63 protein-coding genes and 1 pseudogene (2 of these 64 running past the window's edge) are annotated in these 53890 nt (G+C 63.3%); 35 read left to right on the top strand and 29 right to left on the bottom strand.

Annotated elements, in window-relative coordinates; all coding sequences use genetic code 11:
• The 4 genes in view from NKL06_RS17645 to mdh are tightly spaced (at most 19 nt apart) and all read right to left on the bottom strand, a layout consistent with a single transcriptional unit that may run on beyond the window.
• A protein-coding gene (locus NKL06_RS17645) for a DUF1579 family protein (RefSeq protein ID WP_023694515.1) crosses the window boundary here: on the bottom strand, positions 1–213 show its beginning. It extends 279 nt beyond the left edge of the window; the window shows 213 of its 492 coding nt (coding positions 1–213); the start codon lies at positions 211–213; the stop codon falls past the left edge of the window.
• 3 nt (positions 214–216) lie between these two features.
• Positions 217–588, bottom strand: a complete 372-nt coding sequence (locus NKL06_RS17640; protein WP_023694516.1) for a cupin domain-containing protein — start codon at positions 586–588, stop codon at positions 217–219.
• A gap of 6 nt (positions 589–594) precedes the next feature.
• The gene (gene sucC / locus NKL06_RS17635; RefSeq protein WP_023694517.1) at positions 595–1788 is read right to left on the bottom strand and encodes an ADP-forming succinate--CoA ligase subunit beta; all 1194 of its coding nucleotides are present in this window, start codon (positions 1786–1788) and stop codon (positions 595–597) included.
• A gap of 19 nt (positions 1789–1807) precedes the next feature.
• Entirely contained in the window at positions 1808–2776 is a 969-nt protein-coding gene (gene mdh, locus NKL06_RS17630; protein WP_023694518.1) for a malate dehydrogenase, read from the bottom strand.
• 361 nt (positions 2777–3137) lie between these two features.
• Here mdh and NKL06_RS17625 point away from each other — a divergent pair, with 361 nt between their 5' ends.
• On the top strand, positions 3138–3377 hold the full coding sequence (locus NKL06_RS17625; protein WP_023694519.1) for a GNAT family N-acetyltransferase: 240 nt from the start codon (positions 3138–3140) through the stop codon (positions 3375–3377).
• A 271-nt stretch (positions 3378–3648) separates the two neighbouring features.
• Here NKL06_RS17625 and zapE read toward each other — a convergent pair whose 3' ends face one another.
• Positions 3649–4833, bottom strand: coding sequence for a cell division protein ZapE (zapE, locus tag NKL06_RS17620; RefSeq protein ID WP_023694520.1), 1185 nt, complete (start codon positions 4831–4833; stop codon positions 3649–3651).
• A 30-nt stretch (positions 4834–4863) separates the two neighbouring features.
• Positions 4864–5403: a protease inhibitor Inh/omp19 family protein gene (locus tag NKL06_RS17615; protein ID WP_023687689.1), complete on the bottom strand. Its 540-nt coding sequence runs from the start codon at positions 5401–5403 to the stop codon at positions 4864–4866.
• A gap of 376 nt (positions 5404–5779) precedes the next feature.
• On the opposite strand from NKL06_RS17615, the gene NKL06_RS17610 reads away from it, so the two are divergent.
• From NKL06_RS17610 to NKL06_RS17575, 8 genes and pseudogenes are all read left to right on the top strand, one after another.
• Positions 5780–6403: a hypothetical protein gene (locus NKL06_RS17610; protein ID WP_245261720.1), complete on the top strand. Its 624-nt coding sequence runs from the start codon at positions 5780–5782 to the stop codon at positions 6401–6403.
• A gap of 94 nt (positions 6404–6497) precedes the next feature.
• Positions 6498–6659, top strand: a complete 162-nt coding sequence (locus tag NKL06_RS17605) for a DUF1328 family protein (protein ID WP_023683859.1) — start codon at positions 6498–6500, stop codon at positions 6657–6659.
• Between the two features lie 73 nt (positions 6660–6732).
• Positions 6733–7617 carry a diaminopimelate epimerase gene (dapF, locus tag NKL06_RS17600; RefSeq protein ID WP_023694521.1) on the top strand — a complete coding sequence of 295 codons (885 nt, stop codon included), beginning with the start codon at positions 6733–6735 and terminating at the stop codon, positions 7615–7617.
• Entirely contained in the window at positions 7617–8936 is a 1320-nt protein-coding gene (gene mtaB / locus NKL06_RS17595) for a tRNA (N(6)-L-threonylcarbamoyladenosine(37)-C(2))-methylthiotransferase MtaB (protein ID WP_023694522.1), read from the top strand. Before dapF ends, mtaB begins: the two co-directional genes overlap by 1 nt.
• A gap of 12 nt (positions 8937–8948) precedes the next feature.
• On the top strand, positions 8949–10937 hold the full coding sequence (gene ftsY / locus NKL06_RS17590) for a signal recognition particle-docking protein FtsY (protein ID WP_031208491.1): 1989 nt from the start codon (positions 8949–8951) through the stop codon (positions 10935–10937).
• Positions 10938–10998: 61 nt separating this feature from the next.
• Positions 10999–11669: pseudogene (locus NKL06_RS17585) on the top strand (septation protein A).
• A 60-nt stretch (positions 11670–11729) separates the two neighbouring features.
• On the top strand, positions 11730–12350 hold the full coding sequence (locus tag NKL06_RS17580; RefSeq protein WP_023683854.1) for a pyridoxamine 5'-phosphate oxidase family protein: 621 nt from the start codon (positions 11730–11732) through the stop codon (positions 12348–12350).
• A gap of 59 nt (positions 12351–12409) precedes the next feature.
• Complete coding sequence (locus NKL06_RS17575) at positions 12410–12958, top strand: NADPH-dependent FMN reductase (RefSeq protein ID WP_023683853.1); 549 nt, start codon at positions 12410–12412, stop codon at positions 12956–12958.
• 83 nt (positions 12959–13041) lie between these two features.
• On the opposite strand, the gene NKL06_RS17570 is transcribed toward NKL06_RS17575, so the two are convergent.
• Positions 13042–13248: a tautomerase family protein gene (locus NKL06_RS17570; RefSeq protein ID WP_023683852.1), complete on the bottom strand. Its 207-nt coding sequence runs from the start codon at positions 13246–13248 to the stop codon at positions 13042–13044.
• Between the two features lie 164 nt (positions 13249–13412).
• Positions 13413–14333, bottom strand: coding sequence for an SMP-30/gluconolactonase/LRE family protein (locus NKL06_RS17565; RefSeq protein ID WP_023694526.1), 921 nt, complete (start codon positions 14331–14333; stop codon positions 13413–13415).
• 287 nt (positions 14334–14620) lie between these two features.
• Here NKL06_RS17565 and NKL06_RS17560 point away from each other — a divergent pair, with 287 nt between their 5' ends.
• Positions 14621–14788 carry a hypothetical protein gene (locus tag NKL06_RS17560; RefSeq protein ID WP_023671737.1) on the top strand — a complete coding sequence of 56 codons (168 nt, stop codon included), beginning with the start codon at positions 14621–14623 and terminating at the stop codon, positions 14786–14788.
• 184 nt (positions 14789–14972) lie between these two features.
• On the opposite strand, the gene NKL06_RS17555 is transcribed toward NKL06_RS17560, so the two are convergent.
• From NKL06_RS17555 to ccmA, 4 genes are all read right to left on the bottom strand, one after another.
• Positions 14973–15554 (bottom strand): DsbE family thiol:disulfide interchange protein, encoded by a 582-nt coding sequence (locus NKL06_RS17555; protein ID WP_023687679.1) that lies wholly within the window; start codon positions 15552–15554, stop codon positions 14973–14975.
• A complete protein-coding gene (ccmD, locus tag NKL06_RS17550) occupies positions 15551–15742 on the bottom strand; it encodes a heme exporter protein CcmD (RefSeq protein ID WP_023694527.1) in 192 nt (63 codons plus the stop codon). The genes NKL06_RS17555 and ccmD overlap by 4 nt, the downstream gene beginning before the upstream one ends.
• Before the next feature lie 122 nt (positions 15743–15864).
• On the bottom strand, positions 15865–16530 hold the full coding sequence (ccmB, locus tag NKL06_RS17545) for a heme exporter protein CcmB (protein WP_023807683.1): 666 nt from the start codon (positions 16528–16530) through the stop codon (positions 15865–15867).
• Between the two features lie 229 nt (positions 16531–16759).
• On the bottom strand, positions 16760–17368 hold the full coding sequence (gene ccmA / locus NKL06_RS17540) for a heme ABC exporter ATP-binding protein CcmA (RefSeq protein WP_023694529.1): 609 nt from the start codon (positions 17366–17368) through the stop codon (positions 16760–16762).
• A gap of 285 nt (positions 17369–17653) precedes the next feature.
• Between ccmA and acnA the strand changes: the two genes are divergently transcribed.
• The 3 genes from acnA (at position 17654) to NKL06_RS17525 (ending at position 22443) form a co-directional block, all read left to right on the top strand.
• Positions 17654–20344 carry an aconitate hydratase AcnA gene (gene acnA / locus NKL06_RS17535; RefSeq protein ID WP_023687676.1) on the top strand — a complete coding sequence of 897 codons (2691 nt, stop codon included), beginning with the start codon at positions 17654–17656 and terminating at the stop codon, positions 20342–20344.
• 350 nt (positions 20345–20694) lie between these two features.
• Positions 20695–21474: a DUF1223 domain-containing protein gene (locus NKL06_RS17530; protein WP_023683845.1), complete on the top strand. Its 780-nt coding sequence runs from the start codon at positions 20695–20697 to the stop codon at positions 21472–21474.
• Positions 21475–22056: 582 nt separating this feature from the next.
• The gene (locus NKL06_RS17525; RefSeq protein ID WP_023683844.1) at positions 22057–22443 is read left to right on the top strand and encodes a DUF2794 domain-containing protein; all 387 of its coding nucleotides are present in this window, start codon (positions 22057–22059) and stop codon (positions 22441–22443) included.
• 116 nt (positions 22444–22559) lie between these two features.
• Here NKL06_RS17525 and NKL06_RS17520 read toward each other — a convergent pair whose 3' ends face one another.
• From NKL06_RS17520 to NKL06_RS17505, 4 genes are all read right to left on the bottom strand, one after another.
• Positions 22560–23141 (bottom strand): GNAT family N-acetyltransferase, encoded by a 582-nt coding sequence (locus tag NKL06_RS17520; protein WP_023807682.1) that lies wholly within the window; start codon positions 23139–23141, stop codon positions 22560–22562.
• Between the two features lie 103 nt (positions 23142–23244).
• Positions 23245–23985 carry a Bax inhibitor-1/YccA family protein gene (locus NKL06_RS17515; RefSeq protein ID WP_023671726.1) on the bottom strand — a complete coding sequence of 247 codons (741 nt, stop codon included), beginning with the start codon at positions 23983–23985 and terminating at the stop codon, positions 23245–23247.
• A 240-nt stretch (positions 23986–24225) separates the two neighbouring features.
• Positions 24226–26775, bottom strand: a complete 2550-nt coding sequence (locus NKL06_RS17510) for an ABC transporter permease (protein WP_023807681.1) — start codon at positions 26773–26775, stop codon at positions 24226–24228.
• On the bottom strand, positions 26775–27476 hold the full coding sequence (locus NKL06_RS17505) for an ABC transporter ATP-binding protein (protein WP_023694532.1): 702 nt from the start codon (positions 27474–27476) through the stop codon (positions 26775–26777). The genes NKL06_RS17510 and NKL06_RS17505 overlap by 1 nt, the downstream gene beginning before the upstream one ends.
• Positions 27477–27562: 86 nt before the next feature.
• Between NKL06_RS17505 and NKL06_RS17500 the strand changes: the two genes are divergently transcribed.
• Positions 27563–28225, top strand: coding sequence for an arylesterase (locus NKL06_RS17500; protein ID WP_023694533.1), 663 nt, complete (start codon positions 27563–27565; stop codon positions 28223–28225).
• Positions 28226–28496: 271 nt separating this feature from the next.
• Positions 28497–29093 (top strand): RNA 2',3'-cyclic phosphodiesterase, encoded by a 597-nt coding sequence (gene thpR / locus NKL06_RS17495; protein WP_023671722.1) that lies wholly within the window; start codon positions 28497–28499, stop codon positions 29091–29093.
• Here thpR and NKL06_RS17490 read toward each other — a convergent pair.
• A complete protein-coding gene (locus NKL06_RS17490; RefSeq protein WP_023807680.1) occupies positions 28997–29515 on the bottom strand; it encodes a low molecular weight protein-tyrosine-phosphatase in 519 nt (172 codons plus the stop codon). The genes thpR and NKL06_RS17490 overlap by 97 nt on opposite strands.
• Positions 29516–29619: 104 nt before the next feature.
• Between NKL06_RS17490 and NKL06_RS17485 the strand changes: the two genes are divergently transcribed.
• Entirely contained in the window at positions 29620–29916 is a 297-nt protein-coding gene (locus tag NKL06_RS17485; protein ID WP_023694536.1) for a 4a-hydroxytetrahydrobiopterin dehydratase, read from the top strand.
• A gap of 119 nt (positions 29917–30035) precedes the next feature.
• Positions 30036–30398 carry a YkvA family protein gene (locus tag NKL06_RS17480; protein WP_023694537.1) on the top strand — a complete coding sequence of 121 codons (363 nt, stop codon included), beginning with the start codon at positions 30036–30038 and terminating at the stop codon, positions 30396–30398.
• A gap of 44 nt (positions 30399–30442) precedes the next feature.
• Here the strand turns inward: NKL06_RS17480 and NKL06_RS17475 are convergent, their stop codons facing one another.
• The gene (locus NKL06_RS17475; RefSeq protein ID WP_023807679.1) at positions 30443–30592 is read right to left on the bottom strand and encodes a hypothetical protein; all 150 of its coding nucleotides are present in this window, start codon (positions 30590–30592) and stop codon (positions 30443–30445) included.
• A 120-nt stretch (positions 30593–30712) separates the two neighbouring features.
• Here NKL06_RS17475 and NKL06_RS17470 point away from each other — a divergent pair, with 120 nt between their 5' ends.
• The 3 genes from NKL06_RS17470 (at position 30713) to NKL06_RS17460 (ending at position 33023) form a co-directional block, all read left to right on the top strand.
• The gene (locus NKL06_RS17470) at positions 30713–31216 is read left to right on the top strand and encodes an invasion associated locus B family protein (RefSeq protein WP_023671718.1); all 504 of its coding nucleotides are present in this window, start codon (positions 30713–30715) and stop codon (positions 31214–31216) included.
• 110 nt (positions 31217–31326) lie between these two features.
• Positions 31327–32559: a dual-specificity RNA methyltransferase RlmN gene (gene rlmN, locus NKL06_RS17465; protein ID WP_023694538.1), complete on the top strand. Its 1233-nt coding sequence runs from the start codon at positions 31327–31329 to the stop codon at positions 32557–32559.
• Positions 32556–33023: a hypothetical protein gene (locus tag NKL06_RS17460; RefSeq protein WP_023694539.1), complete on the top strand. Its 468-nt coding sequence runs from the start codon at positions 32556–32558 to the stop codon at positions 33021–33023. The genes rlmN and NKL06_RS17460 overlap by 4 nt, the downstream gene beginning before the upstream one ends.
• Here the strand turns inward: NKL06_RS17460 and NKL06_RS17455 are convergent.
• Positions 32995–33636, bottom strand: coding sequence for a LysE family translocator (locus NKL06_RS17455; protein WP_023694540.1), 642 nt, complete (start codon positions 33634–33636; stop codon positions 32995–32997). The genes NKL06_RS17460 and NKL06_RS17455 overlap by 29 nt on opposite strands.
• A gap of 187 nt (positions 33637–33823) precedes the next feature.
• On the opposite strand from NKL06_RS17455, the gene NKL06_RS17450 reads away from it, so the two are divergent.
• The 3 genes from NKL06_RS17450 (at position 33824) to NKL06_RS17440 (ending at position 36110) form a co-directional block, all read left to right on the top strand.
• A complete protein-coding gene (locus NKL06_RS17450) occupies positions 33824–35056 on the top strand; it encodes an argininosuccinate synthase (protein ID WP_023694541.1) in 1233 nt (410 codons plus the stop codon).
• A gap of 137 nt (positions 35057–35193) precedes the next feature.
• Positions 35194–35616, top strand: coding sequence for a hypothetical protein (locus NKL06_RS17445; RefSeq protein ID WP_023834707.1), 423 nt, complete (start codon positions 35194–35196; stop codon positions 35614–35616).
• Between the two features lie 215 nt (positions 35617–35831).
• Positions 35832–36110, top strand: coding sequence for a hypothetical protein (locus NKL06_RS17440; protein ID WP_023671712.1), 279 nt, complete (start codon positions 35832–35834; stop codon positions 36108–36110).
• 100 nt (positions 36111–36210) lie between these two features.
• Here the strand turns inward: NKL06_RS17440 and NKL06_RS17435 are convergent, their stop codons facing one another.
• Positions 36211–37008: a lytic murein transglycosylase gene (locus tag NKL06_RS17435; RefSeq protein ID WP_023694544.1), complete on the bottom strand. Its 798-nt coding sequence runs from the start codon at positions 37006–37008 to the stop codon at positions 36211–36213.
• 293 nt (positions 37009–37301) lie between these two features.
• Here NKL06_RS17435 and NKL06_RS17430 point away from each other — a divergent pair, with 293 nt between their 5' ends.
• The 7 genes from NKL06_RS17430 (at position 37302) to NKL06_RS17400 (ending at position 43904) form a co-directional block, all read left to right on the top strand.
• Positions 37302–38399, top strand: coding sequence for a zinc-binding metallopeptidase family protein (locus NKL06_RS17430; RefSeq protein ID WP_023694545.1), 1098 nt, complete (start codon positions 37302–37304; stop codon positions 38397–38399).
• 62 nt (positions 38400–38461) lie between these two features.
• A complete protein-coding gene (locus NKL06_RS17425; RefSeq protein WP_023694546.1) occupies positions 38462–39061 on the top strand; it encodes a DUF1236 domain-containing protein in 600 nt (199 codons plus the stop codon).
• Between the two features lie 149 nt (positions 39062–39210).
• Entirely contained in the window at positions 39211–40161 is a 951-nt protein-coding gene (locus NKL06_RS17420) for a CPBP family intramembrane glutamic endopeptidase (protein WP_023807678.1), read from the top strand.
• A gap of 383 nt (positions 40162–40544) precedes the next feature.
• A complete protein-coding gene (gene ffh, locus NKL06_RS17415; protein WP_023694548.1) occupies positions 40545–42131 on the top strand; it encodes a signal recognition particle protein in 1587 nt (528 codons plus the stop codon).
• A gap of 7 nt (positions 42132–42138) precedes the next feature.
• Positions 42139–42465, top strand: coding sequence for a chorismate mutase (locus NKL06_RS17410; protein ID WP_023671706.1), 327 nt, complete (start codon positions 42139–42141; stop codon positions 42463–42465).
• Positions 42466–42569: 104 nt separating this feature from the next.
• Positions 42570–42971: a 30S ribosomal protein S16 gene (rpsP, locus tag NKL06_RS17405; protein WP_023671705.1), complete on the top strand. Its 402-nt coding sequence runs from the start codon at positions 42570–42572 to the stop codon at positions 42969–42971.
• Positions 42972–43058: 87 nt separating this feature from the next.
• Complete coding sequence (locus NKL06_RS17400) at positions 43059–43904, top strand: acyl-CoA thioester hydrolase/BAAT C-terminal domain-containing protein (protein WP_023756501.1); 846 nt, start codon at positions 43059–43061, stop codon at positions 43902–43904.
• A gap of 88 nt (positions 43905–43992) precedes the next feature.
• On the opposite strand, the gene NKL06_RS17395 is transcribed toward NKL06_RS17400, so the two are convergent.
• The 3 genes from NKL06_RS17395 to NKL06_RS17385 form a co-directional block, all read right to left on the bottom strand.
• A complete protein-coding gene (locus tag NKL06_RS17395; protein WP_023756500.1) occupies positions 43993–44256 on the bottom strand; it encodes a YMGG-like glycine zipper-containing protein in 264 nt (87 codons plus the stop codon).
• Positions 44257–44409: 153 nt separating this feature from the next.
• Positions 44410–44937, bottom strand: coding sequence for an SRPBCC family protein (locus NKL06_RS17390; RefSeq protein WP_023694550.1), 528 nt, complete (start codon positions 44935–44937; stop codon positions 44410–44412).
• 14 nt (positions 44938–44951) lie between these two features.
• On the bottom strand, positions 44952–45362 hold the full coding sequence (locus NKL06_RS17385; protein ID WP_023687655.1) for a DoxX family protein: 411 nt from the start codon (positions 45360–45362) through the stop codon (positions 44952–44954).
• Between the two features lie 356 nt (positions 45363–45718).
• Between NKL06_RS17385 and NKL06_RS17380 the strand changes: the two genes are divergently transcribed.
• Positions 45719–46120, top strand: coding sequence for an ACT domain-containing protein (locus NKL06_RS17380; protein ID WP_023694551.1), 402 nt, complete (start codon positions 45719–45721; stop codon positions 46118–46120).
• 3 nt (positions 46121–46123) lie between these two features.
• On the opposite strand, the gene NKL06_RS17375 is transcribed toward NKL06_RS17380, so the two are convergent.
• From NKL06_RS17375 to NKL06_RS17365, 3 genes are all read right to left on the bottom strand, one after another.
• Positions 46124–46576, bottom strand: coding sequence for a GNAT family N-acetyltransferase (locus tag NKL06_RS17375; protein ID WP_023671699.1), 453 nt, complete (start codon positions 46574–46576; stop codon positions 46124–46126).
• A 225-nt stretch (positions 46577–46801) separates the two neighbouring features.
• Positions 46802–47836: an aspartate-semialdehyde dehydrogenase gene (locus NKL06_RS17370; protein ID WP_023671698.1), complete on the bottom strand. Its 1035-nt coding sequence runs from the start codon at positions 47834–47836 to the stop codon at positions 46802–46804.
• Between the two features lie 107 nt (positions 47837–47943).
• Entirely contained in the window at positions 47944–48069 is a 126-nt protein-coding gene (locus NKL06_RS17365; RefSeq protein ID WP_023671697.1) for a hypothetical protein, read from the bottom strand.
• A gap of 190 nt (positions 48070–48259) precedes the next feature.
• Here NKL06_RS17365 and NKL06_RS17360 point away from each other — a divergent pair, with 190 nt between their 5' ends.
• From NKL06_RS17360 to NKL06_RS17345, 4 genes are all read left to right on the top strand, one after another.
• Entirely contained in the window at positions 48260–50098 is a 1839-nt protein-coding gene (locus NKL06_RS17360; RefSeq protein WP_023694552.1) for a DEAD/DEAH box helicase, read from the top strand.
• Positions 50099–50423: 325 nt separating this feature from the next.
• A complete protein-coding gene (locus tag NKL06_RS17355; RefSeq protein ID WP_023687653.1) occupies positions 50424–51146 on the top strand; it encodes a DUF805 domain-containing protein in 723 nt (240 codons plus the stop codon).
• Positions 51147–51337: 191 nt separating this feature from the next.
• Positions 51338–51766 carry an SRPBCC family protein gene (locus NKL06_RS17350; RefSeq protein WP_023694553.1) on the top strand — a complete coding sequence of 143 codons (429 nt, stop codon included), beginning with the start codon at positions 51338–51340 and terminating at the stop codon, positions 51764–51766.
• A 49-nt stretch (positions 51767–51815) separates the two neighbouring features.
• Entirely contained in the window at positions 51816–52214 is a 399-nt protein-coding gene (locus NKL06_RS17345; protein WP_245259985.1) for a MarR family winged helix-turn-helix transcriptional regulator, read from the top strand.
• Between the two features lie 8 nt (positions 52215–52222).
• Here the strand turns inward: NKL06_RS17345 and leuB are convergent, their stop codons facing one another.
• The 3 genes from leuB to NKL06_RS17330 all read right to left on the bottom strand — a co-directional run.
• Positions 52223–53326, bottom strand: a complete 1104-nt coding sequence (gene leuB, locus NKL06_RS17340) for a 3-isopropylmalate dehydrogenase (protein ID WP_023694554.1) — start codon at positions 53324–53326, stop codon at positions 52223–52225.
• Positions 53327–53474: 148 nt separating this feature from the next.
• A complete protein-coding gene (locus tag NKL06_RS17335) occupies positions 53475–53825 on the bottom strand; it encodes a VOC family protein (protein WP_023671691.1) in 351 nt (116 codons plus the stop codon).
• 13 nt (positions 53826–53838) lie between these two features.
• A protein-coding gene (locus NKL06_RS17330; RefSeq protein WP_023683820.1) for a RidA family protein crosses the window boundary here: on the bottom strand, positions 53839–53890 show its final stretch. 332 nt of this gene lie beyond the right edge of the window; 52 of the gene's 384 nt are visible here — the last part of the coding sequence; its start codon lies off the right edge, out of view; it ends in the stop codon at positions 53839–53841.

Here is a 53890-nt window from a genome sequence, read left to right as displayed (position 1 = left end):
ATTGTGCGAGCCGAACGAGACCGTGCCGTCGCGGCGCTGGCGATAGCGCTGCACCACGAACAGGCCGCCGAACTGTGCCTCCGCCAGCACTTCCGACTTCGCCGGTCCACCATCGGCCCATTGTGTTTCCGCCACCTCTTCCTCGCCGCGCCACGCGCCGACCAGCGCCTGCAGGCGCTGGTGATCGGCCGAGAGCGAGGAGAACGCGTTCATGGGTCAGAGCCGCTTCAGGTCGGAGACGGTGAGGTCGCTCTTGGCATTGCCGGTGTTGAGCGTCGTTGCCGGCTCGAACATCAGCACGACCGGCTCGGCGGTCAGCGACCGCGGCCGGTGCTCGACGCCCTTCGGCACGACAATGAAATCGCCCTCGCCGAGCTCGACCGGGCCGTCGCGAAAATCGATGGCGATCTTGCCCCGCAGCACGAGAAAAGCCTCGTCCTCATGCTCGTGCGCATGCCAGTCGAAGGTCTCGCCGAACTTGGCGACCTTGGCCTGGCTGTCATTGACGTCGCCGGCAATATGCGGATCGAAGACCTTCTTGATCTTCGCGTCCGCCGCCTCGACGAGGTTTATCTTGCGCGGAGGCATTCGCCTTCAGCCCTTCACCGCCGCCACGATCTTCTTGGCTGCGTCGTCGAGATCGTCCGCCGACACCACGTTGAGGCCGCTGTCGTTGATGATCTTCTTGCCGAGTTCGGCGTTTGTGCCTTCGAGGCGCACCACCAGCGGCACTTCCAGGCCGACTTCCTTGACCGCGACAATGACGCCCTCGGCAATGATGTCGCACTTCATGATGCCGCCGAAGATGTTGATCAAAATGCCTTTGACCGCCGGGTCCCTGGTGATGATCTTGAACGCTGCCGTCACTTTTTCCTTGGACGCACCGCCGCCGACATCGAGGAAGTTGGCGGGTTCCGCGCCATAGAGCTTGATGATGTCCATCGTCGCCATGGCAAGGCCGGCGCCATTGACCATGCAGCCGATATTGCCGTCGAGCGCGACATAGGCGAGGTCGTATTTCGACGCCTCGATCTCCTTCTCGTCCTCTTCGGTGGTGTCGCGCAATTCCATCAGTTCGGGGTGGCGAAACAGCGCGTTGTTGTCGAACGACACCTTGGCGTCCAGCACGCGCAGGCGGCCGTTTTTCATCACGATCAGCGGGTTGACCTCGAGCAGGCTCATGTCCTTCTCGACAAAGGCCTTGTAGAGGATCGGGAACAGCGTGCCGGCATCCTTGGCGGCATCGCCGGTGAGGCCCAGCGCTTCCACCAATATGTCGACGTCGATGGTCGTCACGCCGGCCAGCGGATCGATGGCGCGGGTGATGATCTTTTCCGGTGTGTCGTGGGCGACGCCTTCAATGTCCATGCCGCCCTCGGTCGAGACGACGAAAGCGATGCGGCCGACCGAGCGGTCGACCAGGATCGACAGATAAAGCTCGCGATTGATGTCGGCGCCGTCCTCGATATAGAGGCGGTTGACCTGCTTGCCGGCGGGGCCGGTCTGCTTGGTCACCAGCGTGTGGCCGAGCATCTCATTGGCGTTGGCAACGACGTCGGCAACCGACTTAGCCAGCCGCACGCCGCCCTTTGCGTCGGGCGACAGTTCCTTGAACTTCCCCTTGCCGCGGCCGCCGGCATGGATTTGGCTCTTCACCACATAGAGCGGACCGGGAAGCGCTTGTGCCGCGGCTTCCGCTTCGCTTGCCTTGAACACCGGCACGCCTTCGGCCACCGGCGCGCCAAAGCTCTTCAGCAGCGCCTTGCCTTGATATTCATGGATGTTCATCTGGATGGTCTCCGGAGGATTATTTCGAGGCGAGATGCGGGGCGATCTTGACGCAGGCCTCGGTCAGGCCCTGCACCGTCGCCACCGAAGCGTCGAACATCTTCTGCTCGGCCTTGTTGAGGTCGATCTCGATGATGCGCTCGACGCCGCCGGCGCCGATGACCACGGGAACGCCGACATAGGTGCCCTTGACGCCATACTGACCCGAGAGATGCGCCGCACAAGGCAGCACACGCTTCTTGTCCTTGAGATAGGATTCCGCCATCGCGATGGCGGAGGCGGCCGGCGCATAGTAGGCCGAGCCGGTCTTCAAGAGGCCGACGATCTCGGCGCCGCCATCGCGGGTACGCTGCACGATCTGGTCGAGCTTTTCCTTCGAGGTCCAACCCATCTTGATCAGGTCGGGCAGCGGAATGCCCGACACCGTGGAATAGCGGATCATCGGCACCATGGAGTCGCCGTGGCCGCCAAGCACGAAGGCGGTAACGTCCTCGACCGAGACCTTGAATTCCTCGGCTAGGAAATAGCGGAAGCGCGCGCTGTCGAGCACGCCGGCCATGCCGACGACATGGGTCTTGGGCAGGCCCGAAAACTTCTGCAGCGCCCAGACCATGGCGTCGAGCGGGTTGGTGATGCAGATGACGAAGGCCTTGGGTGCGTATTTCTTCAGCCCTGCGCCGACCTGTTCCATGACCTTGAGGTTGATGCCCAGCAGATCGTCGCGGCTCATACCCGGCTTGCGCGGCACGCCGGCAGTGACGATGCAGACATCGGCGCCCTCGATCCCGGCATAATCATTGACGCCGGTCAGCCGGGAGTCAAAACCGTCGACCGGCGAAGACTGCGCGATATCGAGCCCCTTGCCTTGCGGGATGCCCTCGGCAATATCGAACAGCACCACGTCGCCGAGGTCCTTGAGGCCGATCATGTGAGCGAGCGTGCCGCCGATCATGCCGGAGCCGATTAGCGCTATCTTGTTGCGTGCCATGTGAGGAAATTTTCCCTTTGTCTGTGACGACGCCCAAATCCCTGGCGATCTGTTGACGTCGTCGAGGAAGAGGCCGGAATGCTATGGTCTCAGCGAGATTTCGCCGCATCCAGTAGCCCCGGTGGAAAATATATTCAATCGATTATTTTCGAGTGAATGATTTCAATCGGTTAGAAACATTGGGATTTACGTAAACGTCAAAGTTTGTAGGCCAGTTTGGGAGATTTTACACAATGAGCGTGGAAATCAGAAGACTATAGCCAGGCGATGACACCCTTGTGAAGCGCATCGCCGAGGACGTGTTCGACGAGCCGGTCCGGCCGACTGGCTTGCTGCCTACCTCGCCTCATCTGGTCATTTCATGATCGTGGCATTGGCCGACGGCATCGTCGTCGGCCAATGCGCAGCGGTCATCCACCGCCATCCCGACAAGGTCAGCGAACTCTACATCGACGAACTCGGCGTCTCACCCGCCTACCAGCGCCATGGCATCGCGCGAAAGATGCTCGACGCCATGTTCGCGCTCGGCCGCGAGCAAAGGTTGCGGCGAAGCCTGTGTTGGAACCGAGCCGGACAATGTTCCATCGCGCGGGCTTTATGAAAAACGCAGGGAGGAGCATGGGCAGGCGGAGGCGTTTGTAATGTATGCGTATGACCTTTAGGCGTCGGCGGGACAGCGCCCCCCTCTGCCTTGCCAGGCATCTCCCCCACGAGGGGGGAGATCGGACGTCAAGCGACCTTTCGCCAATCTCCAATGGCCGCAGGAATGAGCGGAGCGCCGAAACCGCCAATCTCCCCCCGTGTGGGGGAGATGTCCGGCAGGACAGAGGGGGGGCGCGAAGGATCACTACATAATGACCTCTCTGGAACCCTCAGACCTGCGCTTCCGCGTTGTCCTTCTGCCGTTCCGCCCAGTCCTCCAGCCAGTCGCGGCTTTGCATCTCGATCAGCCGCGAGGCGGTGCGTTCGAATTCGAACACCTCGACGCCGCGCCTGGCCGTGTAAAGCTCAGGCGGGGGAGCCTCAGCGCTTACCACCAGCCGCGTGTGATGATCGTAGAGCGTGTCTATCAGGAGGATGAAGCGCTTGGCCTCGTTGCGCTTGCCTTCGCCCAGCACCGGCACGTGATCGATGAAGACGGTCGAGAAGCGGCCGGCAATCGCCAGAAAATCGCGCGCGCCGAGCGGCTTTTCGCAGAGATCGGCGAAGGAAAACCGCGCCGCATTGCCGGAAGCAGCCGGTATTCTCACCTGCCGCCCCTTGAGCGTCAGCGCGGTCTCGGCCGTTGCCGCCCCGTGCGTCATCGCCTGCCAGGCTTCGTCGAGCATACGATCGGCTTCGGCATCCGCCGGCGTGACATAGACAGGCGTGCGGGCGAGCTTTTCCAGCCTGTAGTCCTTGTCGGCATCAAGCGTCAGCACATGGGCGTGGCGCTCGAGAATGCTGATGAAGGGCAGGAAGAGCTGGCGGTTCAGCCCGTCGCGATAAAGGTCCTGCGGCGCGACATTCGAGGTGGCGACCAGAACCACGCCATTGGCGAACAGCGCCGAAAACAGCCGCGACAGGACCATCGCATCGGCAATGTCGGTGACCGAAAACTCATCGAAGCACAGCACCCAGGCCTGTTCGGCAAGCTGAAGCGCGACCGGCGGGATCGGGTCGTCCTCCTTGACGTCGCCGTTCTTGCGCGCCTGCCGGTGCTTCTGGATGCGGTCCTGCACATCGGCCATGAAGTCGTTGAAATGAACGCGGCGCTTGCGCCTGACCGGCAACAGCTCGAAGAACATATCCATCAGCATGGTCTTGCCGCGACCGACCCCGCCATGAATGTAGAGGCCCTTGACGACCTCGCGCGTCTCGCGCTTGCGGGCAAACAGCCAGCCGAGCGCGCTCGACTTGTGCGCCAGCCGCTTGACCGAGATCTCGTCGGTCAGCCGGTCGAGCGCGGCGGCGATGCGCTCCTGCGCAGGATCGCGCTCGATGGCGCCGGTTGCGACCAGATGGTCGTAGCGCTGCCTGACGGTCGCATGGGTCTGGAGGCCGTCACGCAGATGCATCGGTCACGTCGCTGTCTAGGGATAGGCAGCCTATCTTGTAAGCGATATCGGCAAGCCGTTGGTAGTCTGGCCGTCGAATTTCGAACCGCCCGAGGAATAGAGCCGCGCCAGCGTGCCGCCATTCTCGTCATAGAGCGTCAGCTGCTTGCCGGCGACGTTCCACGATTTGATGCCGTCGATGGGCGGCGGGCAATGCAGCGGCCCGGCGCGGAAGCCGGCGCCGAATTTGGTCTGCGGCGTCGCCACCTTGCAGCTCTGTCCGGACACGCTGGCGTTCCAGACGCCGGCAACGCTCGCAGCGGTAAGGTCGGAGGCTCCGGCCGGCGCCGATCCGTCCGGCGGCAGCGAGGCGACCTGCGCGCCTGCCGGCGCGGTCGGGAATTGCGATGGGTCGGTGGTGCCCGGCGCTGCCGGGGGCGGCAGTTGGCTTCCGCTCACCGTGCCGGCGGGCGCGGGCTGCAGCGGGGCGGGCTGCTGGTCATCCATCGATGAAAAACGCGAGGTCGAACAGCCGCTCGCAACGAGCGCTGCCAGCGATACGGCCATCAGCCCGCTTCTCGAAAAAATCATTCAAACCTCCGTCGGATCCGGCTGGGGGGAAGCCGTCCGCACAATCTCACCCCTCACCAAGATGGAGAAGGTGGCGAAATTTCAACCCGATATGGTTAAAATAGGGTTTGCACCACGAATTGTTGTAAATTTGTCGCAAAATGGCTGGCGGACAAAAGGCATGTCTTCGCTCTAGCGCGGTTCCAACCGGTACATTGGTTGCGAAAGCGGCACCGGGGCCCGCAGCAGGTCGGCGCATCGGCGGTCGAGCGCAACTGCCGGCGCAAAACTGACTGAAGCGCTTGAGGCGCAAGGCCTGGCGCGTGAGCGGTTTCGCGCCTTGCGTCCGGGCGAGGTTTGGGACGTTCCCGAGATCGAGCGCGGCTGGAGTCTGCATTTGGCCGTTTACGGCACTGCCATTTTAGCCGATGGTCTATCGCAACAGGGGGAACAGATGAAATCAATCTTGGCAGTTTTGATCGCGCTGGTAATTTCGACGCCGGCCGCTTTCGCGGGTGAAATCACCGATCGCGCCGCTGAAGCCGAAAAGGCACTGCAGGCGGGTGATGGCGCCGGCGCGCTGGACAAATTCCGCAGCGCCGAGGACGCTCTGTGGCAAGCGATGCCGCTTGGCGTGCAAAATGTGAAGCATATCATGTCGGCCAGCGGGTTCGGCGCCTACGCCGAGCGCCCGAACCATGTCTACAAGCCGGGCGAAGAGATTGTGCTTTATATGGAGCCGGTCGGTTACGGCTACGGCTCGGATGGGCTCGGCAACAACCAGATCGCGCTTTACGTTGACCTTACCGTGCTTTCCCAGTCGGGCGAGAAGCTGGGAACCGTCGAAAAGCTTGGCCGGGTCCAGCTCGCCTCGCGCTCGCATAACCGAGAGATGTTCTTCAAATTAAACGTCTCCCTGGATGGCGTTCCCCCCGGCAAATACCGAGCGGATTTCCTCATGCATGACGAGAACTCGCAAAAGACGGCGCCTTTCACGACCGACTTCGAGATTGCCGAATAGCGCGCCCAGTCGGAGAGAGCCTCGCGGCAAGAGGGAACCAGAGCGCGGTAGATGCGTTCTTAGGCCGCTGCAGTCAATTTGCGAGGCATTGTCCATGATCAAATGGATCATCATTCTTCTCATCGTTGCTGCCGCCGCCAGCCTGCTCGGCATGCCGGCGCTGGCCGGTGCCGCCGCCACCGGCGCGCGAGTGCTGATCGGCATCGTTCTCGTCATCTTCCTGCTGATCGTGCTCGGCGTTTTCGCGGTAACCTAAACGCAGCCCACACTGGTAATTCCCGCCCGTTTCCGCCATATAGCGGCGAAACGTACAGGAATTACCTCAGATCATGGCAGGCACTGCCCCCTTCGCCAAGATGAACGGCATCGGCAACGAAATCATCGTCGCCGACATGCGTGGCCGTGCCGATAGGGTCACGGCGGCGTCGGCTGTCGCGCTGAACGCCGATGCGGCGACCAGGTTCGACCAGATCATGGCGATCCACGATTCGCGCACGCCGGGCACCGCCTTTTACATCGACATTTTGAATTCCGACGGCTCGGGCGCGCAGGCCTGCGGCAACGGCATGCGCTGTGTCGTCCAGGCGCTGGCCGCCGAAACCGGCCAGAAGACTTTCACCTTCGAGACCCGCGCCGGCATCCTCAACGCCGTCGAACATGCCGACGGCACCATCTCGGTCGACATGGGCACTCCGCGCTTTGGCTGGCAGGACATTCCGCTGGCCGAGGAATTCCGCGACACCCGCATGATCGAGTTGCAGATCGGCCCCATCGACGCGCCGGTGCTGCATTCGCCTTCGGCTCTCTCGATGGGCAACCCTCACGCTATCTTCTGGGTCGACAACGATGTCTGGTCCTACGAACTCGAGCGTTTCGGCCCGCTGCTCGAAAACCATCCGATCTTCCCCGAGCGCGCCAACATCACCATCGCCCAGGTAACGTCGCCGGAGACGATGATCATCCGCACCTGGGAGCGCGGCGCCGGCCTGACCAAGGCTTGCGGCTCGGCCGCTTGCGCTTCCGTCGTCGCCGCTGCCCGCACCCGGCGCACCGGCCGCAGCGTTACGCTGATGACGCCCGGCGGCGGCTCGCTGCATGTGGAATGGCGCGACGACGACCACGTCATCCTGACCGGCGCTGCCGAATGGGAGTTTTCCGGCAATTTCGATCCGTCGACCGGCACCTGGGCCCGCGACACCGAAAGCGCGGCCTGATGTCTGCACTTGCCGATACCAAGGGCCCCAACTCCCAAGGCATAGACGTCGTCACCTTTGGCTGCCGTCTCAACACCTATGAATCCGAAGTGATGCGCCGCGAGGCCGAAAGCGCAGGTCTCGGCGCGCTCAAAGGCGGCGCCATTATCTTCAACACCTGCGCCGTCACCGCCGAAGCGGTGCGCCAGGCCAGGCAGTCGATCAGAAGGGCCCGCCGCGAAAATCCGGCGGCGCGCATCATCGTCACCGGCTGCGCCGCGCAAACCGAACCGCAGAATTTTGCCGCCATGGACGAGGTCGACCTCGTGCTTGGCAACGAAGAGAAGCTGAAGGCCAACTCCTACCGCGCGCTGCCGGATTTCGGCGTCAACGACAGCGAGAAGGCGCGCGTCAACGACATTTTCTCGGTGCGCGAGACCGCCGGCCACATGGTCGACGCCATTGAGGGCCGGGCACGTGCTTTCGTCCAGGTGCAGAACGGTTGCGACCATCGCTGCACCTTCTGCATCATCCCCTATGGCCGCGGCAACTCACGCTCGGTGCCGATGGGCGCGGTTGTCGAGCAGGTCAAGCGTCTCGCCGGCAACGGCTACGCCGAGATCGTGCTGACCGGCGTCGACATGACCTCTTTCGGCGCCGACCTGCCGGGCGCGCCGAAGCTGGGAAAGCTGGTGAAGACCATCCTGAAGCAGGTGCCTGATGTGAGGCGGCTGCGGCTGTCCTCCATCGATTCGATCGAGGCCGACGACGATCTGCTGGACGCCATCGCCACCGAGCCCAGGCTGATGCCGCATCTGCATCTGTCGCTGCAGTCGGGCGACGACATGATCTTGAAGCGCATGAAGCGCAGGCATTTGCGTGACCAGTCGATCCGCTTCTGCGAGGATGTGCGCAAGCTGCGCCCCGAAATCGTCTTCGGCGCCGACATCATCGCCGGCTTCCCGACCGAGACCGAGGAAATGTTTCAGAATTCGATAAAGATCGTCGAGGAATGTGGGCTGACGCACCTGCATGTCTTCCCGTTTTCGCCGCGCGAAGGCACGCCCGCCGCGCGCATGCCGCAGGTCCGCCGCGAATTGGTCAAGCAGCGCGCGGCCCAGCTGCGCGCCGCTGGTGAGGCTGCGTATCGCCGCCATCTGTCGTCGCTTCCGGGAACGCGCCAAACGATCCTTATCGAGCGCGACGGCCTCGGCCGCACCGAAGGGTTCACGCTTGCCGCGCTCGGCACAGGCGCGCCGGGCGAGATCGTCGAGGCAGACATCACCGGCCATGATGGGGCGCGCCTGATAGCCTCGCCCCTCACTGCCCGCGCCGCCTGAGACGATTGAAGCATGGCCGGTTTTTTCAAGAACATATTTTCGTTCGGCAAGAAGGAAGTCGTCGAGGAGCGCATCGACGAAACCGCTCCCCTGCCGCCGATCAAATGGGATGCGCTTGAGGCGCTGAAGCCGGCGGCCGAGCAGGTCGTTCCGGAGTTCTTGAAGCGCGAGGAGCCCGAGCCGCCGACGCCCCACCCTCCCCTCGATGGGGAGGGTCGCCACGAAGTGGCGGGGAGGGGTGAGAGCGCCGACGCCGGCGCCACTCACCCCCACCCCCAAGCTTCGCTTGGGACCTCCCCCATCGAGGGGGAGGTAAAGCCTGCGCCGCAGTCGGCGCCAGAAGAACCGAAGCCCAAACCCGCGCCGACCATCCCGCCCGCGCCGGAACCGGTCGTCCCATCCGAGCCGGAACCGTTGCCGGAGCCCGCGCCGGTAGAAGAACCGCAGCCTGAGCCGGAGATACCCGAGCCGCCTGCACCGGAAGAAGTTCCTGCGCCAGCCGTTCCGGAGCCGGCTCCCGAGCCGCAGCCCCAAGAAGTGCCGCCGGCGCCGGCCGAGCCGGAGATCGAACCATCGCGTCCGGAACCGCAGCTGGAGCCCGCTCCCGTCGAAGTGCCGACGCCTGCCGAGACTCCAGCAGAACCGGCCGCCCCGATCGAAGTGCCGCAACCGTCCGCGCCTCCCGCACAGCCTACCTCAGAGGTCAGCGCCGCCCCTCATCCGCCTGCCGGCACCTTCTCCCCGTATAGCCACGGGGAGAAGGACGAGGCGCCCCACCCTCCCCTCGGTGGGGAGGGTCGACGCGAAGCGGCGGGGTGGGGTGACAGCGCTGACGCCAGCGCAAATCACCCCCACCCCCAGGCTTCGCTTGGGACCTCCCCCATCGAGGGGGAGGTAAAGCGCACTCCGGTCGAAGCCACACCCGCGCCGGTCGAAGTCCGGGCTGTCACGGCGGGGGTTGCGCCCATGCCTGAACCGGGTTTTCCGCCGACACCACAGCCCACACCGTCAGTCGGCAAAGTCACCGTAACCAAAAAGGTCGAGCAGAAAGCCGAGCCGCAAAAGGCGCCCGAACCGGCGCCGCGACGCTCCTGGTTCCAGCGCATGCGCGACGGGCTTGCCCGCTCCTCGAAAGAACTCACCGGCAACATCGCCGGCGTCTTCACCAAGCGCAAGCTCGACGAGGAGACGCTGCAGGATCTGGAGGACGTGCTGATCCGTGCCGATCTGGGCATGGAAACAGCCTTGCGCGTCACCGATGCCCTCGCTGCCAGCCGCTACGGCAAGGATGTCTCCGACGCGGATGTCCGCACCATCATGGCGGCCGAGGTGGAGAAGGTGCTGGCCCATGTCGCCATGCCGCTGGAGCTCGACCTCTCGCACAAGCCGCATGTCATTCTGGTGGTCGGCGTCAACGGCACCGGCAAGACCACGACCATCGGCAAGCTCGCCGCCAAACTGACCGATGGTGGCCTGTCGGTGATGCTGGCCGCCGGCGATACCTTTCGCGCTGCAGCCATCGAGCAGCTGAAGATCTGGGGCGAGAGGACGAAGTCTCCGGTCATCGCCTCGAAGATCGGCGCGGATGCCGCCGGCCTTGCCTACGACGCTTTCGAACGCGCCAAGGAGGCCGGCTCCGACGTACTGATCATCGACACCGCCGGCCGGCTGCAAAACAAGACCGAACTGATGGCGGAGCTGGAAAAGATCGTGCGCGTGCTGGGCAAGCTCGATCCGGAAGCGCCGCATACCGTGCTGCAGACGGTCGACGCCACCACCGGCCAGAATGCGCTCAATCAGGTCGAGATCTTCCGCAATGTCGCCGGCGTCAACGGCCTGGTGATGACCAAGCTGGACGGCACGGCGCGCGGCGGTATTCTGGTCGCGATCGCGGCAAAGCACAAACTGCCGGTCTACTTCATCGGCGTCGGCGAACAGGTCGACGACCTCGAACCATTCTCGGCCGGCGAATTCGCCAGGGCGATCGCCGGCGTAGCGTAACAGGCAATGATCCCGAAGAGCTGACGGCTTTTTGGACAAGATCATGCGTCAGAAGGAAGTCATGAACCCACCCATCCTCGAACGCGACCCGTCCGACCCGCGAAAGAAGAAAGAAAGCGCCAATCCGCTGCTCAAGCTGGTGCTGGAACTCGGGCCGCTGATGGTGTTCTTCCTCGCCAATGCACGCGGCGCCTGGCTGGTGCAGAAATTTCCTGTCCTGGCCGAATTCGGCGGGCCGATCTTCGTCGCCACCGGCCTTTTCATGGCGGCGACGGCGATCGCGCTGATCGCCTCCTGGCTGCTGCTGCGCACCTTGCCGATCATGCCGATGGTCTCGGGCGTCGTCGTCTTCATCTTCGGCGCGCTGACGCTCTATCTGCAGGACGACGTGTTCATCAAGATGAAGCCGACCATCGTCAACACCCTGTTCGGCGGCGTGCTGCTCGGCGGTCTGTATTTCGGCCGATCGCTGCTCGGCTATGTCTTCGATTCGGCCTTTCGCCTCGATGCCGAAGGCTGGCGCAAGCTGACTTTCCGCTGGGGCCTGTTCTTCCTGTTCCTGGCTCTTGCCAATGAAGTGGTGTGGCGGAATTTTCCACCGACTTCTGGGTTACCTTCAAGGTCTGGGGCATCATGCCGATCACCCTGTTGTTCACCTTCAGCCAGATGCCGCTGATCCTGCACCATTCGATCGAGGATAAGGCCGAGAAGGTGGAAGAAGCCGGCAAGTAGAGCAATTCCAGGAAAAGTGTGAAGCCGTCCGGAATTGCGTCAGAATAAACGGAGACGGCCATGGAATTCGTCACCACGCGCGATGAACTGAGGACGATCTACAAGACCCCGCGGCCGACCGACACCTCGATGCGCAAGGAACTCAGGGCGCTCGACGGCCACTGCCGCTCTTTCATCGGCAAGAGCCCTTTCGTGCTGATCGGTTCTTCCGACGGCGCCGGCAATGCCGACGTGACGCCGAAAGGCGACAGACCGGGCTTTGCCCTTGTCCTCGACGACAGGACCATCGCCATTCCCGACCGGCCCGGCAACAACCGGCTGGACACGCTGGAAAACATCCTGCTCAACCCTTCGGTCGGGCTGCTTTTTCTCATCCCCGGCATGAACGAGACGCTGCGCATCAATGGCGACGCCCGCATAACCGTCGATGCCGGTTTGCGCGAGCGCCTCACCGTCGACGGCAAGCAACCGCAAAGCGTCGTCGTGGTGAGCGTCAAGGCCGCTTACATGCACTGCGCCAAGGCCTTCATGCGCTCCGAATTGTGGAAGCCGGACAGCTGGCACGACCGCGCGACGTTGCCGACGCTCGGTCAGATCCTGTCCGATCAGATGGCGCATGCCGAAACTGCCGACGATTTCGACCGCTCGCTGGACGAAGCCTACAGCAAGACCCTGTGGTAGATTTCGGGTACGATTCGCCATTGCGGTCCTTTGCCGGTTTTCCCTAGCCCTGTTTCCCCGTGATCGAACTCCTCGCCATCTCCGGCAGCCTGCGCGCCGCCTCGACCAATTCGGCGCTGCTGGCGGCGCTGTCCGCGAACGCGCCTTCGGATTGCCGCGTAACTGTCTATGACGGGCTCGGCCTGCTGCCGATCTTCAACCCGGATGACGAAGGCGAGCGCACACCGGCCGAGGCCATGCGGCTGATCGAGGCCGTCACCAGCGCCGATGGCATCATCGTCTCCTGCCCCGAATATGCCCATGGCGTGCCCGGCGGCATGAAAAACGCTCTCGACTGGCTGGTCTCGCGCGACGCCGCAGTCGGCAAGCCCGCCATGCTGGCCCACGCCTCCGCGCGCTCGCTCTATGCCCGCGCCGCGCTGGCCGAGATCATGCGCACCATGTCGTTCGCGCTTTGTGAGAATGCGGTTCTGGAGATTGCCTTGCTCGGCAAGAAACCGCCGGAGATAGAAGCGATCCTGGGAGAGGACGAGAACCTGCGGGCCATGCGCGAAGCGGTGCAGGTTTTCGCGAGTTTTATACGCGCAAACGTTGCCTCGTCATCCTAGGGCGGAGCAAGGAGCGAAGCGACGCGGCGCAGACCCTAGGATGACGAACGAAAGGGTGCGGCGCACCCCAACGTGCCGCTGTGCTACCCCTTCCGCAACGTCTCGACATCGGTCACACCGACATACCAGTCGCGCGCGTTGACCTCTTCGAACACCACCCAGACGTCGTCATTGCTAAGCCCGGTGGCGTCCATGATCGCCGCCGTGACCTTTTTGGCAATGTCGGCCTTCTTGCCAGCGGGATCAGCGGCGATCACTTCCTTGACGATGCGGATGTTGACGAATGGCATGACGTCCTCCCCTTGAATTGTGTCTGATACCGCCGCCGCTGGGCGGCTTCGAAATCCGCTCCGGCGAACCGCTTGGCGGTGGTTCCGCGGCCGCAGCGCTACAGGCGCCGCCGGCAGGCGCAGAAACGCCATCAAGGGCCGCCAGAGAAGCGTTTCCAGCAGCCTCAATACGTCTTCGCCCCGTTCACCATCAGCCGCACCATGTAGAGCGACGTGGTGCCGGCGATGTAGAGGCAGTTCAGCTTGTTGCCGCCGAACACGCAATTGGCGGTCACTTCCGGCACCTTGACCTTGCCGATCAGCGTGCCGTCGGGATCGTAGCAATGGATGCCGTCGGCGGCACTGGTCCAGATGCGGCCGGCCTCGTCGAGCCGGAAGCCGTCGAATAGACCGGCCGTGCAGTCAGCGAACACCTTCCCGCCCGAGACCTTCTTGCCGTGCTTGCCGACGTTGAAGACCCGCATATGCGCGGGGTTCTGCGCGCCATGGGTGCGGCCGGTGTCGACGACATAGAGCTGGCTTTCATCCAGTGAAAAGGCAAGCCCGTTCGGCCGGACCATGTCGGTGATGACGGCCTCGACCTCGCCCGTATCCGGATCGACCCGGTAGACATTGCAAGCGCCGATCTCGCTTTCGGCCTTGTCGCCCTCATAGTCGGTGTCGATGCCGTAGCTCGGATCGGTGAACCAGATCGAGCCGTCGGATTTCACGACCGCGTCATTGGGCGAATTCAGCCGCTTGCCTTTCCATTCGGCCGCGATGGTGGTGACGGAACCGTCATGCCCGGTGCGGCTGACGCGGCGGCCGGAATGCTCGCACGTCACCAGTCGGCCCTGGCGGTCGACGGTGTTGCCGTTGGAATTGCCGGAGGGCTGACGGAAGACGCTGACATTGCCGTCGGTCTCGTCATAGCGCAGCATGCGGTTGTTGGGGATGTCGGACCAGACGACATAGCGGCCGGCGGCGAACCAGGCCGGCCCTTCCGCCCACTGACATCCGGTAAACAGCTTTTCCACCTGGGCGTTGCCGTTGAACAGCCGCGCGAAACGTGGATCGAGAATTTCGTAATAGTCTGCGGTCGCCATGCATTTCCTCCGGGCATCACGTGACGCGCGGATCAAGCCAGCCTGCGGGCGCGATGGCAAGGTGGCGCAGGCGCAATTTGTAAGACAAAAGGTGCCCGGCCGGCATGGCCCGCCAGCCTGCCCGGCCGTTTATGGTGCTGTTAGCGCTGTATTAACCTGCTATGCGCCCTGCGCAATGGTGCATTGCAACATCTTCTTTTTGCATCGCACCATTCCTATGTCATGTTGCGAACGACCAAGGGAGGAACAAATTCACCGCTGATATGCGGTACGAAAGGACCCTTGCTATGGCTTTTGACAACCTCTTCTCCCGCGCGCGCACCTCGATGGCCAAGCGCCGCCACTACAACCGCCTCGTCGCGGAAATCGAAAACCTGACGAGCCGCGATCTGGCCGACCTGCGCGCCGACCGCTCGGAAATGCTCTACCAGGTCCACAGGCAGATCTACGGCTGAGCATTTCAGACGTCAGCAGGGCACCGCCCCTCACCCGGATTGCCAAACCGAATTGCATGAGCAATTCGGGCAATCCGACCTCTCCCCTCGGGGAGAGGAGCTAGCCTGTAACGATGCTTCCCTCTTCTCCCCCACGGGGAGGAGGGGGCGCGTAGCGGCCCGATGAGGGGGCATGGCGCCAACGTCAGCCCGGTGCCGCGAGCGCCTTTTCAATCTGCGGCAACAGAACATCCCTCGCCGACTCCCCTGTCAGCGGCCCGACATGCTTGTAGGCAATCTTGCCGTCCTTGCCGATGACGAAGGTTTCCGGCACGCCGTAGACGCCCCAGTCGATGGCCGTGCGGCCGGCCTCGTCGACACCTATCGCCTGGAACGGATTGCCGAGATCACCAAGGAACCGGCGCGCGTTTTGCGCTTGGTCCTTGTAGTTTAGCGCGGCCATGACGAAGCGCTTGTCCTGCGACAGCTGCAAGAGCACCGGATGCTCTTCCCGGCACGGCGCGCACCACGATGCAAAGACGTTGACCAGCGTTACCTTGCCGGCGAAGGCTTTCGAATCCAGCCCGGGCAGGTTTGACCCTTCCAGCGCCGGCAGGTTGGTCTGCGGCGCCGGCAGGCCGATCAGCGCCGACGGCACTGCCGCCTCATCGCGTCCCGACAAAAGCTGCGACAGGAACAATCCGGCGAGGCCGAGAAAAACCAGCAGCGGCAACAGCACGATCAGGCGGCGGCGCGGCGACGCCGGCGTTTCGCTTTCCGTGCTCATGGCTTGCCGGCCCCAGTGCTGGCCCCAGTACCGGCTTTGTCCGAGCGACGCCGCACGCCGGCCGCTTCGAGGTCTGCCAGTTCGCGCTTGCGGGTCCGCTGGTCGAGCAGGATCCAGCCGATCAGCCCGGCCAGCACGATCACCGTGATGCCATAGGCGGCCGCGACATAGAGTGCGTGTGCACTCATGCGCTTCGCTCCCCTTCCACCGTCCCTTCGTCGTGCTCGATCATGGCCTTCCCATAGCTTTGCGGCTTTCTTAGCTTTGCGGCTGGGGCTTCGCAATTGATCGTCGCGCCGCAGCGGTCATATCAATCCGTTCCATGCCGCAGCGCCAGTGCTGCCGCCACCGGACCCAGCACGGCAAGAAACAGCGTCAGCGCGGCAAGAATGAGGAAGGGCTGCAGGAACGGATCAGGATCGGCCACCGCGCCGTAGCTCGCCGACACCCCGAAGATCAGCACCGGGATCGTCAGCGGCAGCACCAGCACCGAGATCAGCAGCCCGCCACGCGGCAGCGCCACCGCCACCGCCGCCCCGACCGCGCCGATGAAAGTGATCGCCGGCGTGCCGACCAGCAGCGTGAGCGCGGTGGCGCCGATGCTGAGCGGCTCCATGTTCATGAACAGGCCGAGCAGAGGTGCCGCAACCACCAGCGGCAGAACGCTGCCCGCCCAATGCGCCAGGCACTTCACCAGCACCGTCAACGCCAGCATGTGGCGGTCATTGCCCAGCACCAGAAGATCGAGCGACCCGTCTTCGCGATCGGCCTGAAACAGCCGGTCGAGGCCGAGCAGGCAGGCGAGCAGAGCGCCGATCCAAAGGATCGCCGGACCGATGCGGGCGAGCAGCTTCAGGTCCGGTCCGACACCGAAGGGGATGGTGGCGATGACGGCGAGGAAGAAGATGACGCCGGTGAGCGCCCCGCCCCCGGCACGGATTGAGAGACGGACGTCGCGCAGGAAGAGGGCTAGCATTGGCGAGCCGCGCCTGCGGTTTGATCGCCATCTTGCCGAAGGTGGCGTTCCTTCACACCCCCCTCTGTCCTCCCGGACATCTCCCCCGCAAGGGGGGAGATTGGCAGTTCCGTTGCTGACGCCTCTTTTTCAATGCCGGTGATTGGCGAAAGCCGGCATGACATCTGATCTCCCCCCCTGCGGGGGAGATGCCCGGCAGGGCAGAGGGGGGTGGGCGGGAATGCCGACATCACCCTGTTGCTCCCATCCTCAATTCCTTCGCCCCATCCAATCCCAGTGGCAAATGCGTCGCCGCGACAATAATCCCGCCCTCCGCGCAATGCCTCGTCATCAGCCCCGCAAACCGCGCCTCCGAGGCCTTGTCCAGCCCAGCCGTCGGCTCATCCAGCAGCCACAGCGGCTTATGACTGACCAGCAATTTCGCAATCGCCGCGCGCCGCCTTTGCCCGGTCGACAAATATCCGAAAGGCAGATGGCCGATGCCGCCGAGACCAACCGTCTCCAGCGCCTCCCCCACACCCGACTGCCCGTCGCCGTTGAAATCGTGCCAGAAGCGCAGATTCTCCGCCACGCTGAGCGCCGTCTTCATTGCATTGAGGTGGCCGAGATAGTGGACCGCCGAAGCGGTCGTCGGAAACGTCTCGCCGCCGCCCTCGATGCGCACATCGCCTTGCGCCTTCGGCAGCAGCCCGGCGATGACCCTGAGCAGCGTCGATTTGCCCGAGCCGTTCGGCCCGGTGACGACCAGCACCTGGCCCTTGTCGAGCGCAAAACCGATGCCGGAAAAGACCGTCTCGCCGCCGCGTTCGCCGCCCAGATTTTCGGCAATCAGCCGCATGCCTGCTCGTCCCGAAAACTTTACCGCGCGATAGCTGCCGCATCGCACAAATTTGCTCCGCAACTGTCTAGAACTATTCCAGAAAATTCTCTATATGCGGGACATCCGTGCCAGCGGTCGGCACGGGAACAGAATTTGCGCCGAACCAGCGCACGCGCCGCCTTGAACGGCTCGGGTTGGCTGGGAACGGACAGCGGAAATGGCCGTACCCGCACCTTTGCGCGTGATTGCATGCCCATCGGCGTCCGTTCCCTTTCAGGCTGAACAGACAAGGACGGACCGCACGTGTCAAAATCCCTCGACAGTTTCAATTGCCGCCGCACCCTCACCGTGGGTGGCGCGGACTATGTCTATTACAATCTGGTCGAGGCCGAGAGGAACGGCCTCACCGGCATTGCCCATCTGCCTTATTCGATGAAGGTGCTGCTGGAAAACCTTTTGCGCAATGAAGACGGCCGCTCCGTCACCAAGGACTCTATCCAGGCTGTGGCCGGCTGGCTGACGGACAAGGGCACCGCCGGCGTCGAGATCGCCTATCGCCCGGCGCGTGTCCTGATGCAGGATTTCACCGGCGTCCCGGCGGTGGTCGACCTTGCCGCCATGCGCGACGGCCTCAAGGCGCTCGGCGGGGATCCGCAGAAGATCAATCCGCTGGTGCCGGTCGACCTCGTCATCGACCACTCCGTCATCGTCGACGAATTCGGCACGCCACTGGCCTTTGCCAGGAATGTCGAGCTCGAATATGAGCGCAACGAAGAGCGCTATAAATTCCTGAAATGGGGCCAGCAGGCGTTCCGCAATTTTCGCGTCGTGCCGCCCGGCACCGGCATCTGCCATCAGGTCAACCTCGAATATCTCGGTCAGGTCGTCTGGACCAACACGGAAGACGGCGAAACGACCGCCTATCCCGACACCTGCGTCGGCACCGATTCGCACACCACCATGATCAATGGCCTTGGCGTGCTCGGCTGGGGCGTCGGCGGTATCGAGGCCGAGGCGGCGATGCTCGGCCAGCCGGTTTCCATGCTGTTGCCCGAAGTCATCGGCTTCCGCCTTACCGGCAAACTCAGGGAAGGCATCACCGCCACTGACCTGGTGCTGACCGTCACCCAGATGCTGCGCAAGAAGGGCGTCGTCGGCAAGTTCGTCGAGTTCTTCGGCCCGGGCCTGTCCAACATGACGCTGGCCGACCGCGCCACCATCGGCAACATGGCGCCCGAATATGGCGCCACCTGCGGCTTCTTCCCGGTCGACGGCGAGACCATCCGCTACCTCACAATGTCGGGCCGCGAGGAAAGCCGCATCGCCCTGGTCGAGGCCTATTCCAAGGCGCAAGGCATGTGGCGTGACGCCGGCTCGGCCGACCCTGTCTTCACTGACCTGCTCGAACTCGAGCTCGACAGCGTCGTGCCGTCGATGGCAGGTCCCAAGCGCCCCGAAGGCCGCGTTCCGCTCGAAGGCATTCCGGCCGGCTTCGCAAAGGCGATGGAAACCGAGTACAAGAAGGCTGCCGAAATCCACAAGCGCTATGCCGTCGAAGGCACCGACCATGATCTCGGTCATGGCGATGTCGTCATTGCCGCCATCACGTCCTGCACCAACACCTCCAACCCGAGCGTGCTGATCGGCGCCGGCCTCTTGGCGCGCAACGCCAACCGGCTCGGCCTCAAGCAGAAGCCGTGGGTGAAGACCTCGCTGGCGCCGGGCAGCCAGGTGGTCGCCGAATATCTGGAAAAGTCCGGCCTGCAGAAGGAGCTCGACCAGATCGGCTTCAACCTGGTTGGTTTCGGCTGCACCACCTGCATCGGCAATTCGGGCCCGTTGCCAGCGCCGATCTCCAAGACCATCAACGATAAGGGCCTGATCGCCGCCGCGGTGCTCTCCGGCAACCGCAATTTCGAAGGCCGCGTTTCGCCTGACGTGCAGGCGAACTATCTGGCGTCGCCGCCGCTGGTGGTAGCCCATGCTTTGGCCGGCACCGTCACCAAGGACCTGACCACCGAGCCACTCGGCGAAGGCCGTGACGGCAAGCCGGTCTATCTCAGGGATATCTGGCCGAGTTCGGCCGAGATCCAGGAGTTCATCGAGAAGAACGTCACACGTGAGCTGTTCGCCCGCAAATATGCCGACGTCTTCAAGGGCGACGAATACTGGCAGAACGTCAAGGCGCCGGAAGGCCAGACCTATGCCTGGGACGACAACTCGACCTATGTGCAGAACCCGCCCTATTTCGCCGGCATGACCTCCGGTTTCGGCAAGATCGGCGACATCAAGGGCGCGCGCGTGCTCGGCCTGTTCGGCGACAAGATCACCACCGATCACATCTCACCGGCGGGTTCGATCAAGGCCGCTTCCCCGGCCGGCAAATACCTCACCGACCATGGCGTCGGCGTTGCCGACTTCAACCAGTACGGCACAAGGCGCGGCAACCATGAGGTGATGATGCGCGGCACCTTCGCCAACATCCGCATCCGCAACCATATGCTGGGCGAGAACGGCCGCGAGGGCGGCTACACCATCCACTACCCGTCGAAGGAAGAGGAATCGATCTACGACGCGGCGATGAGGTACAAAAAGGAAGGCGTGCCGCTGGTCATCTTCGCCGGCGTCGAATACGGCAACGGCTCCTCCCGCGACTGGGCAGCTAAAGGAACGAATCTCCTCGGTGTCCGTGCCGTCATCGCCCAGTCCTTCGAGCGCATCCATCGCTCCAACCTGGTCGGCATGGGCGTCATCCCCTTCGTCTTCGAGGAAGGCACCTCATGGGCCTCGCTCAACCTCAAGGGTGACGAGCTGGTCGAGATCGACGGCATAAGCACCATCAAGCCACGCCAGACGATGATCGCCAAGGTGACCTATGGCGACGGCACCGTGAAGAACGTGCCGATCATCTGCCGCATCGATACGCTGGACGAACTCGACTACTTCAAGAATGGCGGCATTTTGCAATACGTGCTGCGCGATCTGGCCGCGTAGCGGCCAGGGCTTAGGCAGTAGGGATTGGGCGGTAGCGGGGAAGGACATCCCCCACTCCCTACTCCCTACTCCCTACTCCCAGTCTTTCCAAAGCATTGCCCGACCCGATCGAAGCCCCGCCCTGTACGACAGGAGTAAAAACCGGCTGGGCTCAGCAAGATCTGCCCCACGCTCCTGATGCCATGCTCCCGATCGAACCGGGCGGTGAAGTGCTCCCCCTGTGATGGCCATACCCATGGTTGCGGCAGCAAAAATTTCACCGCAACGTGACTTCCCGTTGACTGTTGCTTCTGCCACAAATCTGGGCAACCAGAACAAGGCCGGCGTCACCGGCGGGAATCGGAACGATCATGGCACCTCGACACCCTCTGCGGCTTGCGGCTTTTGCGCTGGCCTTCTCGGCGCTTGCCGGGACCGGGTTCGCCGAGGAATCGGGAACGACCCAGACCGACAAACCGCAGATTGACAGGCCCTTGGGCGTGGTCGAGCTGTTCACCAGCCAGGGCTGCAATTCCTGCCCGCCGGCGGACGCGTTCTTTGCCGAGCTGGCGGCCAAGGACAACGTCGTCGCGCTCGCCTACCACGTCAATTACTGGGACTATCTCGGCTGGCAGGACACGCTGAGCAGCAAGGACAATACTGACCGGCAATATGACTATATGCGCGCCTTCGGCACCCGCTCCGTCTACACGCCGCAAGCCGTCATCAATGGTCGCAGCCATGTCAACGGCGCCAGCCGCAAGGAGGTCGACGGCGCGCTTGCCCGCATGGAGAAATCCGGTGAAGGCATGCGGGTCAGCGTCAAGGTCAGCCGCACCAGCGATCGCGTCATGATCGATGCCGGCGACGCCGGTAGCGGCCCCAGCGACGCCCATGTCGTCATCGTCTATTTCGAACCACCGCAGACGGTGACCATCGCCAAGGGCGAGAACACCGGCCGCAGCATGACCTACTGGAACGCCGTCACCGGCATCCAGACCGCCGGCATGTGGCACGGCAAGGCGCAGCGCTACGAATTGCCGATGACGGAGATCGCCAAGAAAGGCGGCTGCGCCGTGCTGCTGCAGTCGGTCGGCAAGGACGGCCTGCCGGGCCCTATTCTGGGCGCTGCGTTTATTCACAAGCCTTAAGAGGCCCCCTCATCCGGCCGCTCTCGGCCACCTTCTCCCCGAGGGGAGAAGGGGCTGAATCAGCGCTGGCGCGAACTCCTCTCCGCTCGGGGGAGGTCGGATTGGCCCGAATTGCTGTTGCAATTCGGCTGGCAATCCGGGTGAGGGGATGCGCCCGCAAACTGGGCACCGCAGCCTCCGGCAAATTCTTCAAGCAGCCAAAAACAAAAAAACCGACGTCAGCTTGCTTCTGACGTCGGTCATTTAGGTTTTGGGATCGTCGCACCCGGTCTCTCCCTGAGGAAAGTCCGAGGTTGGTTCGATCCGACGCAGACCCGTGGGCGGGGGCTTGGGGTTTACGAGCCGGTGCCGGACCGAACCGTCTCAGGCAACGCCGGTAAATTCGTCGGACATTGGGGCATGAGCGCGGATAAAAAAAGGCGGAAATGTGGCGAGGCATCACCAATTCAAACACCGCGTTTTATAAAAGTGACTGGACGTTGCGAAAACAGCGCAGTCCCGGGATGGTTAGCCGGGCCTTGCAATTCCACGGCGAACACGCCAACTTCTGCAAGCGAGATTCATTTTCAAAGGGATCGCGGGATGACCGATCGCAGCGGTGGGACGGAGGATGGGGACGCATCCGCAATATTGATCCCGCTGCACGAGGCGCGACGCGAACGCCTCGACCAGCCGGTCCGTTTCGACCGGCGTGAACTCGACGAGATCCTGAGGCTGTACGGACGCATGGTCGCCGCCAACGAATGGCGCGACTATGCCATCGATCATCTGTCTGATCGGGCTGTGTTTTCAGTCTTCCGCCGGGCCAGCGAAGTGCCGCTGTTCCAGATCGTCAAGGATCCGAAACTGGCGCGCCGGCAAGGCGCCTTCGCCGTCATCGCCGCCGGCGGCCGAATCCTCAAGCGCGGCCAGGAACTCGGTCGCGTGCTCAACGTCTTCGATGCTAAGCTGAAGATTGTCCAGGCCTAATTGAGAATTGGGGAATTGAAGAACTGAAGAATTGAAAAAAGAGGATGTAACGGTCGAAATACCGCCGGGTTTGTTCTCAGCTATTCAAATCCTCAATTCTTCAGTTCTTCAACTCCTCAATTCCCCCTCCTCAGGCTCTCACGAAACTTCCGCTCCGGCAGCGAATGCGGATCGGGCGGAACCGTTACGCCGCCATTCAGCGACAGCTGCATGAACACCGTGTCAAGCCAGCGCCCATGCTTGTAGCCGGAGCCTTCCAGGCGACCGGAATGGCGAAAGCCGAGCTTTTCATGCAGCCGCACCGAGGCGCTGTCTGCATGGCCGTCGCCGATCACCGCGACGATCTGGCGAAAGCCCGCCATACGGCAGGCTTCAATCAGCGCCTGCATCAGCAGCAGCCCGACGCCCTGGCCCTTCGCATCAGGCGCGACATAGACGGAATCCTCTACGATGAAGCGGTAGGCCGGGCGCGGCCGGAACGCGCCGGCATAGGCGTAGCCGAGCAGCGCGCCACCTCGTTCCGCCACCAGATAGGGAAAGCCCCCCACCGTCAGGCTGTCGAAGCGCGTACCCATCTCAGTGCGGCTGGGCGGCTCCAGCTCATAGCTCGCGGTGCCATGCGTCACGGCGTCAGCGTAGATCTCGGTGATTCGGCCGAGGTCGCCTTCCAAGGCCGCGCGGATGGAAATAGTGCTCATAATTTCTGCCTCCATGACAGCAAAGGCCGGCACAAAAGAAAAGGGCGGCCGTTGGGCCGCCCTCTTGATATCAGCTGGTCCAGTTGCCTGATGGGAAGACCGCCTAGCGGCGATCGCCCATGAACTGCAGCAGGAACATGAACAGGTTGATGAAGTCGAGATATAGCCTCAACGCGCCCATGATCGCCTTGCGGCCGGCAACGTCGGCCTGATCGCCTTCGTAGTACATTTCCTTGATGGTCTGCGTGTCGTAGGCGGTGAGGCCGGCGAAGATCAGCACGCCGATCGCCGAGATGGCGAAGCCGAGCGCCGACGACTGCAGGAAGATGTTGATCAGCATGGCGATCACCAGGCCGACCACGCCCATGACCAGGAACGAGCCGAAGGCCGAAAGGTCGCGCTTGGTCGTGTAGCCGTAGAGCGACAGCGCGCCGAAGGCGGCCGCCGTGGCAAAGAAGGTCTGGGTGATCGAGGCGCCGGTGTAGACCAGGAAGATGGTCGACAGCGACAGGCCGACCAGGCCCGAATAGACCCAGAAGGTGGTTTGCGCCGCGGCCACGCTCATCGACTGGATCCTGAACGACAGGAAGAAGACGGCGGCGAGCGGAGCCAGGATGACCACCCAGCGGAAGGCGCTGGCATAGATCAGCGTGCCGAAAGCGGTCAGCTGTCCGTCGCCGGTGACGGCGAGCTGGAAAGCGCCCCAGGCGGCGACGCCGGTGATGAGGAGGCCAAGCCCCATCAAATTGTAGACCTTGAGCATGTAAGTGCGCAGGCCTTGGTCGATGTCGGCGCGCGCGCCCGGCACGGCCGAAGTCTGGTAGTTGCGAATGGGCTCAGCCATTGGAATCCTCTGTTGCTTCTGCCCCGTACGGTGTCAGGCCCTTTCGGACCTGGGCGCCGCTGGCGGGGGCTCCAGCATGCCTGTGGCGAAATATGATGGTTCTTGACGTCAAGAACAAGACCGTAACAGGCTGCAACGCTTGGTGAATCGCAGGAAGCCGGTTTTCTTGGGCTTCCATGACTGCACATTACCAAGATTTAATCGGAAACGGCAGATTCGGCCAACCTTGCCGCTTGGGGCCTAGAGGTCGCGCAGCACCGGCGCCGCCTTGTGCCCGAGCACCCGCCAGGTGCCGGCAAGGCCGATGCCGACCGTGATCACCAGCGCAAACACCAAGGTCGCCACTGCCACCTCCGGCATGAAATGCGACGGCAGTGTCATGATGCGGGCAACGATGTACCAGGCGGCGATGCCGCCGGCAGCCAACGCAAACACCGCGGTGGCCAGGCCGATCAGCATGTATTCCAGCGAAAACGCCGCGATCAGCGTGCGCCTCGTGGCGCCCAGCGTCTTCAGCACCACGGCATCGTGGATGCGGGCGCGATTTCCCGCGGCGAGCGCGCCGGCCAGCACCAGCACCGAAGCGATCAGCGCCACGCCGGCCGCGGCCCGGATCGCCGTGCCGAGCTGGCCGACCAGCCGGTTGACGACGTCGAGCGCGTCCTTGACCCGAACTGTCGTCACCGCCGGGAAGGCGCGGGTGACGGCGTTGAGCAGGCGGGCATCCTCCGCTGCCGTGGCATCCTTTTCGGTCAGCGTCGCCAGCCAGCCATGCGGGGCGCCGGCAAAGGTGCTGGGCGAGAACACCATGACGAAATTGATGCCCATCGTCTCCCATTGCACCTCTCGGAAATTGGCGATCCTGGCCGCTACATTGCGTCCGAGCACATTGACGGTGACGGTATCGCCGAGCTTCAGGCCGAGCGCCTTGCCTTCATCGTTGGAGAACGAGACCAGCGGTTCGCCGCTGTAGTTCTCCGGCCACCAGCTGCCCTCGGTCAATGTCGCATTGGCCGGCTGTTTGGCGTCGTAGGTCAGGCCGCGATCGCCGCGCAGCACCCATGCGCCTTCCGATGGCACATTGGCCTTGTCGACACTAACGCCGTTCAGCGCCATCACCCGGCCGCGTAGCATCGGCACCTTGACCAGCGTTCCCTTCGGCGCCTCTTTGCCGATCAGTGTCGAGAAGGCATCGACCTCGCTATTCTGGATGTCGACGAAGAAGAAATTCGGCGCCCGTTCCGGCAGACTGCCGGAGATCTGCTGCCTGAGATTGCCGTCGATCAGCGCCAGCGTCACCAAAAGCGTCAGCCCGAGGCCCAGCGACAGCACGACGGACGGCGTCAGCGCGCCGGGCCGGTGGATGTTGCCGATGGCGAGCCTGAGCGCGACCGAGCGCACACGCGGGCTTTTGCGCGCCACCCACTGCACCAGCGCACCGACCAGGCGCAACACCAAAAAGGCAAAGATCGTCGCGCCGACGAAGATCAAGGCGATGCGCCGGTCGCCGGAAAACAGGATGGCGAGCGCCGCCAAAGTGAGCGCGATGCCGACCGCCGTGGCAAGATAGGGCAGGCGTGGAAAGCCGCGGCCCTCAAAACCCATTTCGCGAAACAGCGCGGTCGCCGGCACATCGCGGGCGCGGCCGAGCGGCAACAGCGCGAAGGCAAGCGTCACCAGCAGGCCGAACAGCGCGGCAAGAGCCAGCGCACCGGGATAGAAGCCGCCTTTAGCCGGCACCGGAATGACCGACTGGAGCGCAGCGCTGGCAGCAAACGGCATGGCGGCGCCGAGGATGAGGCCAAGCGCGATGCCGAGGCCGGCGATCATCAGGATCTGCACGAGATAGACGGTGAAGACGAAGCCGCCCGAGGCGCCAAGGCTCTTGAAGGTGGCGATGACGCCGCGCTTGCCGTCGAGATAGGCGCGCACCGCATTGGCAACGCCGACGCCACCGACGACCAGCGCCGTCAGCCCGACCAGCGTCAGGAATTGCGAGAAGCGCTCGATGTTGGAGGACAGCGCCGGCGCGGCGTTCGAGCGGGTGCGGATCGACCAGCCGGCTTCGGGGAAATCGCTCGCCGCCCGATCCTGGATGGCCTTGAGATCGGCCTCGCTGGCGCCGGCCGGCAGCCGAACCTTGTAGGCATTCTCGACCAGGCTGCCTGGCTGGATCAGACCAGAGGCGGCGACCCCTTGCATCGAAACCATCAGCCGCGGCGCGAAGCCGAAACCGTCCGACACCGCATCCGGTTCGCTCACCAGCCTGGCCCGCAATTCGAATGTCGCGCTGCCGACCTTCAGCCGGTCACCGATCTCCACATTCAGCCGGTCGAACAACAGGTCGGGCGCGGCGGCGCCAAAGACGCCTGATTTCTCGCCGAACAAATCCTTTCTGCCAAGCTGCGGCGCGGTATCGAGCGCGCCATAGAGCGGATAGGCGTCGTCGACGGCCTTGGCCTCAACCAACGCCTGGTCGGAGCCGTCATCCAGCCGCGCCATCGAGCGCATATTGGCGCTGTGCGACACAGTGCCGAGGCGGTCGAGGAAGGTGCTTTCGGCTGGCGTCGCATCGCGCTGGTTGAGCTGGAAGCGCAAGTCGCCGCCAAGCAGCGTCTGGCCCTGGTCTGCAACGCCTGCGGTGATCGCCTGCGCCACCGAATTGACCCCGCCGATTGCAGCGACGCCGAGCGCAATGCAGGCAAGGAAGATCAGGAAACCCGACAACCCGCCGCGCATCTCGCGCAGCGAGAAGCGGAACGCGAGCTTCAGCGTCTGCGACAGTGGCATCAAGCCGGCACCTTGACCTGCGCTACCGGCGCATCCTCGATGCGGCCCGAGCGCATCGACACCTGGCGCGAGCAGCGCGCCGCAAGGGCCGGATCGTGCGTGACCAGCACCAAGGTCATGCTGCGCTCGGCCGCCTTGGCGAACAAAAGGTCGGCAACCTGCCGCCCCGTCGCCTGGTCGAGATTGCCGGTCGGCTCGTCGGCGATGAGAATGCGCGGCGACGGCGCCAGCGCGCGGGCGATCGCCACGCGCTGCTGTTCGCCGCCGGACAGCTCGCCCGGATAGTGGGTGACGCGGTCGCTCAAGCCCACCGCTGCCAGCTCGCGCGCCGCGACACCGAACGGATCGGCATGGCCGGCCAGTTCCAGCGGCACCGCGACATTTTCGAGCGCCGTCATGTTGGGAATGAGATGGAACGACTGGAAGACGATGCCGATGTTTCGGCCCCGAAACGATGCGATCTCGTCCTCGCTTTTGCCGTTCAGCAATTCGCCGGCGATCCGCACCATCCCCGAATCGACCTGCTCCAGCCCGGCAAGCACCATCAGCAAGGTCGACTTGCCGGAACCCGAAGGGCCGACAATGCCGGTCGCCTCGCCGCGCGTCACGTCAAGGCTGACGCCTTTCAGCACATGCACGGACGAAGCCCCTTGGCCCAGGGTCAGGGATATGTCTTTCAGCGCGATGACGGCTTCTGTCACAATTAAAGCGTCCTATATCAGGATGAAGGCTCTGCTTGCCGGCAGCCGCCGCCGGAAGAATTCCTCGGGTATATGGGGCCTGCCACATGTGTTTCAAACGCAAGATATCTTTCAAACGCTTGAATGCCGCAGGGCTCGTCCTTTTCGTCACCCTTTGCGGCGCCATTTCGTCCGTGCGCGCCGAGACGTTCACCATCGTCGGCTTCGGCGACAGCCTGATGGCCGGTTTCGGCCTCGGGCCTGGCGATGGGTTTACCGACAAATTGCAAGCTGCGCTGCGCGCCAAAGGCCATGACGTCACCGTAGCCAACGCCGGCGTTTCAGGCGACACCTCGAGCGGCGGCTTGGCGCGGCTTGACTGGTCGGTGCCGGATGGGACAAGGCTGGTTATCCTCGAACTCGGCGCCAACGACATGCTGCGCGGCGTCTCGCCCAGCATTACGGAAAAGAACCTGGACGACATGCTGGCGAAGCTGAAAGCGCGCAAGATCGCGGTGCTTTTGGCCGGCATGCGCGCCGCTCCCAATCTCGGCGCCGACTACCAGAACGCCTTCGATGCGATCTATCCAAAGCTTGCCGCGAAATACGATGTGCCGCTCTATCCGTTCTTTCTCGATGGCGTCGCCGGACAGTCCGGCCTGCAGTTGGAGGACGGCCTGCATCCCAATCCGAAGGGCGTCGCAGTGATGGTCGAGCGCATCCTGCCCGCCGTGGAGAAGGCTGTTGCGGCAGTTCAGGGTGGCGGTTGAACGCCGGCCTGACGAGAATAACGCGGCGTTCGCCTCGCGCGAACTTTGAAACAAAAGACCGGGCTGCCGATGACCCGAGTCATTTATGCTGCGCTCGAAGAGCATATGCAGCATCTGGGTAATGCAAGCGCCGAAGCGGCACGGCAAGTGCTTATTCATCGCTTGGAGGCGCCTGTTCGTAAAAATGCCTGCAACCAACAAACCACTTGCCCCGTTTGACTATCGATGATTCGCTAGGGGCACAGTTCGATTCGAGGAAGGGAGGCTCACCATGCCGCGTCTTTTCACCGCCCTCGAAATACCCCGTGACGCCGCTCTTTCGCTGTCCCTGCTCAGGGGCGGCCTGCCCGGAGCCCGCTGGATCGATGTCGAAAACTACCATCTGACGCTGCGCTTCATCGGCGACGTCGAAGGCCATATCGCCGACGAAATCGCCAACGCGCTCGACCGGGTGCACCGCCCATCCTTCTCGCTCACCCTGTCCGGAGTTGGCGCTTTCGGCCAGAAGAAGCCGCACGCCGTCTGGGCCGGCGTCTTCGCCTCGCCCGACCTTTCGGCGCTGCAGAGCGAAATCGACCGCATCTGCCAGCGGCTCGGCCTGCCCGCCGACCCGCGCAAGTTCACCCCGCATGTTACGCTGGCACGCTTGCGCAATTCGAGCCCGCTCGACGTCGCCCAGTACCTGTCGGCGCGCGGCAATTTTGCGACGCTACCGTTTCGCGTCGGCCGCTTCGTGCTGATGTCGTCGCGCGATTCGGTCGGCGGCGGTCCCTACATTGTCGAGGAGGCGTGGCCGCTCTCCGGCGTCGACGCCCGCGCCACCAATCTCGTCGCCAGCGCCTCCGACGCTTCGCGGATCATGCGGTAGACCGAAGCGAACGCTTCGGCCCCGTCATAATAGGGATCCGGCACGTCGCGGGTTTTGCCCTGCGCAAACTCTGCCAAGAGATGAATACGTTCGCGCGCACCGGCCGGCGCCAACGCCTTGAGGTCGCGGACATTCTGCCGATCCATGCCGAGGATCAGGTCGAAGCGCGAAAAATCCCCCGGCCTGACCTTGCGTGCCCGCTGCCCTGATATGTCGATGCCGTGGCGGGCCGCAATCGCGATCGAGCGCGGGTCGGGCGCTTCGCCGAGGTTCCAGCCGCCGGTCGCCGCAGAGTCCAGCACGATATCGTCCAGCACCATGTCGCGGCCGCGTTCCGCCAGCACGGCGCGAAACACGCCTTCGGCCAGGGGTGAGCGGCAGATGTTGCCGAGGCAGACGAAGAGTATGGAATTTACGCTCATTCGATATGCGCCGTTCGTGCATTTGGAAGCCCAAAACGCAAAGGATTTTTGGGCGACTTGCATTATGGTGAGGGTCAATAACTGGGATAGCACGGGAAATCATCATGACGAGAGAGAAACTCAGCAAGGACGCCATCGCCGCCGCACTGGCCGAACTGCCTGGCTGGTCGCAGGCAGCCGATGGCGCCTCCATCAAGCGCAGCTTTGTCTTCAAGAATTTTTCCGAAGCCTTCGCCTTCATGACCCGCGTCGCGCTGGCCGCCGAGAAGATGGACCATCATCCCGACTGGTCGAACGTCTACAAGACTGTCGACGTGACGCTCAACACCCATGATGCCGGCGGTGTCACCGCGCTCGACATCGCGCTGGCCAAGAAGATGAATGGGTATGCTGGCGGCTGAACGCTGGGGCGGCAACGCCAAATCGGCGCCATCCTCTTGCAGTGGACCGGGACTTTCACCACATTTTCTGTGGCGGCCGCGCGCAACGCGTAGCGCGACGGCCGGCAAGGAGAGGATTGATGGCGCAGCAGCCCGGTTTTGATTTCTTCGGCTTCGGCAGCAAGCTCGGCGACGAGAGTGAAGTGCGCTCCAAATTCTGGCGCACGGCCAAGAAGGCCGCCCGGCAGATTCCGTTTATGGAAGAGGTCGTCGCCGGCTATTATTGCGCGCTCGACAGGAAGACGCCTTTGCGTGCCAAGGGCATATTGCTGGCGGCGCTTGGCTATTTCGTGCTGCCGGTCGACGTCATACCCGATTTCGTCTTCGGCCTCGGCTTCACCGACGACATCGCCGTGCTGACCGCCGCGATCTCCGCGGTAAGCGCCCATATCACCCCTGCGCACCGCAAGGCCGCCAAGGAGGCGATCGCCGACAAGAGCTGAATCGGCGGTCGCGTTGGCAACTGGGTTCAGAAGAAATCCTCCGCTCAAACAGGACGATAGCGGCTTGGCTTCGGGTCCGCTGCGGCCGTGCAAAAAGTCAAACTCTTGCCGCTTTCGTGGCCTCCAAGTCGCCGCAGGGACATTGCGAAAGCCGTTTTTTCAAGAAGCGGCGCGGAAATGGCGGTGGTTTCCATGGGTGAATGTCCTTTTCCGAGGGAAATTCACCGTTTGGTAACCCAGATTAAATCAAAATGAAGCGACGGGCAGGACGCCAAGCCGGCCTGCCCCGCACCATTTGGAATACGGGAAAAGCGATGCGCGGATTGATTGCACTAGTCTCGAGCCTGGTCCTGGTGGCCTTTGCCGCGCCGGCGCTGGCGCAGCAGGCGACCAAGATCGGCCAGCACAATGCCTGGGGCACCTACAGCTACCAGGCGCAGGGCGGCAAGGTCTGCTATGTGCTCACCGTGCCGACCGACAAGCAGCCGCCGACGCTCGATCACGGCGACATGTTCTTCTTCGTCAGCCAGCGGCCGGGCCAGCAAGTGTCCTACGAGCCGCAATTCATCGCCGGCTACACATTCCAGGAAGGCTCCAAGGCCACCGTCACCATCGACAAGAAGACGTTCTCGATGTTCACCCGGGGCAAGTCGGCCTGGGTCGAGAACGCCGCCGAAGAGCCGGTGCTGATCGCCGCCATGAAGACCGGCACCGACATGAAGGTCTCGGCGAAGTCTGGCCGCGGCAATCCGACGACCTATGTGTTTTCGCTGAAAGGCATCTCGGCCGCGCTGACGTCGATCGCCAAGTGCAAGTAGGCTAGCGCGGTTCCCGCCGCATGACTCTCGCCGCAACCTGTGCTATGCGCCGCGCTTCTTTTCGGCACGATGGATGAAATCGGCCGCAATTCGCTTATATTGGCGCTGATATGACCCTTTCCTTCGATCTCACCACTGAGGGCGCACGCGACGCGTTGCGCGCTCGCGCCACGCCCGAGAAGCCGTCGCTGATCGGCCTGACCCGGGCCGAGCTCGGTGAAGCCCTTGTCAGTGCCGGCATCGTGCCCGAGCGCCAGGCGAAAATGCGCGCCCAGCAGCTCTGGCACTGGATATATGTGCGCGGCGTCTCCGATTTTGCCGGCATGTTCAACATCTCCAAGGATCTGCGCGCCGAACTGGACAAGCATTTTACCGTCGCCCGGCCCGAAATCGTCGAGGAGCAGATTTCCTCCGACGGCACGCGCAAGTGGCTGTTCCGCTTTCCGCCTCGCGGTGCCGGCCGTCCCGTCGAAATCGAGACCGTCTATATCCCCGAAGAAGGCCGCGGCACGCTATGCATCTCATCGCAGGTCGGCTGCACGCTGACCTGCTCGTTCTGCCACACCGGCACGCAGAAGCTGGTGCGCAATTTGACGGCGGAAGAGATCCTGGCGCAATTGCTCACCGCCCGCGACCGGCTCGGCGATTTCCCCGACCGCGACACACCCGACGGCGCCATCGTCCCTGCCGAGGGCAGAAAAGTCTCCAACGTCGTCATGATGGGCATGGGCGAGCCGCTCTACAATTTCGAGGCGGTGAAGAAGGCGCTGCTGATTGCCTCCGACGGCGACGGACTGTCGCTGTCGAAGCGCCGCATTACGCTCTCGACCTCCGGCGTGGTGCCCGAGATCTTCCGCACCGGCGAGGAGATAGGGGTCATGCTGGCGATCTCGCTGCACGCCACCAATGACGATCTGCGCGACCTGCTTGTGCCGATCAACAAGAAGTATCCGCTGAAGGAACTGATCGAGGCCTGCCGCGCCTATCCCGGCCTGTCCAACGCCAAGCGCATCACCTTCGAATATGTGATGCTGAAGGACGTCAACGATTCCATCGAGGACGCCAAGGGGCTGATCAAGCTGCTCAAAGGCATTCCAGCCAAGATCAATCTGATCCCGTTCAACCCGTGGCCGGGCACCAACTATCAGTGCTCGGACTGGGAGACGATCGAGAAATTTGCCGACTACATCAACAATGCCGGCTATGCCTCGCCTATCCGCACGCCGCGCGGCCGCGACATCCTGGCCGCCTGCGGGCAGCTCAAATCCGACTCCGAACGCATGCGCAAGGTCGACCGCCTGGCGCTGGAAGCCATGATGATTGCGGGGCATGGCGAGGCGTGAGCCGCCTCTTCGCCTATATCCTCCGTTTCGCTGTCATCCTGTTCGGCTATGTCGTCGCCTCATTGGCGGCGAGCGCCTTTCTCAACGTGCTGTTCCTGGCTTCCGTCGGTTATATGCCGGACGATGCGCACCCAGCGGCGGCCGCGGCGCTGTATTTTTCGATCCCGTTCGTGGCGCTGTTTGTCGCCTATTTCGCTTTCATACCGGCGGTGGTCGCAATCCTGATCTCCGAGGTCCTCAGCCGCCGCGACTGGCTGTTCTATGCACTCGCGGGCGGCTTGGTGGCCGCGGCCTTCCTTGGCTTCGTCCACCAGAACGTGGATTTCGACGTCACCGAACCGCGCGCCATCGCCGCGGTGATCGGCTGCGGCATGGTCGGCGGCATCTTCTACTGGCTAAGCGCCGGCCGCTGGGCCGGAAGCTGGTGGCAGGCCGCTACTTCGCCTGAGCGGTCAGGATCTTGAGCGCGAAGGCCGAAAACACACCGGCAAAGAGATAGTCTACCACCCGCGTCACCCGCGGGCTGGCCTTCATCGCCGCCGAAAACCTTTCCGCAGCAAACACCATCGGCGCTGTCACCGGGACCGACAGCACGATGAACATGAGGCCGAGGAAGAACAGTTTTCCCGGCGCGTTCGGATCGTGAGCGGAGACGAACTGCGGCAGAAACGTCATGAAGAACAGGATGATCTTCGGGTTGAGCAGATTGACGCCAAGCCCGGCAGCCCAGCTGCGGAACAGCGAAATCTGCGGCCCGTTCTTCTTCTGCGGTGAAAACGCCGAGCCCTTGGTGATTGCCTGCCAGGCCAGGAACACCAGATAGGCGGCGCCGAACGTTTTCAGCACGAGGAAGGCCATTGGCGAGGCGACGATCAGCGCCGAGATGCCGACCGCCACCAAAGTTGTGTGGATCAGCGTTCCGAACAGAGCACCCGCCAGCGAGGCAAAGCCGGCGGCGCGGCCCTGGCTCAGTGTGCGCGAGACGAACAGCGTCATATCCGGCCCCGGCGTGATCGCCAGGATCATGGTGGCGATGGCGAACTGGATCAGCGTGGTGGTGTCGGGAATGAAGGACATCGGTGGGCCCTGGCGAATGATCGTCGGTCTATAACGCAGCCTCCCGGCTCACGCCAGCAACTGACTGGCGTGGCATCTGGTCCAGCGGCTGCGGCGGTCGGAGCCCGTTCATCCCTTGCGCTGGCCGGAAATGCCGTGATACCTCGCCCGCGAAACTCATCGCGGAACCGCCAAAATGTCCCCAGCAATGCCCAAGACAAAAGACGTCAAGAAGGTCGTGCTCGCCTATTCCGGCGGTCTCGACACCTCCATCATCCTGAAATGGCTGCAGACCGAGCTCGGCGCCGAAGTCGTCACCTTCACCGCCGATCTCGGCCAGGGTGGCGAGTTGGAGCCGGCGCGCAAGAAGGCCGAGATGATGGGCATCAAGGATATCCGCGTCGTCGATGTGCGCGAGGAATTCGTCGCCGACTTCGTCTTCCCGATGTTTCGCGCCAATGCCGTCTATGAAGGCACCTACCTGCTCGGCACCTCGATCGCCCGGCCGCTGATCTCCAAACACCTGGTCGAGATCGCCCAGGAGGTCGGCGCCGATGCTATTGCGCATGGCGCCACCGGCAAGGGCAACGACCAGGTCCGTTTCGAGCTTTCCGCCTATGCGCTGAACCCCGACATCAAGGTCATCGCGCCGTGGCGGGACTGGTCGTTCAAGTCGCGCACCGACCTGATCAACTTCGCCGAGCAGCACCAGATCCCGGTGGCCAAGGACAAGCGCGGCGAAGCACCCTTCTCGGTCGACGCCAACCTCCTGCACTCGTCCTCCGAGGGCAAGGTTCTGGAAGACCCGTGGAGCGAGCCACCGGAATTCGTCCATCAGCGCACCGTCTCGCCGATGGACGCGCCGGACAAGGTCACCGAGATCGAGATCGAATTCTTGAAGGGCGACCCGATCGCGCTGAACGGCAAGAAACTGTCGCCGGCCGCCATGCTGACGGCGCTTAACGATCTTGGCCGCGACAATGGCATCGGCCGGCTCGATCTGGTCGAGAACCGCTTCGTCGGCATGAAATCGCGCGGCGTCTACGAGACCCCCGGCGGCACCATCCTGATCGTCGCCCACCGCGCCATCGAATCGATCACGCTCGACCGCGGCGCCGGCCACCTCAAGGACGAGTTCATGCCGCGCTACGCCGAGCTGATCTACAACGGCTTCTGGTTCTCGCCCGAGCGGCTGATGCTGCAGGCGATGATCGACAAGAGCCAGGAAGACGTCGAAGGCACGGTGCGCCTGAAACTCTACAAGGGCAATGTCATGGTCACCGGCCGCAAATCCAAGAAGACGCTCTATTCCGACGCGCTGGTCACCTTCGAGGATGACCGCGGCGCCTACGACCAGAAGGACGCCGCCGGCTTCATCCGCCTCAATGCGCTGCGGCTGAGGACGCTGGCGGCAAGGAGCCGCAAGGGTGAACCAAACTAGTGTTCCAGGAAAACCCGGCGGTCACGCAGGGTTTTTATTTGGTACCTCTAATATAAGAGGCCAAGCTGGCTGACATGGTTTCCGTTTGACCTTAAAAGCCTCATCTAAATTCCTTCGCGGGGCGAGGGATTCTGATCGTGAAAAACGCCATTTTTCTCATGCTTGCGGCGGCCATCGTCTTTACCGGATGCCAGTCCTCGCAGGCAGCCGCGAAACGCGAGCAGGACGGGTGCATCTCCGCAGTCCATTTGTGGAGCATCACGTTCAAGCACGAAATCGCCTCTTTCATGGGCGTCTCGCAGGAGCGCATGCCGGCCCTGTTCTGCCAGCGTATCACCGAAGGCGTACGCAGCGGGGGGATCAGCTACTCCGATTTGAACAGAGTGCAGCTAGACCTGCCGACCGAGATATGGCTGGTCATCAAGGGCAAGTCAAAGGCGGCTGCCAGGGCCGCGCCGGTGCTGCGCAACTCCAAATTCCGGAGCTGCAAAGGTACTGAAGGCGCCTTCGAGGTTCCTATTTCCCAGAAGTGCCCGTTGAGCGGCTACGCACATTATTGAGAGCCCAGTCGCTCAGCCGGCATTTGCGCCAACGATCGAGCAATTCGAGAAAGAGCATGCCCGACTTCGTCCGTAACTGCGTAAAAACAAAGAAATAGAGCGGCGGCAAAGAACTCAGTGCTTTTCCTGCTTGATCTTTTCGGGCCCTTATCTAGCCTCCTCACAATCGATGGGGGCAGCTGACAATGAAGCCGTGGTTTGTGGCCCTGCCTGCAATGGTCGTCATGCTGGCCGGTTGCCAGACTGGGCAGGAGCAAGTGAGACAGGATCCCGAGGCGGCATTCGATCGCTGCGTCAGCAAGGTGGCCATATCGAATATATCGGCCAAACACGAGATCGCCGCTTTTATGGGCGTTTCCCTGGAGCGCATGCCGCCACTGCTGTGCCGCCGCCTTGTCGATGCCATGAAGACCGGCCGGCTGACCTTCTCCGACATAAACCGCCTCCAGTTCGACCAGTCCACGGACATCTGGAAGGTCATAAAAGGCGGGTAGCCGCTCGGCTGCTGAACGGTTTGAACGCCAAAAGCTCCAGTCCTTGCAGAAAAGCCCGGCGCATGGCCGGGCTTTCCGTTCTTCGATCTGGATATTTCTATCAGCTGCCGTCGATCGCGTCGGCGATCTGGGCGATGGCCTGCTGGTAGACGCTGGCGGAATTCCAGCCGGCGATGGCGCCCATATTCGCACTCGCGCTCGCACCCGCCCGCCAGCCATGAGCCTTGAGGAAGTTGGCCGTCGAAGCCAAGGCCGTTGCCTTGTCGCGCAGATTTCCGTTGCCGACGCCATACTTCAGGACATTGCCGGGCAGGAACTGCGTATGGCCGATCTCGCCATGCGCAGCCCCAACCGACGAGGCGCTGAGCGCGCCGCGATCGACCAGCTTCAGCGCCGCAATGGCATGCGGGTAAAAGAACCCCGGGCGACGGCAATCATAGGCAAGCGTCAGAATGGCGGAGACCGTGTTCTGGTTGCCAAGGGAGGCTCCGAAGCCGGTTTCCATGCCCCAGATGGCCAGCAACACGCCCGGCGACACGCCGTAATTGCTCTCGATCCTGTCGAACATCGCCGCATTCGACTTCTTCAGCGCACGGCCCCTGGAAATGATCGCAGCTCCGCCACGGCGCTTCATGAAGGCGTCCACCGAACCGCTGAACGCCTTGTGGATGGCGCGGTCGACGGAGATTGTCTTTGTCGCGTAGCTGGCACCGGCCAGAGCAGCGAGACCCTTCCCACCAACACCTTCGGACCTGGCCTGCGCGGCAAAGTCCTGCTTCCACGCTTCGAAGCCCGCGCCGGTCTTGCCGCAGCTGGCCGCCGCCTGCGCGCCCGTCGCCAGCGCGAGTACCGCGACCACCGCGGCAGCAATAATCTTTCCCTTGGCAAGCAATGCCATGCTTTCTCTCCTGATTGCCTGAATCACGTCCCGGTTGCGAACTTGCCAGCGAAACGCGCCATTGTCACCGTACCCCCGGCGCTACCCTGGCCAATGCAGCGGAATTTGCTTACGATCAAGTGCTTATTGTGGCCGAAACGCCCGGCGCCGGGCAGGCGAATTCGCTGCTCGGGTAAAAAGAGGTGACGGGGGCATGGAACGGCGGCCCGTGGCGGGCGTTTGGGCGAGGCGCCGCTCCGCACCATATTCCTCCTCTGACGCCATACGCCAACGCCTGACGCATCGAGATCGACATGAAACTGTTCGACTGCCCGCATTGCGGCCACCGCCTCTACTTCGAGAATGCGCAGTGCCTGAATTGCGGGAGTCTCGTGCTTTACGATCCTGAGCATGCGCGCTTTGCCTTGTCTGACGTCGACGGCATCTTCCACTGCACCAATGCGGATGAATGCGCCTGCAACTGGATGGCCGAACCGGGTCATACCTACTGCCGCGCCTGCGTGCTGAACCAGCTGATCCCCGACCTCTCCGTCGACGGCAACCGCCGCCGCTGGATTCGCGTCGAGGCGGCCAAGAAGCGCGCCGTCTATTCGCTGCTCGCCTTCGGCCTTCCGGTCGCGCCCAAGCACAAGCACGGCGACGAAATCGGCCTCGCCTTCGACTTCATTGCCGATCCGATCGGCGGCGGTCCCGGCGGCGAACGCATCCTTACCGGCCACGACAACGGCCTGATCACGCTCAACGTCGCCGAGGCGGACTCGGCCGAGCGCGAGCGGCGTCGCGTCGAGATGGGCGAAAATTACCGCACGCTGCTCGGTCATTTCCGTCATGAGCTTGGCCATTACTACTGGGACCGGCTGATCCGCGACGAGCCGCAACGGCTCGATGCCTTCCGGGCGCTGTTCGGCGACGAACGCCCCGACTACGAGCAGGCGCTGAAGGCCTATTACGCCAATGGCGCTGCGCCCGACTGGCAGCAGAACCACATCTCCGCCTATGCGACGTCGCATCCATGGGAAGACTGGGCCGAGACCTGGGCGCACCATCTCCACATCACCGACACGCTGGAGATGGTGCACGCGCTGAATTTTCCACTCGGCCAGCTTGAGACGATGGAGACCAATGTGCTGCCGCAAGGCGACACCGGCGGCCGGTTGCAGGCGGCGCCCGCGGAACCCAACGCCGTGCCCGAGCCGTTCGGAAAGATTCTCGCCCGCTGGCTGGTACTCTCGGAAGCCTCAAACTCGATTAACCGCTGCATGGGCCTGCCCGACCTTTATCCCTTCGTCATTTCGGACGTGACGGCGCAGAAACTCAGCTTCGTGCATGAGCTTTTGACCGGTTTGCCGAAAGAAACCGGAACAAATCGTGAGCTGGCGTCGGTATTTTAGCCGGAACGCATGCGCTCTGGTTTCGTTGGGTGTCGCGAGGGACCATGAAAGGGAGAGAAACCATGAGACGCATATTGTTTCCGGCCGTCGCCGGGGCGCTTGTCGCGATGTCGGGTGCGGCACTCGCCGATACCGCCGTCTCGGCCGTCACCGATCTTAATGTGCGCGCCGGCCCCGGCCCGCAATATCCTGTGATCGGCGTGCGCGCCGCCGGCCAGTCGGCGACGCTCAATGGCTGCATCGAAAACAGCAAATGGTGCACCATTGCCGAAGCCGGAGGCCAGGGCTGGGTCTATTCCGACTATGTCACGGCCGATTTCGGCGGCAACCGGGTCGTTCTGACACGCCGCCCCGCCGACGCCGCCATCACCGTGGTTACACCGCCGCAGGATGATTATCCCGATACCTATACCGGTGCGATTCTGTCCGACGACGGCCCCGTCGACGCCATCGACAGGCCACCGGCGGAAGTCGGCACCTATGTCAGCACGCACCGGCTCGATCCTGTCTATCTCGAGGGCGAGGTGGTGACCGGTGCTACCTTGCCCGACACGGTCGAACTACGCGAAATCCCCGACTACCGCTACCGCTACGTCTATGTGAATGGCCAGCAGGCGCTGGTCGACCCGCAGACACGGCGCATCATGTACGTCGTGCGCTGATTTTGCCTGGAAAGAATGACAAGTGAACTCGTGCCGCCCTCCTGCCGAGGCTGAGGGCGGCACAAGGGCTCGCTGAAACAGCAGCAATTGCGCGAGAGCCGACGATCCCCTAGATCATGCGACCCGATGCGTTCGGCAGAGGAACTCGCGTGATATCAGATTCAGCCGCCTTCGAGCGCTATAGCAACACGGCCACCGAAAAGACGAACCTGCCGCGGCTGATAATCGGAACGGCGGTCGTCGTCCTGTTCTGGGTGGCGATCACCCTGGTTGTGGTGCTTGGCGGCACCTATGTCGCGATCGTCTGGCATGTATTGCCGGACGATCCGCGCGGGCCGCTTCAGGGCTTTCTGGCCTCGCCCATCGGCATACTCACCGCACTCACCTCGTTTACCGGCATCTGGCTCGGCCTCTGGCTTGCCATGCGTTACGTCCATGGCGAGCCGCTCTCGGCGCTTTTCGGTGCCAGCCGCCGCGTGTCATTGTCGGGCTTCCTCAAGGGCCTGGTCGCGGTGCTGATCACATCGGCGCTTTCCGAAATCCTGCTCTACTGGCTACAGCCCGAAATCGCCCGCGGCACGATCAACCTGTCGACCTGGCTGCTGTTCCTGCTCCCGATCGTGGCGCTGACCCTGCTGCAGACCTCGTCCGAGGAGATGCTGTTTCGCGGCTATCTGCTGCGCGGCCTGGCCAGGCGCTTCGAGAGCCCTTACGTGTGGGCGCTATTGCCCGCTTTGCTGTTCACCTCCTTGCATTGGAGCCCGGGCTCGACCCCCGCCATCAACGCCTGCGTGCTGGCCTCGATCGCCGCCTTCGCCTTGCTGTTGACGCTGGTGGTTTATGTCACCGGCAATCTCGGCGCCGCCTTCGGCGCCCATCTCGGCAACAATCTCACCGGCTTCCTGCTGATCTCGCATCAGGAGAACTACAATTCCTTCGCCCTGTTCAACGCCAAGCCGCTGGAAGGTCCGGACTGGACGACGACGGATGCCGTCATCATCGCCGCCATCGGTATCGTCTGCACCTTGCTGACGATCCTGCTGCTTCTGCACCCGCGCTCGCCGCTGAAGGTTACGGCCGACCCTCGGGATGCAGGGTGAACTAAACAGGGACCGATCCAGAGACCGGCAAGCCGCCCTTGTCTTGACTCTTCGGCCGATTTCCTGTCTACAGCCCCGAAATCCGCGACGAGTATCCCTCCGAGCAAGCCGACCAGGACGCCAAAACCTTTTGAGGTGGGTGCTGTAAACAGATCCTGGAGGCCAACACCCGGCAGCGCTGAGCGCCCCCGGGTGCTTTTTGGTTTTGAGCTTTGCTTGGATGAGCGGCGCGAACGCACTACCTCTCGGGCACCATCGGGGTGCCTGAGAAAAAGGAAACGGAATGTTTGAATCGCTGCAGGAGCGCACAAGAGGCGTGGAGGGCCATCGGCCCGACAGGGATCACCATGAATCCAAGGCGCTCTCGCGCGGCGGGTTGACCAATGTTTGAATCACTTCAGGAGCGCCTTGGCTCCATCCTGAACGGCCTGACAGGCCGCGGCGCGCTGTCGGAGGCTGATGTCTCGGCGGCGTTGCGCGAGGTGCGCCGTGCGCTGCTCGAAGCCGACGTTGCGCTGGAAGTGGTGCGTTCCTTCACCGACAAGGTGCGCGAGAAGGCCGTCGGCGCCGCCGTCGTCAAGTCGATCAAGCCCGGACAGATGGTCGTCAAGATCGTCCATGACGAGTTGGTCGACATGCTCGGCGCCGAGGGCGTCGCCATCGACCTCAATGCGCCGGCGCCGGTCGTCATCATGATGGTCGGCCTGCAGGGCTCCGGCAAGACGACGACCTCGGCCAAGATCGCCAAGCGCCTGACCGAGCGCCAGAACAAGAAGGTTCTGATGGCCTCGCTCGACACGCGGCGGCCCGCGGCGCAAGAGCAGCTGCGCCAGCTCGGCGAGCAGGTCAAAGTCGCGACCCTGCCTGTCATTGCGGGCCAGAACCCGGTCGACATCGCCAGGCGCGCCGTCCAGGCAGCCAAGCTCGGCGGTCATGACGTCGTCATCCTCGACACCGCCGGCCGCACCCATATTGACGAGCCGCTGATGGTGGAGATGGCCGACATCAAGAAGGTGTCGAGCCCGCACGAAATCCTGCTGGTCGCGGATTCGCTGACCGGCCAGGACGCCGTCAACCTTGCCAAAAGCTTCGATGAGCGCGTCGGCATCACCGGCCTGGTGCTGACTCGCATGGACGGCGACGGCCGTGGCGGTGCCGCGCTTTCGATGCGCGCCGTCACCGGCAAGCCGATCAAGCTGATCGGCACCGGCGAAAAGATGGACGGGCTGGAGGAATTCCACCCCAAGCGTATTGCAGACCGCATCCTTGGCATGGGCGACATCGTCTCGCTGGTCGAAAAGGCCGCCGAACACATCGACGCCGAGCAGGCGGCGGCGATGGCCAAGAAGATGCAGTCGGGCAAGTTCGACCTGAACGACCTTGCCGGCCAGCTTCAGCAAATGTCGAAAATGGGCGGCATGGGCGGCATCATGGGCATGATGCCCGGCATGGGCAAAATGAAGGACCAGATGGCCGCCGCCGGCCTCGACGACAAGATGTTCGGCCGCCAGCTCGCCATCATCTCGTCGATGACCAAGGCCGAGCGCGCCAATCCGGACATGCTGAAACATTCGCGCAAGAAGCGCATCGCCGCCGGCTCAGGCACGGATGCGGCCGAGATCAACAAGCTCTTGAAAATGCATCGCGGCATGGCCGACATGATGAAGGCGATGGGCGGCAAGGGCAAAGGCGGCGGCCTGATGCGCGGCATGATGGGCGGCCTTGCCTCCAAGATGGGCCTCGGCGGCATGATGCCGGGTGGCCCCGGCGGCATGATGGGTGGCGGCATGCCCGACCTCTCCAAGATGGATCCCAAGCAGCTCGAAGCCTTGCAGAAGCAGATGCCCGGCCTTGGCGGCATGAAGGGCCCGCCCACCCCGAGCGGCGGTGGCCTGCCCGGTCTGCCCGGCGGCATGAAGCTTCCCGGCCTTGGCGGCGGTGGTCTGCCCGGCCTCGGAAAGAAGAAGTGAGGACGCTATGAACGAAGAAAAAGACATGGCCGACGCACGCACCATCCTGGCCGGCTATCGCGCCTCGATCGACAACATCGACGCCGCCCTCATTCATATGCTGGCCGAGCGCTTCCGCTGCACCAAGGCGGTCGGCGTGCTCAAGGCCGAGCATGGCCTGCCGCCCGCCGACCCGGCGCGCGAGCAGGAGCAGATCACCCGCCTTCGCCAGCTGGCGAAGGACGCTCATCTCGACCCCGATTTCGCGGAAAAATTCCTCAACTTCGTCGTCCGCGAAGTGATCCGCCATCACGAGCAGATCGCCGCGTCCAACGGCGCAAGCAAAACCGGCTAACAAAGTGCATGTCGCCCAAAAGTGCGCAGCGGTTTTGGGACAACGACCTGCACCAGACAAAGCCATTAACCCAACACTGAAATCAGAAATTTAGGAGAAATGAAATGCCCTTGAAGATCAGACTGGCCCGTGCGGGCTCGAAGAAGCGCCCTTACTACCACGTCGTCATCGCCGACGCCCGTTCGCCGCGCGACGGCCGGTTCATCGAGTCGATCGGCTCGTGGAACCCGCTGCTGCCCAAGGACGGCGAGCGCGTCAAGGTCGACGCCGACCGCGTCAAGCATTGGCTGTCGCACGGCGCTCAGCCGACCGACCGCGTGCTGCGCTTCCTCGATGAGGCCGGCCTCCTCAAGCGCGAAGCCCGCTCCAACCCGAAGAAGGCCGAGCCCGGCAAGAAGGCGCAGGAACGCGCCTCTCTGCTGAAGAAGGCCCAGGAAGACGCTGCCGCCGCCGTTGCCGCCGCTGCTGCAGCCCCGGCCGAAGCGGAAGCCGCCACCGCCGAATAAGCATCGCGTCATCGCATCGACAAAACGGCGGGCCTGTGCCCGCCGTTTTGCTAATGTGCGGCGATGTCATATGCGTTCGAACGAAAGATGACTGAGCGGACCGTCACGGAAGAGACCCTTTTCGGCGGCGTAGCCGGAACGCTGTTGCGATGCGCCGGCGCCACGACAGGCGTCGTCGTGCTCAGCGGATCGAGCGGCCGCATCGACGTCACCCGGGCCCGGCTCTTTGCCAAGGAAGGAGCATCCGCTCTCGCGCTACAATGGTTTGGCGGCGAAGGTCAGGTGCCCGGCATTTGCGAGATCCCGCTCGAAACGTTTTTCGCGGCGACCGACTATCTTGTCCAGATGGGATGCCGGCGCATCGTCTATGTCGGGACCTCGAAAGGCGCCGAGGCCTCCCTGCTTGCGGCGGCTCACGATCCACGCATCGGCCTCGTGGTTGCGATCAGCCCGACATCGGTGGTCTGGGGCAATATCGGGCCGGGCCGCGACGGCGTCAGCTGGCCGGAACGATCGTCGTGGACGCTCGAGGGGATTCCTTTGCCGTTTGTCCCAAGCAATCCCGCTTGGAACGCTGAGTATGTCGATGGTCTGGTGTCCTACCGGGGGCTCTTCCTACGTGCCTTGCAAACCTTCAAGGACGCAGCGGCCAAGGCTGCCATTCCCGTCGAAGCTATTTCAGCCGACATTGTTGTGGTTGCGGGCGGCGACGACGCGCTATGGCCATCGCTGGATTTTGCCCAGTCGATCGTTCGGCGTCGCCAGGACACCGCAATGACCACCTGCCTCGTCTCAGTGCCCGACGCCGGCCACCGCATTCTGCTGCCGGGCGAAATCACGCCGCGCTCGAGGCTGCATGCCCATGGCGGCAATGACGACGCCGACACGCGCCTGGGCCGCCTGGCTTGGGAGCATATCCGGGGATTGCTGTAGCGCAGGCAGCCAATGGTCCAGCTGCCTTGGGCAACAGCGAAACCGGCGATCTATAGCCGCCGGTTTCCGATGTTGGACCTGGCTGTGTTCAATAACCGTCGGGGCAGCTGGCGATATAGGTGCGCCCGTTCCGGCCGCGGTAGCGACATTGACCGCTTTCGCTGGCACGGCCGATCAGCGCGCCGGCCACGGCGCCGACGGCGCCGCCGACGACGGCCCCCTGAACCGGATCATTTGCCACAGCTGCGCCAACCGCCGCGCCGCCGAGGCCGCCGACCGCGGCACCCTTTTCGGTTTGCGAGCACGCGCCCAGCGCGGTCGCCAGTACCAGAATGATCATCGCTCTTCTCATTATCGTTCCTCTCTCACGCGGATCGCCGTCCTCGCCGCCACGGTTCTAACTCCCAGACGGCTGATTTGATCCCGATGACGTGAGAGATCGCGGTGTCCGCGCCGGTCACATTCGTGCCGACCGCCGCCGAGCTTGTTGAAATTTCAGGCTTTTCTACCTTTCGGCTGCCTTTTTCAGATTGGCGAGGCCAGCCTCGAAATCCTTGCCGATCAGCGTATCGAAACTCATGACCAGGCCCATCAGCTTGGCAATGAAGGGCCGGCTGCCGCGCATTGCCCAGGTGACTGCGGTGGTGTCGCCCGAGGGCTTCAGGGTGAAGTCGACGCTGTTGTTGGCCCGGAACGGCTTCTCGAAGTCGAGCTTCAGCGACACCAGCGAGGATGGCACGGAATTGACGATCTCCATGCGTCCCTTGCCGGCCTTGGCATTGCCTTCCCAGGCGTAGGCGGCGCCCTTGCCGGCATCAGCGCCCGACAGCGTGCGCTTCATCAGCGGGTCGAGCTTTTCGTAGGGTGACCATTCCGGCCACTGCTTGAAATTGTTGATCAGCGGAAAGATCGCTTCCGGCGCGGCCTTGATGCTGGCGGTGCGGGCGGTGACGAAATCATTCGACCTCGTCGCCGCATAGATGAGCACGGCGGCGATGATGACGACCAGGAGGATGAGAATGGTGCTGAGCATGTTTTTCTCCTCGCTTAACGGCTGAACGGGATCAGGGCGCGCACGCTTGGGTCGCGCAGATAGAGACCGCCCCACAGGATGATGCCGAGATAGACGCTAAACAGCGTGTGCGAAAACAACGGGCTGCCGACGCGCATATTTGTGGCGATGGCGCCGCCGAGATAGCCGGTGAGCAGGATGGCGCCGAGCACCGAGGTGCGGGGCAGCGCATAGAGCGCGGTCGAGATCAGCCCGATAATGCCGAGCGTGCGCGCGACATTGACATCGGCCGGCCAGCCGAGCGGCACCATGGTCTGGGTGACGACATCGAGCGGCGGCAGCTTGATGACGCCGTCGAAGATCATGAACAGGATGATGAGGCCGCTGAGCACGCGGCCGGTCCACAGGGCGCCCGATGAGACGGGCATGGTTTGAGAAATACTCACGGGTGTTCCCTCCTAAGCGGTTCGAGCCGTTTGCTGGCTTCGGACCAAGGACGAGCGATGGGGCGGCGATCCTACAGGGTGCGGATTCTTTTTGGGTAGCAGCAAGCAAAAGCCGCTGCGTGGCGATCCTTCACACCCCCCTCTGGCCCGCCGGCCATCTCCCCCGCAAGGGGGGAGATTACACGCTCGACCGCTTCGGCAATGTTCCATGAATGAGCGGAGCATCGAAACCGCCGATCTCCCTCGTTGCGGGGGAGATGCCCGGCAGGGCAGAGGGGGTGCTGTCCCTCGACCTTGACGGACTATCGACATCCACCAGTCACGGCTATTGATAGGGCTGGGCGAGAGACGAGCGAATGGCCGGCGAGACTGATCTGAAAAAGCTGCTGGCGGCGATGACGCCGGAACTGCTTCCCGGCGTCCATGTCTTCGCCACCCTGGTCCCCGGTGCACCGGTTCCCGAGACGCTCAATCCGGTGATGCTGTTTCGCGAGAAGGAGGGCACGACGCTGATCTTGCCCGAAGACCAGGCCGCCGGGCTGCAGTCCGCCTTCCGCTGCCGCATGATCACCCTGAACGTCCACTCCTCGCTGGAAGCCGTCGGCTTCCTCGCCGCCATCACCGCCCGGCTGGCCGCCGCCGGCATGGGCGTCAATCCGGTCTCTGCTTTCTATCATGACCATCTGTTCGTGCCCGCTGAGCGGGCCGAGGAAGCGATGGAGTTATTGCGCCAACTGGCCAAGGATAACGCCGGCTGAATATCAAGCTCGACGCACGTAGAGAATATCCGGCAGGCCTTCTTCGTTGGTGGTGCCCGCGCCGAACGCCTCGGGGCGAAAGCCATGGCGCTCGTAGAAGCGACGCGCGCCGGTGTTGGCCTGGAAGCAATGCAGTTTAACGATCCGTAGCGCGGCGGTCGCTTGCACCAGCAGCCGGCTGCCTATGCCTTGCCCCGTCCAGGCGGGGTCGAGATAGAGCTGTTCCACCCAATCGCCGCTGAGGGCAATGAAGCCGACAATGCCGGTGCCGGCCTCGGCGACCGTCACCTGCTGCCGGGACAGCACGATCTCGCGGATGAAGGCAAGATCCTCATCCGGCGTGTGGATGACCGGCATCCAGGAGAACGAGCCAAGTGCGGCCCGCATGACAATGGCGATGGTCGCGGCATCCAAAGCCGTGGCGGGGCGCAGCACGATTTTGGTGGGATCGTTCAAAGGCGTTTCTCAACAGAGGTCAGCGCTGCCCTCATCCCCCTGCCGGGACCTTCTCCCCGTGAACGGGGAGAAGGAAGGCTTCGGCCGAAGGCCGAGCCCGCGACTACGGGCCGCCGGCTTTCCGGCGCCCCGCGGAGGGCCAGCCGCGGCAGCGGCGATACGGCCCGTGAGCGATAAACGGAATCGGCCGAAGGCCGAACCCCGTGAGCGAAAACAAACCAGCCGTCAGGCCGCCTTCTTCTTCGGCTGGATCAGGCCGCGCTCGACCAGAAGCTCGGCGATCTGCACCGCGTTGAGCGCCGCGCCCTTGCGCAGATTGTCGGAGACGATCCACATCGACAGGCCGTTGTCGATGGTCGAATCCTCGCGGATGCGCGAGATGAAGGTGGCGTCCTCGCCGGCCGATTCCAGCGGCGTGATGTAGCCGCCATCCTCGCGCTTGTCCAAGACCTGGCAGCCTGGCGCTTCGCGCAGGATGTCGCGCGCCTCGTCGGCGGTGATCGGCTTTTCGAACTCGATGTTGACGGCTTCGGAATGGCCGATGAACACCGGCACGCGCACACAGGTCGCCGTCAGCTTGATCTTGGGGTCGAGCATCTTCTTGGTCTCGGCGACCATCTTCCACTCTTCCTTGGTCGAGCCGTCGTCGAGGAAGACGTCGATATGCGGAATGACGTTGAAGGCGATGCGCTTGGTGAACTTCTTGACCTCGACGCCATCGGCGACGAACACCGCGCGGGTCTGTGTAAAGAGTTCGTCCATGCCTTCCTTGCCGGCGCCGGATACCGATTGATAGGTGGCGACGACGACGCGCTTGATGGTGGCGACATCGTGCAGCGGCTTCAGCGCCACGACCAGCTGCGCCGTCGAGCAGTTCGGATTGGCGATGATGTTCTTGCGGGTGAACAGCGAGATCGCATCCGGGTTCACTTCCGGCACGATCAGCGGCACGTCCTGATCATAGCGGAAGGCCGACGAGTTATCGATGACGACGCAGCCCTGCTTGCCGATCTTCGGCGACCACTCCTTCGAGACGTTGCCGCCGGCCGACATGATGCAGATGTCGGTGTCGGAAAAATCATACTGGTCGAGCGTCTTGACCTTCAGCGAACGGTCGCCGAACGACACTTCGGTGCCCTGGCTGCGCCGCGAGGCCAGCGCCACGACTTCGCTTACCGGAAAGCCGCGCTCTTCCAGTATGTTGAGCATTTCGCGACCCACATTGCCCGTGGCGCCGACTACCGCAACCTTGAAACTCATCAGAAATCTCCTGTCCCTCTCCGCTTGGTTTTTGGAGAAAACCCGCCGGCCAATGCGGGTTCCGTCCCCCGGGCCGGACCCGGGAGAGGGTGGTTAGGCCAAGGGAATCACACCGTGGTGGTGGTTTTTTTGGCCATGGTTTTGCTGGAACGGTAAGACGCGCCGACGCGCCCGGCCCCATGATTGTGGCCGGGGAAGTCGAAGGCAAGAAGAGCCATCAGAAGGCCGCGCATCGAAAATGATCCCGTTCGATGCCGGCTTTTACGCGGTTTGCGTCAGGAGTCAATTGCGGCCAGGCACACGCCTGCCCTGTACAATAGCGGCCGCAAGAAGTACGAACGCCCAAATAGTGTTTGGCTGGCGTGCGTCAGCCCCGGCATGTGCTCCATGATGAGCCCAGACCCTGAATTCCGAAAGAGTGAGATGTCCAATTTCGAAGCTATTGTTCCTGCGCTGGCAGAAGCGCTGGAAAAACGCGGCTATACCGAGCTGACGCCAGTGCAGAAGGCCGTGCTGGAGCTCGGCGAGTCCGACGCTCTGGTGTCGGCGCAGACCGGCTCAGGCAAGACCGTCGCCTTCGGCCTCGCTTTGGCGCCGACCCTTCTTGGAAGCGCCGAACGTTTTGACAAGGCTGGCGCACCGCTGGCGCTGGCCGTGGCGCCGACGCGCGAGCTCGCTCTGCAGGTGATGCGCGAATTGCAATGGCTCTACGCGCCGACCGGCGCCACCGTCGCGTCCTGCGTCGGCGGCATGGACATGCGCTCCGAACGGCGCGTGCTGGAGCGCGGCGCCCACATCGTCGTCGGCACGCCCGGCCGCCTGCGCGACCACATCACCCGCAACTCCCTCGACATGTCGGCGCTGAAAGCCGTGGTGCTGGACGAGGCCGACGAGATGCTCGACCTGGGCTTTCGCGAGGACCTCGAATTCATCCTCGATGCCGCACCGGCTCAGCGCCGCACGCTGATGTTTTCGGCCACCGTGCCGCGCTCGATCGCCACGCTGGCGCAAGGCTATCAGCGCGACGCCGTACGCATCTCGGCCGGCGGCGAGGAAAAGCAGCATCTCGATATCGAATACCGGGCGCTGAATGTCGCCTATCCCGACCGCGAGAACGCCATCATCAACGTGCTGCGGTTTTACGAGGCGAAGAACGCGCTGGTGTTCTGCAACACCCGCGCCGCCGTCAATCATCTGACGGCACGCTTCAACAACCGCAATTTTTCCGTCGTCGCACTGTCGGGCGAGCTCAGCCAGAACGAACGCACCCACGCGCTGCAGGCGATGCGCGACGGCCGCGCCAAGGTCTGCATTGCCACGGACGTCGCAGCGCGCGGCATCGACCTGCCCAATCTCGAACTGGTCATCCACGCCGATCTGCCGACCAATCCCGAAACGCTGCTGCACCGCAGCGGCCGAACCGGCCGAGCCGGACGCAAGGGCGTCAGTGCGCTGATCGTGCCCAACGGCGCCCGCAAGCGCACCGAACGGCTGCTGCAGAATGCAGGGCTGAAGGCGACATGGGCGAGCCCGCCCTCCGCCGACGACGTCATCAAGCGCGACGACGAGCGCATCCTTGCCGATCCAGCCTTCGAAGAGCCGATTGCCGAGGACGAGCGCGGCTTCATCGACGCGCTTCTGGCCAAGCATGGCGCCGAACAGGTGGCCGCCGCCTTCGTGCGCCAATGCCGCGCCAGCCGCTCGGCGCCCGAGGAGCTTACGGATGTCGCACCGTTCACGCCTTCGCGTGACAAACCGGCGGGCGAAAAATTCGAGCGCGATGAAGCGCCAAGCCGGCGCGACGACTTCGGCGACAGTGTCTGGTTCTCGCTGTCGATCGGGCGCAAGCAAAATGCCGAGCCGCGCTGGCTGATCCCGATGCTGTGCCGCACCGGCAACATCTCCAAGCGCGAGATCGGCTCCATCAAGATGCAGCAGGATGAGACCTACGTGCAGATCGCGGCCGACTGGGCCGATCGCTTCCTCGCCGCCATCGGCCCCGACAAGAAGCTGCAGGGCAACATCGTGGTGAAGCGCCTGGACGGCACGCCCGACCTGTCGCGGGCCGGCTACCAGGCGCCGAAGCCGGACAAGAAACCGCATCGCGGCAAGCGACCGTTCGAGGCGCCGCAAAGCGCACACAAGCCGAAATTCGAGAAGCGGGAACGGCCCGCCGGCGATGCAAAGCCTTGGGCCGGGAAACCGAAATTCGACAAGGCTGGACCGCCGAAGAACAAGAAACCGAAGAAGCGGCCGGTTTGAGGCTCTTATCGGCCAATTACAGATGCAGGCGCTGCCCCTCATTGCCCTGCCTGGCGTTTCTCCCCGTATAGTGACGGGGAGAAACGGCTGACCGCAGCCTTGGCGCTCTTCTTGCAACGTTGGCGATTGGCGGAATCGTCAATAACAGCGACCCCTCTCCCCGCCATTATACGGGGAGAGGATGCCGGCAGGCAGGTGAGGGGCAGCGCCAACGGACGGGAAAATGAAGCAACTCATGCCTGAACCGTTTACCCTCCATTTCGTCCAACCCCTTGCAGTCCGCCGCAACTTTGAACAGTCTGTGCCTACACGGGGGCGAGGCTAAATGCGCGGCGAAGTTCTTCACTATGACGAGGCCCAGGGTTTCGGCTTCATCACCGGGGCGGACGGCAACCGCTACACCTTCGCGCGCGAGGATCTGCGCCGTGATACCGTGATCGCGAACGGCGCAGTGGTCGAGTTTCTGCCGGCAAGCGGTCAGGCGCGCGACGTTTTTTCAATCCGCGCCCAGCCCGCCAGTCCCGCCACCGCTGCGCCAGCGGCAAGCGCCGCGCCGCCCAAGGCGGCTGCCGCTTCAGCCGCGCCACAGCATTTCGGCCGCCTGGCGGAAGACGGCGCGGTTCGCGATAGCGGACTGCCGGGTTATTTCTGGCGAGGCGTGACGCGCAACTACATCAACTTCGCCGAACGCGCCCGCCGCAAGGAATTCTGGGGCTACTGCCTGTTCTGGACCGTCAGCTTCATCCTGGTCGGAATTGCCGGCGGCCTCGCCGACCAGGCCGTCGGCAATTTCGATGCCGGCAACTGGCCGATTGTGATGATCGGCGTCTGGGGGCTGTTTTGGCTAGCGACGTTCCTGCCCTGGGTCGGGCTCGTCGTGCGCCGCTTGCACGACATCGGCCTGACCGGCTGGCTGGCAATACCTTACTTCGCAATCACCTTCATGTTCGCTCCGGCTACGCTGATCCTCGCGCTGATACTCGGATTGATCCCGACCCAGGCCCACGAAAACCAGTGGGGGCCGGTGCCTGGAGGAGGCGGAGCCTAGACCGCACCAGAAATGAACTGCCGGCTGTTTGCGGACAGCCGCGATTTAACAATGGCTTAGGTCGCAGCCAGGAAGGCAGCTGCTGTTTTGACCGGACGAACAAAATATTTCTCTTGCCGTTTAGTCTGCGCACAGATAATCTGTGCACTCATCAAATCGACGATCGAAAACGGATGATGGAGCCAAGACAAATGTGGACCAACGAGTACACCGCAATTTCCCCCCTTTCGGCGCAGGCCATCTGGAACGCGCTCAAGGCGCTGCACGAAGGCCGCCTCACCTACGAAGGGTCCGATACGTTCGTGCTGCACGGCCCGTTCGCCAAGGGCACCCGCGTCTCTGTAACGCCCGTCGGGCAGGACACCTTCGAATCGACGATCGTCGATCTTGTCGACACTGTGACGTATGCCGACGAGACCTCGTTCGGCGACACGAAACTGCTGTTCAGGCATACGCTGACGCCGGTCGAGGGTGGCACTCAAGTGACTCATCGCCTCGAGATTTCCGGCCCATCGGCCGCCGAGGTCGGACCAGAGCTCGGGCCGCAGATCAGCGGCGATTTCGACACTTCGATGGCCAAACTGTTCGAGCAGGCAAGGGTGTTGGCGAACGGTGGCTGATCGGGGGGATCTGAACACGCGCTTCAGCGGACCATCCGAGAGCCCCGGCTTGCTGCTCTGGCGAACCACCATGCGCTGGCAGCGCGTCATGACGGCGGCGCTGGCCCCGCTTGACCTTACCCATGTCCAGTTCGTGCTGCTGGCTTCGGCGATGTGGCTCGGCCGCTATGGCGAGCCGCCCAACCAGGTGCAGCTCGCCGCCCAGGCCGGCACCGAGGTGAAGATGACATCGGACGTCGTCGCCCGGCTCGAGGCAAAGGGACTGATTGTGCGGGACACCAACCCGCGGGATTCCCGCGCCAAGGTGATCCGCGTCTCCACGACGGGGACGGCCGCAGTCCAGCGCGCTATCGTCGCCGTCGAAGCCGCCGACGCTGCTTTTTTCTCAGCCGTGGATGAGGCGCAACTCGTCGGCCTGCTGAAACGGCTGGCCGGCGAGATCCGCTGAGTCGGCCGCTAAGCCAGGAACTTGGCGATGATGGCATCGCCCATTGCGACAGTGCCGACTTCGGTCATGCCCTCGGACATAATATCCTTCGTCCGCAGCCCGTCGTCGAGCACGGCGGCTATGGCGCCTTCGAGCTTGTCGGCCTCATCGACCATGCCGAAGGAGTAGCGCAGGCACATGGCAAACGACGCGATCATGGCGATCGGGTTGGCGATGCCCTGTCCCGCAATGTCGGGCGCCGAGCCATGCACCGGCTCGTACAGCGCCTTGCGCTTCCTGGTCTTCACATCGGGCGCGCCGAGCGAGGCCGACGGCAGCATGCCGATCGATCCGGTCAGCATGGCGGCGATGTCGGACAGCATGTCGCCGAACAGATTGTCGGTGACGATGACGTCGAACTGCTTTGGCCAGCGCACCAACTGCATGCCGCCGGCATCGGCCAGCATGTGGTCGAGCTTGACGTCGGCATAGCGAGTCTTCTGGGTCTGGGTGACGACCTCGTTCCACAGCACGCCGGATTTCATGACGTTGCGCTTTTCCATCGATGTCACGTGGTTCTTGCGCGTGCGCGCCAGCTCGAAGGCGACGCCCGAAATCCGCTCGATCTCGAACGTGTCGTAGACCTGCGTGTCGATCCCGCGCTTCTGGCCGTTGCCGAGATCGATGATCTGCTTCGGCTCGCCGAAATAGACGCCGCCGGTAAGCTCGCGCACGATCAATATGTCGAGGCCCTCGACGACTTCCTGCTTCAGCGAGGACGACGCGGCCAGCGCCGGATAGCAGATGGCGGGCCGGAGATTGGCGAACAGCTCCATATCCTTGCGCAGCCGTAGCAACCCGGCCTCGGGACGCACCTCGTAAGGCACCTTGTCCCATTTCGGCCCGCCGACGGCGCCGAACAGCACGGCGTCCGCAGCCATCGCCTTTGCCATGTCGCCATCCGAAATCGCCGCGCCATGCGCGTCGTAGGCACAGCCGCCGACCAAGCCTTCATCAGTGGCAAAACCGCTGCCGAGCTTTGCGTTCATGGCCGCGATCAGCTTCTTCACCTCGGCCATCGCCTCGGGGCCGATGCCGTCGCCGGCGAGCAGGAGAAGATTTTTCGAAGCCATGGAGAACCGTCCGATGCTGTTTGGAGAAACCGCGGCCTTGCTAAACGCCAAGAGCTTGCGGCGCAAGGGGATGAAGAACGCTACGACGGCGCCCGCCTCTCAAGACCTGGGTTCCTCGCCGTGGCCAGAGGCGGGGGAGAGGAACAAATCACTTGTGGGACAAAATATTCACCAACCGGCCGAACGGATCGCGCACATAAAACCGCCGTACGCCCCACGGCTCGTCGGCCGGACCGTATTCGACGGCAAAGCCGGCGGCCTTCATGCCTTGCAGCGCCGCATCGACATCGTCGACCTCGATGGAGAGGTCCGGCACCGGCGTGCCGGAGCCGCCCTGGGCCATGAAGCTGATCTGCACCTGCATCCGTTCGTCGGACCCGTAGGTGACGATCCAGCCCTGATCCATCAGCACATCGAGGCCAAGCACGTCCTGATAGAAGCGTTTCGCCGCCGCCGCGTCCTGCGTCCCGATATTGGCTACGATGCGCCGGACCGTCATGGCTTTGGCCTCCTCAAGCCGTGCGCCGCAGCGCCGTGACTTCGATCTCGATCTTCATTTCCGGC

Source organism: Mesorhizobium sp. C268A, assembly GCF_040324475.1.
In the GTDB taxonomy this organism is placed as follows: domain Bacteria; phylum Pseudomonadota; class Alphaproteobacteria; order Rhizobiales; family Rhizobiaceae; genus Mesorhizobium.
This window is presented reverse-complemented; position numbering and strand designations above follow the sequence as displayed.

What these genes read in the sequence shown, in the direction of transcription:
- NKL06_RS17640 (WP_023694516.1), bottom strand. Translation starts at nt 588, where the DNA reads ATGCCTCCGCGCAAGATAAACCTCGTCGAGGCGGCGGACGCGAAGATC.
- sucC (WP_023694517.1), bottom strand. Translation starts at nt 1,788, where the DNA reads ATGAACATCCATGAATATCAAGGCAAGGCGCTGCTGAAGAGCTTTGGC.
- mdh (WP_023694518.1), bottom strand. Translation starts at nt 2,776, where the DNA reads ATGGCACGCAACAAGATAGCGCTAATCGGCTCCGGCATGATCGGCGGC.
- NKL06_RS17625 (WP_023694519.1), top strand. Translation starts at nt 3,138, where the DNA reads ATGATCGTGGCATTGGCCGACGGCATCGTCGTCGGCCAATGCGCAGCG.
- zapE (WP_023694520.1), bottom strand. Translation starts at nt 4,833, where the DNA reads ATGCATCTGCGTGACGGCCTCCAGACCCATGCGACCGTCAGGCAGCGC.
- NKL06_RS17615 (WP_023687689.1), bottom strand. Translation starts at nt 5,403, where the DNA reads ATGATTTTTTCGAGAAGCGGGCTGATGGCCGTATCGCTGGCAGCGCTC.
- NKL06_RS17605 (WP_023683859.1), top strand. Translation starts at nt 6,498, where the DNA reads ATGATCAAATGGATCATCATTCTTCTCATCGTTGCTGCCGCCGCCAGC.
- dapF (WP_023694521.1), top strand. Translation starts at nt 6,733, where the DNA reads ATGGCAGGCACTGCCCCCTTCGCCAAGATGAACGGCATCGGCAACGAA.
- mtaB (WP_023694522.1), top strand. Translation starts at nt 7,617, where the DNA reads ATGTCTGCACTTGCCGATACCAAGGGCCCCAACTCCCAAGGCATAGAC.
- ftsY (WP_031208491.1), top strand. Translation starts at nt 8,949, where the DNA reads ATGGCCGGTTTTTTCAAGAACATATTTTCGTTCGGCAAGAAGGAAGTC.
- NKL06_RS17580 (WP_023683854.1), top strand. Translation starts at nt 11,730, where the DNA reads ATGGAATTCGTCACCACGCGCGATGAACTGAGGACGATCTACAAGACC.
- NKL06_RS17570 (WP_023683852.1), bottom strand. Translation starts at nt 13,248, where the DNA reads ATGCCATTCGTCAACATCCGCATCGTCAAGGAAGTGATCGCCGCTGAT.
- NKL06_RS17565 (WP_023694526.1), bottom strand. Translation starts at nt 14,333, where the DNA reads ATGGCGACCGCAGACTATTACGAAATTCTCGATCCACGTTTCGCGCGG.
- NKL06_RS17560 (WP_023671737.1), top strand. Translation starts at nt 14,621, where the DNA reads ATGGCTTTTGACAACCTCTTCTCCCGCGCGCGCACCTCGATGGCCAAG.
- NKL06_RS17555 (WP_023687679.1), bottom strand. Translation starts at nt 15,554, where the DNA reads ATGAGCACGGAAAGCGAAACGCCGGCGTCGCCGCGCCGCCGCCTGATC.
- ccmD (WP_023694527.1), bottom strand. Translation starts at nt 15,742, where the DNA reads ATGAGTGCACACGCACTCTATGTCGCGGCCGCCTATGGCATCACGGTG.
- ccmB (WP_023807683.1), bottom strand. Translation starts at nt 16,530, where the DNA reads ATGCTAGCCCTCTTCCTGCGCGACGTCCGTCTCTCAATCCGTGCCGGG.
- ccmA (WP_023694529.1), bottom strand. Translation starts at nt 17,368, where the DNA reads ATGCGGCTGATTGCCGAAAATCTGGGCGGCGAACGCGGCGGCGAGACG.
- NKL06_RS17530 (WP_023683845.1), top strand. Translation starts at nt 20,695, where the DNA reads ATGGCACCTCGACACCCTCTGCGGCTTGCGGCTTTTGCGCTGGCCTTC.
- NKL06_RS17525 (WP_023683844.1), top strand. Translation starts at nt 22,057, where the DNA reads ATGACCGATCGCAGCGGTGGGACGGAGGATGGGGACGCATCCGCAATA.
- NKL06_RS17520 (WP_023807682.1), bottom strand. Translation starts at nt 23,141, where the DNA reads ATGAGCACTATTTCCATCCGCGCGGCCTTGGAAGGCGACCTCGGCCGA.
- NKL06_RS17515 (WP_023671726.1), bottom strand. Translation starts at nt 23,985, where the DNA reads ATGGCTGAGCCCATTCGCAACTACCAGACTTCGGCCGTGCCGGGCGCG.
- NKL06_RS17510 (WP_023807681.1), bottom strand. Translation starts at nt 26,775, where the DNA reads ATGCCACTGTCGCAGACGCTGAAGCTCGCGTTCCGCTTCTCGCTGCGC.
- NKL06_RS17500 (WP_023694533.1), top strand. Translation starts at nt 27,563, where the DNA reads ATGTGTTTCAAACGCAAGATATCTTTCAAACGCTTGAATGCCGCAGGG.
- thpR (WP_023671722.1), top strand. Translation starts at nt 28,497, where the DNA reads ATGCCGCGTCTTTTCACCGCCCTCGAAATACCCCGTGACGCCGCTCTT.
- NKL06_RS17490 (WP_023807680.1), bottom strand. Translation starts at nt 29,515, where the DNA reads ATGAGCGTAAATTCCATACTCTTCGTCTGCCTCGGCAACATCTGCCGC.
- NKL06_RS17485 (WP_023694536.1), top strand. Translation starts at nt 29,620, where the DNA reads ATGACGAGAGAGAAACTCAGCAAGGACGCCATCGCCGCCGCACTGGCC.
- NKL06_RS17480 (WP_023694537.1), top strand. Translation starts at nt 30,036, where the DNA reads ATGGCGCAGCAGCCCGGTTTTGATTTCTTCGGCTTCGGCAGCAAGCTC.
- NKL06_RS17475 (WP_023807679.1), bottom strand. Translation starts at nt 30,592, where the DNA reads ATGGAAACCACCGCCATTTCCGCGCCGCTTCTTGAAAAAACGGCTTTC.
- NKL06_RS17470 (WP_023671718.1), top strand. Translation starts at nt 30,713, where the DNA reads ATGCGCGGATTGATTGCACTAGTCTCGAGCCTGGTCCTGGTGGCCTTT.
- rlmN (WP_023694538.1), top strand. Translation starts at nt 31,327, where the DNA reads ATGACCCTTTCCTTCGATCTCACCACTGAGGGCGCACGCGACGCGTTG.
- NKL06_RS17455 (WP_023694540.1), bottom strand. Translation starts at nt 33,636, where the DNA reads ATGTCCTTCATTCCCGACACCACCACGCTGATCCAGTTCGCCATCGCC.
- NKL06_RS17450 (WP_023694541.1), top strand. Translation starts at nt 33,824, where the DNA reads ATGCCCAAGACAAAAGACGTCAAGAAGGTCGTGCTCGCCTATTCCGGC.
- NKL06_RS17440 (WP_023671712.1), top strand. Translation starts at nt 35,832, where the DNA reads ATGGTCGTCATGCTGGCCGGTTGCCAGACTGGGCAGGAGCAAGTGAGA.
- NKL06_RS17435 (WP_023694544.1), bottom strand. Translation starts at nt 37,008, where the DNA reads ATGGCATTGCTTGCCAAGGGAAAGATTATTGCTGCCGCGGTGGTCGCG.
- NKL06_RS17430 (WP_023694545.1), top strand. Translation starts at nt 37,302, where the DNA reads ATGAAACTGTTCGACTGCCCGCATTGCGGCCACCGCCTCTACTTCGAG.
- NKL06_RS17425 (WP_023694546.1), top strand. Translation starts at nt 38,462, where the DNA reads ATGAGACGCATATTGTTTCCGGCCGTCGCCGGGGCGCTTGTCGCGATG.
- ffh (WP_023694548.1), top strand. Translation starts at nt 40,545, where the DNA reads ATGTTTGAATCACTTCAGGAGCGCCTTGGCTCCATCCTGAACGGCCTG.
- NKL06_RS17410 (WP_023671706.1), top strand. Translation starts at nt 42,139, where the DNA reads ATGAACGAAGAAAAAGACATGGCCGACGCACGCACCATCCTGGCCGGC.
- rpsP (WP_023671705.1), top strand. Translation starts at nt 42,570, where the DNA reads ATGCCCTTGAAGATCAGACTGGCCCGTGCGGGCTCGAAGAAGCGCCCT.
- NKL06_RS17400 (WP_023756501.1), top strand. Translation starts at nt 43,059, where the DNA reads ATGACTGAGCGGACCGTCACGGAAGAGACCCTTTTCGGCGGCGTAGCC.
- NKL06_RS17395 (WP_023756500.1), bottom strand. Translation starts at nt 44,256, where the DNA reads ATGAGAAGAGCGATGATCATTCTGGTACTGGCGACCGCGCTGGGCGCG.
- NKL06_RS17390 (WP_023694550.1), bottom strand. Translation starts at nt 44,937, where the DNA reads ATGCTCAGCACCATTCTCATCCTCCTGGTCGTCATCATCGCCGCCGTG.
- NKL06_RS17380 (WP_023694551.1), top strand. Translation starts at nt 45,719, where the DNA reads ATGGCCGGCGAGACTGATCTGAAAAAGCTGCTGGCGGCGATGACGCCG.
- NKL06_RS17370 (WP_023671698.1), bottom strand. Translation starts at nt 47,836, where the DNA reads ATGAGTTTCAAGGTTGCGGTAGTCGGCGCCACGGGCAATGTGGGTCGC.
- NKL06_RS17365 (WP_023671697.1), bottom strand. Translation starts at nt 48,069, where the DNA reads ATGCGCGGCCTTCTGATGGCTCTTCTTGCCTTCGACTTCCCCGGCCAC.
- NKL06_RS17360 (WP_023694552.1), top strand. Translation starts at nt 48,260, where the DNA reads ATGTCCAATTTCGAAGCTATTGTTCCTGCGCTGGCAGAAGCGCTGGAA.
- NKL06_RS17355 (WP_023687653.1), top strand. Translation starts at nt 50,424, where the DNA reads ATGCGCGGCGAAGTTCTTCACTATGACGAGGCCCAGGGTTTCGGCTTC.
- NKL06_RS17350 (WP_023694553.1), top strand. Translation starts at nt 51,338, where the DNA reads ATGTGGACCAACGAGTACACCGCAATTTCCCCCCTTTCGGCGCAGGCC.
- leuB (WP_023694554.1), bottom strand. Translation starts at nt 53,326, where the DNA reads ATGGCTTCGAAAAATCTTCTCCTGCTCGCCGGCGACGGCATCGGCCCC.
- NKL06_RS17335 (WP_023671691.1), bottom strand. Translation starts at nt 53,825, where the DNA reads ATGACGGTCCGGCGCATCGTAGCCAATATCGGGACGCAGGACGCGGCG.